The sequence below is a fragment of the Microbacterium sp. PRF11 genome (genome assembly GCF_031844085.1).
GTDB lineage: Bacteria > Actinomycetota > Actinomycetes > Actinomycetales > Microbacteriaceae > Microbacterium.
Map to the genome: position 1 here is coordinate 171,177 of NZ_JAUZUP010000005.1, position 55,479 is coordinate 226,655.

Genomic DNA, 55,479 nt, shown 5'->3' on the forward strand with positions numbered 1-55,479 from the left:
GTCCGGCCCCGGGCGCCCGATAGGTGAAGGTGACCGCGACGTGCTCGCGCAGGGCGCGGTCGACGACGTCGCGCACCCCGTCCACCGGACCGGGGGCCACGATCACCGCGGGCGGGGCGGCCGCCGCGCCGCGGGCGAGCTTGCCGAGGAGACCTGCGACGAGGTCGTTGTCGCCGAAGCCCGGCAGGCTCCGTGCCAGCTGGAGACCCGCCAGCAGCGCCGCCGCCTCACGCGCCGTCAGCCGCGGGGACCGCTCGAGACCGACCGTGTTCGTGATGGCGATGACGTCCTCGCGGTCGAGCAGATCCCAGTCGATGTCGAACAGGTCGTGGGGAAGCTGCCAGTACCCGCGCTCCCCGGGCAGGCCGATCACGGTGAGCCGTTCGACCATCGCCCGCATCTCGTCGGGGGTCACGTCGAAGTCGGAGGCGGCCTCGACGACGGGGACCTCCCCCTTGCCGAGCAGATAGGGCACGAGCTGCAGCAGCAGCGCGGCGCGGTCGAGGGCCGCGACCGGCCGCTCGCCGCTCACGCGGCACCCCCGTGCAGGGCGAGGGTGGCCCGGAGCCGGCGGACGACCTCATCGCGGAGCTCGTCGGGGGCGACGACACGGACCTCGGGTCCGTAAGAGGCCAGCTCGTCGGCGAAGACGTGCAGGTCGACGTACGGGACGATGATCCCCTGGGCCGCGTCCTCGGCGCGACGCGCGAGACGCAGCGCGGCCTCGGTGCCCGGGTGCACCTCGAGCAGGGCACGCTGGCGTTCGGCCACCTCGCGCAGACCCGCCGGGGCTCGCTCGCCGGCCCCCTCCCGCAGCGACGCCGGGAACTTCTCACGCGTGAGGACCACGTCGCCCACGACCCGCGACAGCAGGAAGGTGCGATCGGCATCCATGGTCAGGTCGAACCCGAACACGTGCCACCGGGCCTCGTACTCCAGCAGCGCGAGAGGACGGATACGGCGTTCGCGCGGGTGCGCCTCGCCGGGACGGAGATAGGTGAAGGTGACGACACGGCACTGCTCGATCGCGCGCTGGAAGGCGGCGAACGACGCGTCGCGCACCCGGATGCGGGGCGCGTATCCGATGATCGGCTCGTCGACCGGGATGCCGAGGGCGCGGATCTTGCGCAGCCCGCTGCGCGCGTCCGCTGAGAGCGACTCGCTCCCCCAGACGCCGCCGGCGATGTTGAGCAGCGCGACCTCCGCGGGACTGAACGTGATGTCGGCCGGCAGCGCGTACTCGGCGGTCGGGACGCGGTACCTCGCCTCGCGCAGGTCATCGGGGTCGGCGTGGTTGCCGATCGTCTCGATCGGGACACCGAGACCGCGGAGGTTCTCTTTGTCGCGCTCGAACATCTTCTCGAGCGCGTCCTTGGAGGCTCCGGCATCCAGCTGTTCGCGGTAGCCCGCGACCGACGAGAGGATCGTGTCCTTCGTCAGCCCCTGCTCGGTCGCCATCAGGGCGACGACGAGGTTCACCAGACGCTCCTCGGGAGCGCTTCGGTACGCGGTGGCGGGCACCCGCCCATCCTAGGCGGGGCCGGGCGGGATCAGCCGACGACGCCGAGGATGTCGATGACGTAGACGAGCGCGGTGTCGGCCGGCGCGCCCAGGACCTGCTGGTCCTGCTGGGTCTGGTCGGCGGGGACGACGACGAGCACCTGCGAACCGACCGTCTCGCCCTCGAGGGCGGAGGCGATGGCCGGGGGAAGCGCCGAGACGGTCGCCTGGCCGGGCGAGCCGTTCTTCCAGGTCGAGGCGAAGGTGGTCTTCGCGCCCCAGGCCACGCCCTGCACGTGGATCACGACCGACGAGTCGGCCGTCACGGCGGCGCCGTCGCCCTTCTTGATGGTCTGCGACCGTTCCGCGGTCGGCGCGTCGCCCGCCGGCATGACCACGCCCGGCTGACCGTCGGGCGCCCGCACGACGGAGGGCATGCCGGAGTCGGCGTTGTACTGGTCGGCGCCGTCGGCGGCCGGGAGGAAGACCTTGCGCACGTCGACGACGAGGACGACCCCGTCGCCCTCGTTCACGCCGAACGCCTGCGCCCCCTGGGCGCCGAGATCGGAGCCCGGGATCGCCAGCGCGACGCGCGAGCCCTCGGCCGCGCACTGCATGAGAGGCGCGATCGAGGGAACGGCCTGGGTCAGACGCGGCAGCGGGGTCGCCGCCGACACGTCGTCCTGGTACTGCGTCGCCACGAGCTGAGCGCCGGTGGCGGCGTCCAGCGCCGTGACGTCGACCAGCGCCAGCTGGCCCTCGCGCGTGATGCGCTGACCGTCGCCCGGGATGAGCGTGGCGGTTCCCGCCTGCTCGGGCACGAAGGGGGAGCGCACCGTGACGGCCGGCGCCGAGCCGAACGCGCCGTCGGCCTCGACGACCGAGGAGATCGCCCCGTCGGCGGGGGTCGGGCACGTCGAGTCGACGGATGCCGAGCACCCGACGAGGCCGAATCCTGCGAGGGCGGTCACGGCAACGAGAGCGGGGAGTCTGCGCACCGGATCAGTTTAGGCGGTCGCGCCGGGCTCTTCCGACGAGGCGCCCGCGACGGACTGCCGCACGCCCTCGGCCGACTTCTGCGCTTCGCGCACGCGCTTGCGGAGGTTCTTGTCGGTGATCTCGCGGTCGCCGACCGCACCGGGCGTCCACAGCTCCACGTCCTCGTCGCCGTAGCTCGACTTCGATGCGCGCCGCTTGACCTCCGGGGGGATCGCACCGGGCGCCAGACGACGTGCGGTGATGAGGAAGCCCGTGTGCGCGACCATGCGGTGGTCGGGGCGCACGGCGAGCCCCTCGACGTGCCAGCCGCGGACCATCGTCTCGCTGGCATCCGGTTCGGTGAACAGGCCGGTGGCGCGGATGTACTCGGCGACGCGGCTGAGCTGGGTGGCCGTGGCGATGTAGCAGAGCACGACGCCACCGGGGGTGAGCGCGTCGGCGGCCGCGTCGATGCACTCCCACGGGGCGAGCATGTCGAGCACGATGCGGTCGACGGAGGCCGGGGCCACGGCGTCCGGAAGGCTCTCGACGAGGTCGCCGACGACGACCTGCCACGTCGCGGGGAGCTCTCCGTGGAACGTTTCGACGTTGGCCCGCGCCACCTCCGCGAACTCCTCGCGGCGCTCGAACGACAGCAGCCGGCCGGCCGGGCCGATCGCGCGCAGGAGCCAGAGCGACAGGGCGCCGGAGCCGACGCCGGCTTCGACGACGGTCGCGCCGGGGAAGATGTCGGCCTGCGCGAGGATCTGCGCGGCGTCCTTCGGGTAGACGATCGCCGCTCCGCGAGGCATCGACATGACGAAGTCGCGTAGCAGCGGGCGCACGGCCAAGTAGTCGTGGCCGGAGCTGTTGGTCACGACGCTGCCGTCGGGCTGACCGACGAGCAGCTCGTGCTTGAGCACGCCGTTGTGGGTGTGCAGCTCGCCCGCCTCGCGCAGGGTGATCGTGTGCATGCGACCCTTGGGGCCGGTCAGCTGCACCCGGTCGCCGACCCGGAAGGGGCCGCTCAGGTGGGGGGTCTCGCTCATCGGGTCTCCGTGGTGGGGGCGTGCGCGGCGTGGAGCGCGCGCAGATCGGTCGTGGAACGGCCCGCGAGGCTCGGCCACAGGGCGTGCGCCCCGACCCCCTCGAGCGGGACCATGAGGGGCACGCCCAGCGCGACGGCGCCGCTGGCGATCGCGGAGCGCAACCCGTTCGGCGAGTCCTCGATCGCCACCGCGTCGCGGATGTCGACGCCGAGGACCTCGGCCGCCTGCAGGTAGGGGTCGGGGTACGGCTTCGGACGCTCGACGTCGTCGCCGGCGATCACGACGTCGAAGGCCGGGAAGTCGATGAGATCGACCACCGCGAGGGCCATCCGCCGCATCGACATGGTGACGAGCGCGGTCTTGACCCCCGATCGGCGCAGGTCGGCGAGCAGCTCGCGCGCGCCCGGCCGGAACGGCACGCCGGTCACGGCCAACTGCCGCAGCACTTCGTCGGTCAGGTGGGCGATGATCTCGTCGACACCCCACGGAACCCCGGCGTTCTGCAGCAGGCGCGCGGAGTCCTCGAGCGCCAGCCCGACCATGCCGAGGGCCTGCTCGTGCGACCAGGTACCTCCGAAGCGCTCGACGAGGGGGGTCTCGGCGGCCATCCAGTACGGCTCCGTGTCGACGAGCGTGCCGTCCATGTCCCACAGGACCGCAGCGGGGGCGGAAGAAGTCATCGTTCCATCGTATCGAGGGCGGGCGACCTCCCCGTGCGGGACGGGGCGACGGGATGCCGAGCCCCGCCCGCGCGGGACGCCTGCGTCCCGGCTCCCCCGCGTGGGCCGCTCGGCCGTGCTCTCGCGGGTGCGCCTATCCTGGAAGCCAGCCCCGACGGGGCAGAGGAGGTTGCGTGGACGCACTGGGTCGCCGGATCATCGTCGCTGCTTTCGACGGCTGGAACGATGCCGGAGAAGCCGCGTCGGCGGCGGCGTCCATGCTGCGCGCCGATGTGGACTACGAGGTCGTGCACGCCGCCGACCCCGAGCTGTACTTCGACTACCAGTACACGCGCCCCCAGGTCGGTCTGGACGCCGAGGGACGACGCACCCTCTCCTGGCCCGAGGCGAAGCTGCTGCGTCCCGTCGGCCGCTCCGACGACGCCGAGATCTGGCTGCTGGTGGGCGTCGAGCCGGCCCGCGCCTGGCAGGCGTTCGCCGCGGAGTTCATCGACGTCGCGCTGCGCGAGGACGTCACCGGTTTCGTCGCGCTCGGCTCGATGATGTCCGACGTGCCGCACACGCGGCCCATCTCGGTCTTCGCCGGCAGCGACAACGACGGCGTGCGCCAGGAGCTCGGACTCGAGCGGAGCCTGTACGAGGGGCCCGTCGGCATCCTGAGCGCGATCGGCCACGCGGCCGAGCAGGTGGGGATCCCCACGGCGAGCCTGTGGGCGAGCGTCCCGCACTACGTCGCCGGTCACACGCCCTCACCCAAGGCGACGCTGGCGCTCCTGGAACGGCTGGAGTCGATCACCGGCATCGCCGTGCCCCGCGGCGACCTCGAGACCGAGGCGCGCGCGTGGGAGGCGTCGATCGACGCGGCCGCGGCCGACGACGAGGAGATGAGCGAGTACATCCGCCAGCTCGAGCAGACCCGCGACACGTGGGACTCCCCCGAGGCCTCGGGAGACGCGATCGCCCAGGAGTTCGAGCGGTACCTGCGCCGCGGCGGCGACGGCCCCGCCAAGCCCGGTCGCGACGACCCGCCCCGGCGCTGAGCGGGCGGCGACGAACCCCCGGCCCCTTCGACAGGCTCAGGGACCTCGTGACCGCACGTCACCCCGAAGCGAGGTGGCTGAGCCCGTCGCAGCCACCGGACGCCGAGCCCACCCACAGACGACGAAGGCGCCGCCCCGAGAGGGCGGCGCCTTCGCGGCATCCGGGATCAGCCGGTGATGGCGGAGTACGCCGGCAGCACGCCGAGGGTCAGCAGCACCATGATGAGCACGCCGAGGGCGACGCGGTAGATGACGAACGGCAGGAAGCTGCCGCGTTTGAGGTACTGCATGAGGAAGGCGATCACGACGTAGCCGACGATGAACGCGATGAGGGTGGCCAGCGCGGTCTCGCCCAGGTTGTACGGGCCGGTGCCCTCGTCGAAGCTCTTGTACAGCTCGAAGAACCCGCTCGCGAAGACCGCGGGGACGGCGAGCAGGAACGAGTACTCCGCGGCGGCGGTGCGCGTGTAGCCGAGCGCGCGGCCGAGGGTCGTGGTCGCACCGGAGCGCGAGACGCCGGGGACGAGGGCGAGGGCCTGCGCGAAACCGAAGGCGACGCCGTGCGGGTAGGTCAGGTCGTCGAGCTCGCGGCGGCGCCGGCCGTAGTGGTCGGCGAGGCCGAGCAGGATGCCGAAGACGATGAGCACCACCGCGGTGATCCACAGGCTCCGGAAATTGTCGCGGATGAGGCTCTGCAGCAGCACGCCGAGCAGTGCGATCGGCAGCGTGCCGATGATGACGAGCCAGCCCATGCGGGCGTCGGGGTCGGTGCGGGGCACCTTGCCGGTGAGAGAGCCGAACCAGCGCGAGATGACCCGGGCGATCTTCTTTCGGAAGTAGATGAGCACCGCCAGCTCGGTGCCGATCTGCGTGATCGCGGTGAACGTCGCGCCCGGGTCGGTCTCGGACGGGAGGAACTCGCCCACGATGCGCAGGTGCGCGCTGGAGGAGATGGGGAGGAACTCGGTCAGGCCCTGAACGAGCCCGAGGATGATGACCTCGAAGATGTGCATACGGTCCTTCAGTACGTCCGGAGGAGGTCGGCGAGAACACGTCGACCGAACTCGAGCGCGTCGACGGGGACGCGCTCGTCGACACCGTGGAACATTCCGGTGAAGTCGAGATCGGCGGGGAGCCGCAACGGCGCGAATCCGTAACCGGAGATGCCGAGAGCGGAGAGGGCCTTGTTGTCGGTCCCCCCGCCCATCAGGTAGGGGAGGACGGGCACGCCCGGGTCGTGCCGACCGAGCTGGGCGACCATCGCGTCGACGAGATCGCCCGAGAACGGCACCTCGAGACCGATATCGCGGTGGACGGTCTCGATCTCGATGCCCGGGCCGACGATCCGGCGGATGTCGGCGAGGGCCGCCTCCTCCGTTCCGGGGAGCACGCGCACGTCGATCAGCGCTTCGGCACGGTCGGGGATGACGTTGTGCTTGTAGCCGGCGGTGAGGCCCGTCGGGTTCGTCGTGGTCCGCAGGGTGGAGCGGATGAAGCTGGATGCCGCGCCGGTTCGCGCCGCGAGGGTGTCGGGATCGGCGGCATCGTCGCCCACGATCCCGGCGATGCCGGCGAGGAGCTGCGCCGTGGTGTCGGTGAGTCGGACCGGCCAGTCGGTGCGCCCGAGAGCGGCGACGGCCTCGGCGAGACGCGTCACCGCGTTGTCAGGGTGCAGCCCGCTGCCGTGACCGGCGCGACCGCGCGCGATGAGCTTCATCCAGACGAGCGCCTTCTCCCCCACCTGGAGGAGGTAGGCGCGACGGTCGTCGACGGCGATCGAGTAGCCGCCGACCTCGCTGATCGCCTCGGTCGCCCCCGCGAACCACTCGGGCTTGTTCTTCACCACGGGCGCGGATCCGAAGACCCCGCCGTTCTCCTCGTCCGCGAAGAACGTCACGATGATGTCGCGCTGCGGCTGCTCGCCCGCGCGCAGGAGGTCGGCGACGGCGGTGAGGATCATGGCATCCATGTCCTTCATGTCGACCGCTCCGCGCCCCCACAGGATGCCGTCGCGGATCTCCCCCGCGAAGGGGTCGACGCTCCAGTCCTCGGCGACGGCGGGGACGACGTCGAGGTGCCCGTGCAGGATGAGCGCGGGCTTGTCGCGGTCGCGACCCGGCACCCGGGCGCACACGTTGGTGCGACGATCGGCGGCCTCGTAGTACTCGGTGTCGAGACCGAGCGCTTCGAGGTAGGCGCCGGCGTACTCGGCGGCCTCCCGTTCGCCGTGGGAGCGTCCGCCGCCGTAGTTCGTCGTGTCGAAGCGGATCAGGTCGGCCGCGACGCGCGCGACCTCGGGGACGTCGCTTTCGGGCTCGGGCATGCGCACTACCGTACCCGGGCCGCCCCAGCGTCTTCGCCACGGGACGCGCCCGGCTGCCACGTCGGTTCGAGGTGGGCTGCGGAGCGTGGTAATGTCATTCCTCGTTGCGCAAGCGACAAACACTCGATGCGCGGGTGGCGGAATAGGTAGACGCGCTAGCTTGAGGTGCTAGTGCCCGTATTAGGGCGTGGGGGTTCAAGTCCCCCCTCGCGCACAAATGAGAAAGACCCCCGGGGTTCATCCCCGGGGGTCTTTCTCGTTTCTGGGTGAGCGGGAGGACTGAGAACCCGTGCGGGGTTGGGCCCACGCCGCCGGAGGCTCCGCGCGCCGCGCAGCGGCGCGTGGAGGGGCGGTGGGGAAAGTCCCCCCTCGCGCACAGAACGAAGAAGGCCCCGGGTTCATCCCGGGGCCTTCTTCGTTGTCTGCGGGAGGGTCGGCCGCGAACCCGTGCGGGGTGGGGCCCACGCCGCCGGAGGCGAGGGTCAGGAGCAGTGCCGGGGGGTGAAAAAACCGATCGAAACCCGGCGGGTGCCGGCGGCGGGCGGGCTTCACTCGGTCCTTGCTTGCCCCCGTCGACACTCGTCAGGCGTCGATCATTCGTTCTCGGCTCGGTCGCGACGACCAGCGTTCGCCCACCGAGAGGAGCGGGTACCGCGGGGCACCCGGGGAGCCCGGGGAGCCCGGTCCCGCCTCCCCGAGTTACACCCCTAGTGAGCAGGGCGTAGGTTCCACAGATCCCACGTGCCACCATCCTTCGCCGGCTTCACGTGATCAAGCGAAGGGCCGAGCGGATGCCAGGAACGCAGCCCGTACCGGATAGGCCCCCGCTCGCCACGGCTCAGCCAGCATTGCAGCGTGTCCACCTCGGGCACCACGAGTGCCAGAAGGCGCGCGTACTCCGAAGCGCTGAACTTCTGGGCGTAGTGGGGCATACGACCCCCCTTTCGCCGTCTCAGGACTCCGCGAGGGCTGGGGTGGTATCCGAACCAGAACGGTCCGGGCCTTCGTGTCAACTCTTGCGCAAGCTCAGCTTAACAGGTCGCCGCGCCACACGGAGGGCGTCTGGAACCCCCACGCCGATCTTGCAGCGCCCGTGACTGCCGCAGCACCCCGTAGACGTTTCTGTCAAATCGTCCAGCGACGGAGTCGTCGCGGTGTGCTACTTTACTGAGCAGGTAGCGAGCACTTGGTGCCACGCACCCTTTCCGGAAGCCCGCTCTTGAGCGGGCTTCCGCGTTTTCTGCGGTAGGTTTCGAAGCATGCTCATCGCCTATCTAGACGAATTCGGGCACGTCGGCCCGTACGTCTCGAAAGACGATCCAAGCCACAAGACGCACCCCGCTTTCGGTTACGCAGGTTTCGTCCTGCCGGTGGACTCCGTTCGTTCCTTCGGAGGTTTCTTCGAATATTCGAAGGAGAACCTGCTGCGGTGGGAGATCGAGCGCGCAGGCGCACATCCCCGAAGGTGGGAGAAGAAGGGCTCGTCCCTTCTCACCACCCGCAATTACACGAACTATGGCAAGTCCAGCATCGTTCCGGTTCTGAACCGCCTGAATCGGCGACTCCGCCGAGAGGGCGGAGCACCCGTTTTCTTCGGCCAGGTGAAAGAACTAGGACTGCCAGAGGCGACCACTGAAACGCCTTCCGGGCGTAGCGCCCACATGCTCATAAACGCCGTCCGTCAGCTCGCCTCATTTGCCGACAGGAAAGGCGAGCGCATCATGATCTTTCTGGATGCGGTTGACAGCGCGCCGCGACTCCACGCTGTCCAGGTTCTCGGCGGTTACATATATAAGGCCATTGAGCCGGCCCTCCGTCGAGTTGTCGAAGTTCCGATGCAGCTAGAGAGCAAGCATTACGGGAACGTCCAGTACGCCGACTGGATCGCCGCGATAGTTTCAAGAGCAAGCGACTTTCATCTGACCCCGGGGTCTGAGTTCTCCTGGGCTCCGTCGGTCTTCAAGTCGACGATTGGAAGCACGGGACACTGCGACGTCGGCAGTTATGTCAAAGCGAGTCACGACCCCAAGGTCAAGCACAAGCTTCACGTGCGTGACCTCGGCGCTGACGAGGCATGGCGTTTCCGTCCCAAGCCGCTGAGGCCCCGGATGGAAGTGGCGCGAGAGCGAATCCGCCCCGAACGGCGTCGCACTCGAACATTGGCGAATAGGATCGCCGATGTGTCCCCTGAACTTAAAGCGTTTTACGACACGCTGCAGCGCGATCAGCCCTGACGGAGCGCTCACGCGGCATCCGCCTCGGCAAGGTTTCCGCCGATAGTGTTCCCACATGACTTGGACCATTTACTACGACGGAACCGCGATGTTCAAAGGACTGTCATTCGACATGGTCGAAACGCTCACGAACCACATCGACTCCCTCGCCGAGAACAACAACGGCTTCGGATGGCTCGACCTCGACAGCCCCGCAGGCGACGGCATCACGACGATGCGACTGCGCATCACCCCCTCTACAGCAATCGTCTTCGAGCCCACCCGCTAGGTGACGGCCGCGGGCCTACCCTCCGGATGTTGGCTGGATTGATGCTCGAGCAGCTGCCAGAGCGCGGAGGGCTATTCGTGCACGGTGCCGGGTGCGGCGAACTTGTCGCCGCACCCGCACTCGTGCTCGGTGACGCTCACGCGGCGTCGACCTCGGCATACCGGCCACTCTCGTCGCGGACGTTTTCCGCTGCGGCCATGCGCTCCTTCGTGTCGACGAGCGCCGATCGACGGTAGAGCGGCGTTGCGCGCCCGGCGATGTAGGCCACCGTCTCGGCGACAATTTCGCTGGCCTTCGCCCAACGCTGCAGCGTGCGCACCGACCCGGCCACGGCCGCCGCCTGCTTTCCGCCGAGCAGTGGGTCACCCTGCTCCGCGATCGGCCGCGCCGTCTCCTCGTCGAACACCCGCTCGGGGCGCAGCGCGCGGGATACCTTCACCGCTCCCTCGGCGGCCTGCTCGCGACGCTCCGCACCCCACTTGTCGAGCGCATCCTGCACCGACCAGGCGACGCGCACGCCGTCGTCGTCGACCGGATGCCGCTCAAGCAGCAGCGCGTACAGCGAGTACACGTCATCCTCGTCAGCTAGCCAGGAGTCGAGATGCGCCAGGATGCCGGCCGCGGCCTCCTCCGCATCCTCGAACGCCTCCGCAGCATCCGAGCGCGGCCACCCGCCCGACGGCGACCACCGCCACAGCCCCTTCTGCACAGCGTCGCACGCATCGATCAGGTCCGCCCCGACGGGCGCGGGCGCCCCCGGTGACGACGAGCCCGTGCGCCGCGCCCGATCCCCGTACACGATCGCCGACGTCGGATCGACCAGCGACCGCATCCGGCCCACAAGATCCGCCACCTCGCGTAGCGCGAACCGGAACCGGCCCCGACACCTCGCGCATACGAGCGTCCCGCCGACGGTCGGCTCGGCCGCGCACCCGTCGCACGGGAACGCGTATTCCTTACCGTCGTAGACCATGCAGTCGGCGAAGTGCACGCCCTGCTGCGCGCACGCCAGGATGCAACCCGTCATCGCTTCCCCTCCTCGAGTACCCGCTGCAGCACCATCCGGCCGCCGCGTCGCCCGGACACTCACACGAACGTGCCGCCAGACTCGCGCGCCAACGCGTAGGCGATCAACACGTCGATCTGCCACTCGACGAGCCCGATCCCCGCCCGGCGCGCGTACTCGCTATACATCTGCCGGTAGCGGCGCTCCTTGCGGACGGCCCGCGACGCGTGGCGACGCTCCTTCGTGACGCCCATCAGAACGGCATCTCCCCGCCCGAGGCATCCCAGGCGCCCGAGTTGTCGACCGGCGCGTCATACGGTGCCGACGACGGCCGCCCGTTCGACCCGTTGCGGGGTGCCGTGCGCGTCACCTGCGCCGTCGCATACCGCAGCGACGGTCCGATCTCGTCGACCTCGAGCTCGAGCGACGAACGGTTGTTGCCCTCGCGGTCCTGGTAGCTCCGGTGCTTCAGCTGCCCTGTGGCGACGACGCGCGTCCCCTTCGACAGCGACCCGGCGATGTGCTCCGCCACCTCTCGCCAGGCCGAGCAGCGCATGAACAGCGCCTCGCCGTCCTTCCACTCGTTCGCCTGCCGGTCGAACACGCGGGGCGTGCTCGCCACGGTGAAGTTCGCCACCGGGATGCCGTTCTGCGTGTGCCGCAGTTCCGGGTCAGCGGTCAGGTTGCCGACGATCGTCAGCGTGGTCTCTCCGGTCATGTGTTCGCTCTCCTCGTATCGTTCTTCGGTCTTGTGCTTGCCGCAGCGCGCGCCGCCCGGGCTCGTCCGGCCGACGCCTCCCGGCATGGACTGCACCCACAGCGGTGCGCGTTGTAGCAGTGGCTCGTTCTTCCGTGACGGAGCCACGGCGGGCAGATGACCCGCGGGGATCTCGGCACGTACCCGGGCGCCTCAGCCAACAGCCGCCGCCGGTATGCGACCGACTCGGCGAACGCCGGCGCCACCCGATCGATGAAGACGGCGAAGGCGAGATCACTCACCACGGCTCATCCCCCGGCCCGTCCGACGGCTGCTCCCACTCCACGAGTTGATCCGTGTACCGCTGCTGCGCGAGCCATCTGTCGTGCTGTCGGCGGGCGGTGCCGCAGGGTCCGCAGTTCTCCCGGCGGCCATTGGGATGGTCGACGCACCCGATCGGAGGGGCATCCAGCAGCAGCGGACGCCGCGGCGGCGCCGACCTCTCGGCCCGCTCCCGCCACGCTGCCCACTCGCCGTCCCGCTCGGCCTGCTCGGCACGCACCCGCGCCGCCGCCCGCTCCCGCGCGCCCTCTCCCCCCCCATAGCCGCGGAGTTCCTCGGAACACCCTGCGGCGGGGGCGGCGGGATCTCCGATGACGCCCCGCGGGTGTCCGCCATTCAGCGGGCGCCTCAGCGCCAACACCTCCGACCCCTCGTGCTCATACCTCCATGCGCCGCACAGCGGCGCGTGGAGGGGCGGCGGGGAAAGTCCCCCCTCGCGCACAGAACGAAGAAGGCCCCGGGTTCATCCCGGGGCCTTCTTCGTTGTCTGCGGGAGGGTCGGCCGCGAACCCGTGCGGGGTGGGGCCCACGCCGCCGGAGGCTCCGCGCGCCGCACAGCGGCGTGTGGAGGGGCGGCGGGGAAAGTCCCCCTCGCGCGCGACTCGCGTTCGGGCCTACGCGAGCGTGACGCCGCAGAAACACCGACGTGACATGCGGGGCCTACCGTCGAGGCGTTCCTGACGAAACGGAGGCCGCATGCCCCCCTTCCACGTTCCCACCATCGACATCTCGGCCTGGGTCGGCCGGGGGTCGCCCGACGCGCGTGCCGCGGTCGTCGCGGCCGTCGACCACGCGTGCCGGACGGTCGGGTTCATGCAGATCGTCGGTCATGGCATCCCGGATGCCGTGATCTCGGGCCTGACGGAGGGGATCGACGAGTTCTTCGCGCTGCCGATGGACGCCAAGAAGGCCTACGTGCGGCCGGCCGGCGAGAACCGGGGGTACAGCCCACCCAAGAGCGAGTCGCTCAGCCACAGCCTGGGCGTCGACCCCGTCACGCGGATGAACGACTTCTTCGAGGCGTTCAACGTGGGGACGTCGGCTGCAGAGTATCCGGGCAGCACGGCGACCGCAGAGAACTATGCGGCGAACACCTGGCCCGACGAGACCGTCCTCTTCGAGCCCTCCGTGCGCGGATACTACGACGAGGCACGACGCGTCGCGCACACCCTGACCCGCATCTTCGCCGCCGCCCTGCGAGTGCCCGCCGAGTTCTTCGACGACGTGACCGACCACTCCATCGACGTGCTGCGGATGAACAACTACGCACTGCCGCCCGGCACGATCGAGCTCGGCGGCGAGCTGACGGGCATGGGCGAGCACACCGACTTCGGTCTCGTGACGGTGCTGTGGGCCGACCAGGTGAAGGGCCTGCAGGTGCTCGGGCCCGACGGGTCGTGGAACGACGTCTCGCCGGCCGACGGCGCTCTGCTGGTCAATCTGGGCGACGTCGCCGCCCGCCTGACGAACGACAAGTGGCTGTCGACGCTGCACCGGGTCAAGCCGCCTGTCATCGACGGCACGATCGAACGGCGTCGCTCGGCGGCGTTCTTCCACGACGGCAACGCCGACGCGGTGATCGCCCCGCTGCCGCACTTCGTCTCGTCCGAGACCCCCGCGCTCTACGACCCCGTGACGGTGAGCCAGCACATCGCAGCGAAGCTCGCGGGGTCGCGCGCGGGGCGCAAGAACCTCACGGCCGTCCGCGAGGCGGCGCGATTGACGGGGACGCGGGGCTGACCCCGCGGCGGCGCCATCGCGCCCGCCCGTCAACCGGCGGAGACCCCGAACAGCAGACCCAGCACGTACGTCACGGCTGCGGCGCCGAAGCCGATCGCGAGCTGGCGCAGTCCGCGCTTGAGCGGCGAGGTGCCCGAGAGCAGGCCGACCATCGCCCCGGTCGCCATCAGGGCGATCCCGACCAGCGCCAGCGCCAAGGCGACCGCGCCGAAACCGGACAGCCCGAAGATCCACGGCAGCACCGGGATGATCGCGCCCGACGCGAAGAAGAGGAAGCTCGACAGCGCGGCACCCCACGCGCTGCCGACCACGTCGTGCGCCGACTCCCCCGGCGCCGCGGCGACCGGGGCTGCGCCGGCACGCGCCGCGGTGACGACCTCGCGCGCCTTCGCGAGGGCGTCGTCGGGGTCCATGCCGCGGGTGCGGTACACGAGGGCGAGCTCGTTGGCATCCAGATCCAGGTGCGGCAGGGCGGAGTCGGCGAAGTCGCTCTCCTCGGTGGCCTCGAGCAGCTCGCGCTGCGAGCGCACCGAGACGAACTCGCCGGCGCCCATCGAGAGCGCTCCGGCCAGAAGCCCCGCGATGCCGCTGAACAGCACGAAGCTGGGGGCGACGCCGGTGGCTCCGACGCCCATGACGAGCGCGAGGTTCGAGACCAGCCCGTCGTTCGCACCGAACACGGCGGCGCGGAACGTGCCCGACAGGCGCCGACGCCCGCGAGCCGCGAGGCCTCGAACGACCTCGTGGTGCACGCGCTCGTCCGCGGCCATCGCGGCCGTCGCGTAGGGCTCGTCGGCGTACGGCGAACGGGCCTCGGCGTTCTGGGCCAGCGCCAGCACGAAGATCGAGCCGAAGCGTCGCGCCATCCACGCCAGCAGGCGCGTGCCGACCCCCGGCTGCGGGAGGCGCTGCGGCTGCTCCCCGAGGAGGTCGATCCAGTGCTGCTCGTGGCGTCCCTCGGCGTCTGCGAGCGCGAGCAGGATGTCGCGCTCCTCCCCCGTCCGACGCGACGCGAGCTCGCGGTACACGCGCGCTTCGGCGCGTTCGTCGACGAGATATCGCGCCCAGCGACGGCGGTCGCGGGCGGTGGGTGTGGCGAGGTTCGTCACGGGGGCTCCTTCGGGTCGCCCCCCACCGTAATGAGCGGGGCCCGCCCCCTCGGGCGCGTCGATCGATACTGACAGCATTTCGGGACTCCGAAGCCCGTGATCACGCGGCTCCGGGCGACCGGATGCCAGCATTTCGGGGTCGCGAAACCCCGCAGCGCGCGGTGGCTGGCGGAGCGCTCGAACGCCCTAGGACCGCACGCGTTTGCGCAGCAGGTCGATGCGCGCCTGCAGTTGCGCAACCGTCGCGTGGGACACGGCCGGGCCTCCGCACAGGCGCCGGAGCTCCGCGTGCACGAGGCCGTGCGGCTCGCCGGTCTGGCGGGCGTACAGGCCGACCATGGTGTTCAGCAGCTGCCGCTGCTCCTTGAGCGTGCGGTGCAGAGGAGCGGGGAGACCCCCGTCGTCGACGCTCGGTGCGTCCCCGCCGTTCTCCTTCTCGCTCGCTTCGCGCGTCGACCGGTGCCGCGACTGCCGGGTCGCCCGCGACATGAGCACCTCGTGCACCTGCTCGGGTTCGAGCAGACCCGGGATGCCGAGGAACTCCTCCTCCTCGATCGTGCCGGGCACCGCGAGCTGGCCGAACTCCTGGCCGTCGAACATCACGCGGTCGAAGTGCGCGAGCGAGCCGAGGGCCTGGTACTCGAACTCCTGCTCGAGCGCGTCGGAGGCTTTGTCCTCGCGCTCGGCGGCATCCATCAGGTCTTCTTCGGCGTTCCACTGGTCGTCCACGTCGCTGTCGCGGTCGAGGGCGTGCTCGCGCTGCGCCTCCATCTCGTTCGCGAGGGCGAGCAGCTGCGGGACGTTGGGGAGGAACACGCTCGCGGTCTCACCGCGACGTCGAGCTCGCACGAAACGACCGATGGCCTGGGCGAAGAACAGCGGGGTCGAGGCGCTCGTGGCATAGACGCCGACGGCGAGGCGGGGGACGTCGACTCCCTCGGACACCATGCGGACCGCGACCATCCAGCGGGTGGTCCCCTTCGAGAACGTCTCGATGCGGCCCGAGGCCTCGGCCTCGTCGGACAGGACGACGGTGACCTTCTCGCCGCTGATGTCCTCGAGGATGGCGGCGTATGCGCGCGCGGCGGTCTGATCCGTCGCGATGACGAGGCCACCGGCATCCGGGACCGTCTCGCGCACCTCGGTGAGGCGGCGATCGGCGGAGCGCAGGACCGCGGGGATCCAGTCGCCGTTCGGGTCGAGGGCGGTGCGCCAGGCCTGGGAGGTGATGTCCTTGGTGTTGTCCTGGCCGAGCTGCGCCTCCATCTCCTCGCCGGCCTTGGTGCGCCACCGCATCTGACCGGCGTAGACGAGGAAGAAGACCGGGCGGACGACGCCGTCTTCGAGGGCCCGCTTGTAGCCGTATGCGTAGTCGGTGCGAGAGAGGCGGATGCCCTTGGCGTTCGGGTGGTACTCCACGAACGGGATGGGGGCGGTGTCGCTGCGGAACGGCGTCCCGGACAGCAGCAGACGCCTGGTCGCGCGGCTGTAGGCCTCGCGCAGGGCGTCGCCCCAGCTGAGGGCGTCTCCGCCGTGGTGCACCTCGTCGAGGATGACGAGGGTTCTGGCATCCATCGTCAGACGCTGATGCACCTCGGCCTTGACGGCCACCTGGGCGTACGTCACCGCGACGCCGTGGTACTGGCGGGACGGGGCGACGTGCCGGTTGGAGAAGTACGGGTCGAGTCGGATGCCGACACGCGCGGCCGCCTCGGCCCACTGGGTCTTGAGGTGCTCGGTGGGGGCCACGACGACGATGCGGTCGACGACGCCGCGGCGCATGAGCTCGGAGGCGAGGCGGAGGGCGAAGGTCGTCTTACCGGCGCCGGGGGTGGCGGCCGCGAGGAAGTCGCGCGGGCCCTTGCCCTCGCCGTCGGGTCCGTCGAGACCGAAGTACAGGTCGAGCGCCTCGGCCTGCCACGCGCGCAGGCGCTGGGCGGTACCCCAGGGGGCGCGCTGCGGGAACGACGGTGAGAGGTGCTCGGCGGCGAAGGAGCCGAAGTGGGGCTCGACCGACTCGGGTCCGGGGGTCGCCGCCGACGGGGTGTCGGAGCCGAACCCGGGCGACGCGGGCATGACGCCGGGAATGGGGTGGTCCGCGACGGGCGCCGTGGCGTGGGAGGGGTCGGCGCGGGCGGATGCCGCGGACGGTGCCTCGATCGGGGGCACCCGGCCGGGGCTCGCGACCGGGCCGGGGGACGCCACCGGGCCAGGGGATGCCACCGGGCCGGGGCTCGCGACGGGGCCGGGGGACGCCACCGGGCCAGGGGACGCGACGGGGCCGGGGGACGCCACCGGGCCAGGGGACGCGACGGGGCCGGGGCTCGCGACCCGGCCGGGGGACGCGATGCGGATCGCCGCCGCCGATTCGGCGTCGGGGAGGTTCGAGGAGCGGGCTTCGTCTTCCAGCATCGAACCTCCTTCCCTCGCGAGCGCGAACATCAACGATAGGTCACGGCACTCCCCCGCCGCGTCGCCCTGTGGATCGTCACGGAGGGTTCCGGCACCTCACCAGCGAGAAACGCTCTCCGGCGTGAGAAACGCACAAAGAGGGCGTTTCCCACGGCGGAGAGCGTTCATCAGCGGCGCACGAGGCACCGATGCCGCGAGACGCGGGCCCGCCCGCCGCCGCTCCTCTTGCCCGGATCGAAGGCGGGGTTAGCCTGGAGGCGGAGGTTTCGATGACACTCGATCCGCGCTCGCCCCGCACCCCGTCCTCGCCCGACAACGCCGGTCCGCACCCGTGGCGCCGCTACGTCGCGATCGGCGACTCGTTCACCGAGGGCATCGGCGACCCCCTGCCCGACGGGGGGCATCGCGGGTGGGCCGATCGTGTCGCGACCGTTCTCGGCTCGCAGGTCGACGACTTCGCCTACGCCAACCTCGCCGTGCGCGGAAAGCTCATCGCGCAGATCGTCGCCGACCAGATCGAGCCGGCGCTCGCGCTCAAGCCCGATCTCATCACGTTCTCGGCGGGTGGCAACGACGTCATCCGCCCCGGCACCGACCCCGATGCCGTGTCGCTCCAGTTCGAAGACGCCGTCCGGCGCCTCCGCCGCGACGGCGCAACCGTGGTCGTGTTCACGGCGGTCGACACCGAGTTCACGCCGGTGTTCCGCGGCATCCGGGGCAAGGTCGCGATCTACAACGAGAACATCCGCGCGATCGCCGACGCGCACGACTGCGTCGTCGCCGATCAGTGGGGGCTGAAAGAAGTGCAGGACATGCGCTTCTTCGACGACGACCGCCTGCACTACAACTCCCTGGGCCACCACGAGGTCGCGCGCATGGTGCTGAGGGCACTGAACGTGCCGAACGACCTCGAGCCGATGAAGGCCGAGACAGAGGCCGTCACCACGTGGCGCGCCGCCCGCGAGAAAGATCTCGTGTGGGCGCGGTCGTACCTGGTGCCGTGGGTGCTCCGGCGTCTGCGCCACCAGTCGTCCGGCGACCACGTGCAGGCGAAGCGGCCCGAGCCCCTGCCGGTCGTGACCCTCGCGCCGGGTCAGGATGCCGCGGCTTCCAGCGAGACGCAGGTCTGACGCGCGTGGCCCCGCTTCCCGACGCCGTGACGACGCTGCTGCGCACTGCCGACGCGAACGCGCTGCTGCGGGACGCGGAGGGATTGGCCGAGGTGCTCACGGCATCCGACTGGACGCCCGAGATCGAGAGCGGGCGCTTCGCCGCCGACGGCTGGGATCTGCTGTCGTCGGCGTGGGCGCCGAATGTCTCGGTGTTCTTCGACGGGGCCGCGCATGCGGTTCGTGAGGCGGCCCGGGCGGTCGCCGCGGCGATAAAGGCCGAGCCGAACCGCTGGACGTTCGATTCCGAGGGGCCGGACTGGTCGACCTGGGCCGTCGACGACCCGCGCTGGGACGAGGACGAGATCGATTGGCTGGTGTGGGAGGGGCCAGACGTGGTGGTGTCCCTCTTCACCGCCGGTGAGACCCCCGCCGGGCCCGGAACGCTTCCCTCGCACCTGCACCTGGCGATCGAACGCGCCGACACACCGCCCGAGGGGCTCCCCCGCGACGATGAGCGCGCGCGGCGTGTGCTGCGCGAGGGGTCCGTGGTCGATCGCTGGTACCTCGCCGGGGAGCACGATCTACCCCAAGACGTGATCGAGGCGCTTGAGAACGACCCCGACCCGCGCGTGCGTGCCGCCGCGGAGTCGGAGAGGTGGATCCGGGAGCGTGCGTTCGAGGGGCTTCCGCCGGCGGAATGACGGTGACCCCTTCGGTCATGACCTCAGCGCAGGGCGCGACCCAGTTCCCACAGCGCCACGGCGCTCGCGGCGGCGACGTTGAGCGAGTCGACTCCCCCGGCCATCGGGATCGTCACGACCGTATCGGCGGCGGCGAGCGCCCCGCGGCTCAAACCGTCACCCTCGGACCCCATGAGCAGGGCGACGCGCTCGTGTCCCGCGGCCGAGAAGTCGTCGAGGCTCACGGCGTCGTCCGACAGCGCCATCGCGGCGAGGTGGAACCCGGCGTTGTGCAGCAGCGGCTTCGCCTCCGACCATTCCGGCAGCCGCGTCCAGGGCACCTGGAACACCGTTCCCATGCTCACGCGGACGCTGCGCCGGTAGAGCGGATCGGCGCAGCGGGGCGTGACGAGCACGGCATCCGCCCCGAGAGCAGCCGCCGAACGGAACGCGGCTCCGATGTTGGTGTGATCGACGATGTCCTCGAGCACCACGACGAGTCTCGCGTCGCGGACGGTCTCCTCCACGGATGCCAGGACCGGACGATGCATGGACGCCAGCAGCCCCCGGTGCACGGTGTACCCCGTCACCTGCTCGGCGATCTCGGCGGGGACGACGTAGACCTCGGCATCCGCCCCGACGAGCGCGAGAGCGTCGGCGAGGAACTTGTCCTGCACGAGGACGGAACGCGGCCGGTGCCCCGCCCGCAGCGCGCGGTCCAGCACCTTCGACGACTCGGCGATGTACAGCCCTCCCGCGGGCTCCGACACCCGCCGCAGTGACACGTCGGTGAGGTCGCGGTAGTCCGCGAGGCGCGGGTCGTCGGCGGAGTCCAGGGCGATGACGGGCATCGTCCCATCCTCCCAGCCCGACCTCTCCCTGGCGCCCCGTCCGCCCTGCTCCCGACCTCGAGTGTCCAGAACACCCGGACGAATTTCGAAAGCACCCGGGTGTCTTGGACACTCAACCCGGGTAGCCCACCCGCGCGGCGCCCCCGGCCGCACCCGACCTCGAGTGTCCAGAACACCCGGACGGTTCGGCAATTCGTCCGGGTTTCTTGGACACTCAACGAGAGCGGGGGCGCGAGGAGCGGGAGGCGGGATCGACGTCGGCGGACGAGAGCGGGCGCGACGGGATGCCGCGCCCGGCGCTCACGCCACGTGCAGCGCGCGACCCCCGGCGATCACCAGGGCCCGCTCAGGCTGGCGGACGAGCGCGTCCATGGGGTTCTCGGCATCCACGAGGACGATGTCGGCGCGCGCTCCCTCGACGAGGTCGTGCACCTCGCGTCCCACGGCCCAGGCGGCCGCGCTGGTCGCCAGCTGCACGACGCGCAGCAGGTCGTCGTCGTGCACGAGCCCGCCGGCGCGGGCGTACTGCCACGCGATGCCGAGGGTGTCTCCGGTGCCGAAGGGGCTCCACAGATCCCGGATGCCGTCGGTGCCCAGACCCAGGCGGACTCCGGCGGCGTCGAGCTCGGCGAGCGGGAGCTGCGCGAGACGCAGCGGAGCGACGGTGGTCATCGACACCCCGGCCTCGCCCATCGCGGCCAGCAGGTCGCGGCGACGCGCGGGTTCCAGTTGGGCGAGTGCGAAGCCGTGGGCGATGTTCACCCGGCCGCCGAGGCCGAGTCGCCCGGTGCGTTCCACGAGCAGCTCGATCTGGAAGGCGCCGAGCTCGGCCGGGTCGTGCAGGTGGATGTCGAGGCCGACGCCGGTGTCGGCGGCGAGCGCCGTGAGGGCGTCGATCTGCCCGACCGGGTCACGGTCGATCGAGGCGGGGTCGAGACCGCCGACCCCCGTCACGCTGTCGCGGTCCGCGGCCTCGCGCAGCAGGTCGAGCACACCCGGGCGGCGCAGCACCCCGTCCTGCGGGAAGGCGATGATCTGCACGTCCAGAGCGCCGTCGTACGCGGCCGCCGCTTCCTCGACCGCCTCGATTCCGCGCAGGCCCACCCCGTTGTCGACGTCGACGTGGGTGCGGATCGCGGTGGTGCCGTGACGCACGAGCTCGCGCAGCACGAGAGCGGACCGCTCGAGAGAGGGGATGCCGAGCGCGTCGCGCTGCTCCCGCTCGTGGCGGATGCGCCCCTCGGTCGACCCCTCGCCCCCGTACGACTGCCAGGGCAGCCCCCACCACGACTTGTCGACGTGCGCGTGGGCGTTCACGATGCCCGGCAGGGCGAGCAGACCGCGCCCGTCGAATTCGCGGATGCCGATCGGGTCGCTCGCCGCGGGCGTGATCGCGGTGATCCGTCCCCCGTCGATGGCGATGTCGACGAGGTCGCCGCCCCACGGTCGCACGCGGCGGAGCGAGGTGACGTCGAGCATGGCGGGCCGGGGGAAGGAGCTCATCCCTCCAGTATCGACGGCGGTCCCCCGCGGATCACGGGGATGCGCGGGGCCGACCCGTCGGATACCGCCCCCGCGGGGCACTCCGCGCGAGCCGGTGTCGGCGGCCCGCCATAGACTCGGACGGGACGGAGGTGTGCATGACCGACACGACGGAGGATGCCGGGTTCTCGGCATCCATCGATCGGGCCGTGGAGGTGCTCGCCGGCCGTCGCATCGCCGTCCTGACCGGTGCGGGCGTGTCGACCGACTCCGGGATCCCCGACTACCGCGGCAAAGGCGCCCCCACCCGCACGCCCATGACCGCCCAGCAGTTCCTGTCGAGTGCCGAGGCACGACGCCGCTATTGGGTGGGCAGCCACCTGGGCTGGCAGGTGTTCGCGGCGGCCGAGCCCAACGACGGTCATCGCGCTCTCGCCGACCTCGAGCAGGCGGGGGTCGCCAACGGCGTCGTCACGCAGAACGTCGACGGCCTGCACGTGCGCGCCGGCAGCAGCCGTGTCGTGGAGCTGCACGGCACGATGCGCCGCGTGGGCTGCCTGCAGTGCGGTCAGGTGTTCGACCGGCGCGATCTGGCCGAGCGGGTCGAGGCCGACAACCCGTGGATCCGTCTTCCCGAGAACGTCGAGCTCGGTCCCGACGGCGACGTGACGCCCGCGTCCGCCGACGGTTTCGTCGTGCCGACGTGCTCGGTGTGCGGGGGCACGCTCAAGCCCGACGTGGTGTTCTTCGGCGAGTACATCCCGGTCGAGAAGTTCCGCGAGGCCGAGCAGCTCGTGCACACCAGCGAGGCCCTCGTGATCGCCGGTTCGTCGCTCGTGGTGAACTCCGGCATCCGTCTCGTGGAGCGTGCGCGGCGCAAGCGTCTGCCCGTCGTGATCGTCAACCGCGGCGAGACCCGCGCCGACCAGCGTGCCGCGGTCAAGATCGACGGCGGCACGACGGCGGTGCTGCGGGCCTTCGCCGAGAGGTTGCCGGGGCTGCTCTGAGGAGTCGCTCGAGCGTCAGATCATGATCGCGTCCACGAACGCCCGAACGACCCCTGTGCGCCGTCGTCGCCGGAAAACTGTCCTGTTGCTCGCCGCTCTCGCGACCCTGATCGCGATCGGGCGCCTCGTCGGCGAACCGCCCGGCGTCCTCGAAGACGAGGAGGCGGCCAGATTCGCCGACCACAGTTTGGTGACGGCGATCTCAACTGCGGCCGCCGTGCCCGGCAGCACCGATGCGGTGAAGACGGCGCTGCAGCAAGGCGTCATCGCGGGGAGGGCGAACGAGAGCCCGTATGAGTGGACGTTCCTCTCGGCGACGGACGTTTCGGTGTCGGTCGCCGTGTACTACCACTGGGGCGAGGGCGGTCTGATGTTCCCCGCCACCCGCCCCGCCTGGGGACGCGCCTGTCGCACCTACGATCTCGGTACGCGACCCGTGACGGCCCACCCGATCGAGTGCCCCGAGGACGCGCAAGACCGCCCCAGGGGGTGACGCGCTCGCTCTCTTCACGACGTCGCCTCGACTGGCGGGGTATCCCGCAGGCACGACCCTGGAGGCCCGCTCGTTCCCCGCCGGTTAGGCTCGAACGGTGACGATCCTGACTCTGGTGCGACATGGCGAGACCGCGTGGAACTACGAGGGGCGGATCCAGGGGTCGACCGACATCCCCCTGAACGACACGGGTCGCCTGCAGGCGCGCGGCATCGCCGACACCCTCGCCGCCGAGTACGCCGGCCGGGAGGTCGTGGTCGTCTCGAGCGACCTGGGTCGCGCCGCCGAGACCGCCGACATCATCGCTGCGGCCCTCGGCACGACGGTGGCGAACCGCTACCCCGGCCTGCAGGAGCGCTCGTACGGCGACGCCGAAGGAATGGACGCGCCCACCTTCTACAAGACCTACGGCCCGTGGCACGCGGCCGACGTCCCCGGAGCCGAGACCTGGCCGGTCGTGCGCGAGCGCGCGCTCGCCGCGATCGCCGAGGCCGTGGCATCCGCTCCCGAGGGCGTCGACGTGATCGCCGTCGCGCACGGGGCGCTCATCCGCGAAGTCATCATGTTCGCCACCGACGGGGAATTCCCCCGCGAGGGCGAGCGTCTGCCGAACTGCTCCGCGACGACGTTCCGCATCGACGGCGACCGCTGGGAGATGCTGGCCTACGCGGGCGTCGCGAGCTAGGGCTACCCCGCGCGCGCCACCACCGAGCGCGCGTGGCGGAGGATCGGCTCGTCGATCATGCGCCCCTCGTGGCGGAACACTCCCCGCTCCCCCTCCGCGGCCACGAGCACCCCTCGCGCCCATGCCACCTGCGCGACGGACGGGGCATAGGCTGCGCGGATGGTCGCGACCTGCCCCGGGTGGATGCACGCGGTGGCCGCGAACCCGGAGGCCGCGGCATCCCGTGCCTCGTCCGACAGTCCGTCCAGGTCGGCGATGTCGACGTGGACGGCATCGATCGCCCGCTTGCCGGACGCCCCCGCCGCGAGCAGCACGCGCGCCCGCGCGAGCCGCGCGACGTCGCGGTAGCCGCCGTCGTCGCGACGGCTCGACGTGCCGCCGAGGCTCGCGACGAGGTCCTCCGCGCCCCACATCAGCGCCAACACCTGCGGCAGCGCCGCGAGCTGCTCCGCGTGGACGACACCCCGCGCCGTCTCGCAGAGCGCGATCACCTCGTATGCCTCGAGGGGAACGAGGGATGCCGGGTCCTCGGCCTTCGCCACCATCACGCGGCGGATGCGGGTCCGCGCCAGCGCCTCGAGGTCGAGCGCGAAGTCCGGCGTCTCGGGCCCGTTCACGCGGACGATGACGCGCTCCGGATCCGGGTCGGCGGCGATCATCGCCGCGCGCGCCGAGGGCTTGGCATCCGCGGACACCGCATCCTCGAGGTCCAGGATCGCGGCGTCCGCCCGCTCGAGGGCCTTGGTGAGCCGCTCGGGCCGGTCACCGGGGACGAAGAGCAGCGCCGGGCCGAGGTCGAAGGTCATGCCCGCCCCTCCAGCGCCCACACGAGCACCGTGCGGGTCGCGGTCGCCACGACCTCGTCGTTCTGCGAGCGGCCGGTGTGCGCCATGACGACCACCCCCTGTCCCGGGCGAGACGCCGACGGCCGCACCGACACGATCTCAGTCTCGGCCATGAGTGTATCGCCGACGAACAGCGGGGCCGGGAAGCTCACGTCGGTCAGCCCGAGTTGCGCGACGAGCGTTCCCTGGGTGAGTTGCGCGACCGACAGGCCCACGAGGGTCGACAGCGTCCACATCGAGTTCACCAGCGGCTTGCCGAAGGGCTGGGTCGCGGCGAACGCCGCGTCGAGGTGCAGCGCCTGCGCGTTCATCGTCAGGGTGGTGAAGAGCACGTTGTCGGCATCCGTCACCGTCCTCCCGGGGCGGTGCCCGTATCTCTCGCCGACGACGAACTCCTCCAGAAACAGGCCGCGCTGCTCGATCATGCCGCCACGGTACCCGTGAGCCCCAGAGCACGCGAGATGACCATGAGCTGCACCTCAGTGGTGCCCTCGCCGATCTCGAGGATCTTCGAGTCGCGGTAGTGCCGGGCGACGGGGTACTCGTTGATGAAGCCGTTGCCACCGAACACCTGGGTCGCATCGCGCGCGTTCGCCATGGCGGCGTCGCTCGCGGTCATCTTGGCCACCGCGGCATCCACCGAGAACGGCTTGCCGGCGTCGCACAGGCGCGCGGCGTGCACCCAGGCCAGGCGTGCGGTGTGCACGCGAGCGTGCATGCGCGCGAGGAGGAACTGGATGCTCTGGCGCGTGGCGAGCCGCTCGCCGAAGACGGTGCGGCTGCGGGCGTAGTCGACCGCGGCCTCGAGGCATCCCTCGGCTGCCCCGGTCGCGAGGGCGGCGATCGCGACGCGTCCCTCGTCGAGCGTGCGCAGGAAGTTCTTGAAGCCGTGCCCGCGCTGCCCCAACAGGTTCTCCTCGGGGACGCGCACGCCGTCGAACGTGAGCGGGTGCGTGTCGGAGGCGTTCCATCCGACCTTGTCGTACGCGGGACCCACGGTGAACCCGGGCGTGCCGTTGGGCACGATGATGGTCGAGATCTCGGGGCGACCGGCGTCGGTGCGCCCGGTCACCGCGGTCACGGTCACGAACCGGGTGATGTCGGTGCCCGAGTTGGTGATGAACTGCTTCGAGCCGTCGATCACCCACTCGCCGTCCTCGAGCCTCGCGGTGGTGCGGGTGGCCCCGGCGTCGCTGCCCGCCTCGGCCTCGGTGAGTCCGAATCCGGCGAGCGCGCGCCCGCCGACGAGGTCGGGCAGGTACTCCGCCTTCTGCTCGGGCGTGCCGTACCGGTGGATCGGCATGGCGCCGAGGCCCACTCCCGCTTCGAGGGTGATCGCCATCGACTGGTCGACGCGCGCGACACCCTCGATCGCGACGCAGAGGCTGGCGTAGTCGCCGCCCTGGCCGCCGACCTCCTCGGGGAAGGGCAGTCCGAACAGTCCGAGCTCGCCCATCTGCTCGACGAGGTCGAGGGGCAGCTCGTGGGCGCGGTCGGCCTCGTAGGAGCGCGGCGCGATCACCTCGTCGGCGAACTCGCGCACCATCGCGCTCAGTTCGCGCTCGTCGTCGGTGAAGGCCTGCTGGCTGTCGATGCTCACGGGTGGATCTCCTTGTGGGATGGGGTGGATGCCGGAGTGCCGGCGTGATCGTGCGGTCCGGGGCGGGCGGGGGTACCGGGCCCTTCGACAGGCTCAGGGACCTGGGGCGCGAGGTGGCTGAGCCCGTCGAAGCCACCGGGGGCCACGGGGGCCACCGTCGCGACCACGGCATCGCGGGCGACCTGCGCGCCCGCCGACGTGCGCAGCCGCACGGTGCCGGCGTGCGGGGCGACGACGGTGTGCTCCATCTTCATGGCCTCGATGGTGAGGAGGCGGGCGCCCGCCTCGACGGTGTCGCCGTCGGCGACGTGCACGGCGACGACCGTTCCGGGAAGCGGGGCGACGAGGTCGGGGTCCACGGCACCGGGCGCCCGGCCCGCGGCGGCCCGGCGACGCGCGGCGGCATCCCGTCGCGAGACCACCCGCAGCCGGTACGCTCCGCCGTCGGCGTGCACCCAGTACTCGACCGGACCACCCGTCACGACGGCGCCGTCAGCCGTGCCCGGCGCGACCTCGTGCACCCGGCCGGCGTCGTCTTCGAGCGACACCGTGCGCCGGCTCGCCGCTCCCCCGGCCCGCCACGCCCCGACGCGGCCCCAGACGCCGTCGATGTCCGGGTTCTCGGCATCCACGATCCGACGTGCCACCGCGGCGAGCGCGACCGCCGGCGGCTCGACCGCATCCGGCGTCCCGCGCCGATCCAACAGTCCGGTGTCGAGGTCTCCCGCGCGCACCGCGGGGTCGGCGAGCAGGGCCCGGAGGTCGGCGATGTTCGTGTCCACGCCGAGCACGACCGTCTCGGCGAGCGCGGCGTCGAGGCGGGCGAGCGCGGTCTCACGGTCGGGGCCGTGGGCGATGACCTTGGCGATCATCGGGTCGTACAGCGAGCTGACGACTGTGCCGCTCTCGACGGCGCTGTCGACGCGGGCGGATCCGGGATGCCAGACGCTCACGGTCCCGGTAGCCGGGAGGTAGCCGCGCGACGGCGTCTCGGCGTACACGCGCGCTTCGATCGCGTGTCCGTCGAGGCGGATCTCGCCGAGGTCGAGGGCGAGCCCGGCGGCGACCCGCAGCTGCTGCTCGACGAGGTCGATGCCGGTGACCATCTCGGTCACGGGGTGCTCGACCTGCAGACGCGTGTTCATCTCGATGAAGAACGGCTCGTCGAGCCGGTCGCCGGCGACGAGGAACTCCACGGTGCCCGCGCCGAGGTAGCCGACGCTGCGGGCAGCGGCGACGGCCGCCTCCCCGAGCCGCGCGCGGGTCGCGGCGTCGACCACGGGCGAGGGGGCCTCCTCGATGACCTTCTGGTGGCGCCGCTGCAGGGTGCACTCGCGCTCGCCGAGCGAGAGAGTCGTCCCGCGCGCGTCGGCGAGCACCTGCACCTCGATGTGGCGCGGGCGCTCCAGCAAGCGCTCGAGCAGCAGGGTGTCGTCGCCGAACGCGGCGGCCGCGACGCGGCGCGCGGTGGCGAGCGCGTCGGGCAGCGCGCCCGCGTCGGCGGCGACGGTCATGCCCTTGCCTCCCCCGCCCGCGGAGGGCTTCACCAGCAGCGGGTATCCGGCACGGTCGGCTGCGTCGGCGATCTCGTCGTCGCTCAACCCCGTCGCCGAGAACCCCGGGACCGTCGGCACCCCGTGCGCGGCCACGTGCTCCTTGGCGCGGATCTTGTCGCCCATCACCTCGAGCGCCTCGACCCCCGGGCCCACGAAGACGATCCCGGCCGCGACGCAGGCACGGGCGAAGGCGGCGTTCTCGCTGAGGAACCCATAGCCGGGGTGCACGGCTTCCGCCCCCGACGACACTGCGGCCGCGACCACCGCTTCGACGTCGAGGTACGAGGGCACGCGCACGGCGCGGTCTGCGTCGCGGACGTGGGGGGCGTCGGCATCCGCGTCGGTGAAGACGGCGATCGAACGGATGCCGAGACGGCGGAGCGTCCGGAACACCCGGCGCGCGATCTCGCCGCGATTGGCGACGAGGACGGTCGAGAAGAGGGGAACGCTCATGGTCACATCCGGAAGAGGCCGAAGCCCCGGTCGGCCAGCGGAACGCGGCTGACGACGTCGAGCGCGAGGCCGAGCATCGTTCGGGTGTCGGCGGGGTCGATCACTCCGTCGTCCCACAGGCGGGCGGTGGCGTAGTACGGGCTGCCCTGCTCCTCGTACCGGTCGCGGATGGGCTGCTGGAACGCCCGGTCGTCCGCATCCGTCCACTCCTCGCCGCGCGCGGCGCGCTGATCGCGCTGCACGGTCGAGAGCACGGATGCCGCCTGCGCCCCGCCCATGACCGAGATCCGGCTCGAGGGCCAGGTCCACAGGAATCGGGGGTCGTAGGCGCGGCCGCACATGGCGTAGTTGCCGGCACCGTACGAGCCGCCGACGAGGACGGTGAGCTTGGGGACGCGGGTGGAGGCGACGGCGGTGACCATCTTGGCGCCGTCCTTCGCGATGCCGCCCGCCTCGGCATCCCGGCCCACCATGAACCCGGTGATGTTCTGGAGGAAGAGCAGGGGGATGCCGCGCTGGTCGGCGAGCTCGATGAAGTGCGCGGCCTTGAGCGCGGATTCGCTGAAGAGCACGCCGTCGTTCGCGATGATGCCGACGGGGTGGCCGCGCAGGCGTGCGAAGGTCGTGATGACGCTCTCGCCGTACAGCGCCTTGAACTCGTGCAGCGAGTCGGCGTCGACGAGCGTGTCGATGATCGCGCGCATGTCGACCGGCTGCGCGACGTCGACGGGGACGATGTCGTAGAGATCTGCGGGCTCGCGGACGGGGTCTCTCACCGGTTCGACCGCCCAGACGGGAGCCGGGGTGGGCGGCAGCGTCCGCACGATGTCGCGGACGATCTCGAGCGCGTGCTCGTCGTCGTCGGCGAGGTGATCGACCACCCCCGAGCGCCGGGCATGCAGGTCGCCGCCGCCGAGCTGTTCGGCGGTCACGTCTTCACCGATCGCGGCCTTGACCAGCGGCGGACCGCCGAGGAACACCGTGCCCTGGTTCCGCACGATCACGCTCTCGTCGCTCATCGCGGGAACGTAGGCGCCGCCCGCGGTGCACGAGCCCATGACGGCGGCGATCTGCGGGACGCCGAGGGCCGACAGCTGCGCCTGGTTGCGGAAGATGCGGCCGAAGTGGTCGCGGTCGGGGAACACCTCGTCCTGCATCGGCAGGAACGCCCCGCCCGAGTCGACGAGGTAGACGCAGGGAAGGCGGTTCTCGCGCGCGATCTCCTGCGCGCGCAGGTGCTTCTTCACCGTGAGCGGGAAGTACGCGCCGCCCTTCACCGTGGCGTCGTTCGCGACGACCATCACGTGGCGCCCGTGCACGACACCGATTCCCGCGACGACGCCGGCTCCGGGCGCTCCACCGTCGTACAGCCCGTGCGCGGCGAGCGGCGCGACCTCCAGGAAGGGGCTGCCCTCGTCGAGCAGCCGGTCGATGCGGTCCCGCGCGAGGAGCTTGCCGCGGGCCGTGTGGCGCTCGCGGGCGGCATCCGATCCTCCGCGCGCGGCACGGGCAAGGGTGGCCCGGAGCTCCGCGGCGAGGTCGCGCTGGGTCGGCGCGGCCGGTGCCGTCTCGGTGATCGGTGCAGTGCTCATGGCGGCTCCGTCTGGGTGCCGCGTCGTCGACGGCACCGTCGTCGCCGTCGGGATCGTTCCCGAACGGCCGGGTTTCAGTTAATGTTGGCTAACTGAGATGCCAGGCTAGCCCGAGCGGATGCCGATGACAAGAGCAGAAGAGAAGCCCCCGGCCGGCGCCGGGGAGGCGGGTGGCGCGGCGCCTCCGTCCACGCCCGGCACCGCGCGCGACCGCGCGAAGGCCGACCGCCGGGCGTCGCTGCTGGCCGCCGCGGCGCGCCTGTTCGCCGAGCGCGGTTTCGACGGCGTCACCCTCGGCGACATCGGCGAAGCGGCGGGCGTGAGCGGTCCCGCCGTGTACCGGCACGTCTCGAGCAAGCAGGCGCTGCTCGGCGCGATCCTCGTCGACGTCAGCGAACGCCTGCTCGCGGGCGGTCGGGCGGTGGCCGCGCAGTCGGCGGCCGGCGTCCCCGGCGATGCCCCGCCCCGCGATCTCCCCGGCGGCGAGCGATTCGTGATCCGGGCGCCGGCGTCATCCGCGGCGCTGCGGCCTCTCGTCGACTTCCACGTCGCCTTCGCGCTCGCCGAGGCCGACGTCATCCGCGTGCAGGACCGCGACCTCGACCGCCTCTCCCCCGACGACCGCCGCACCGTGCGCGAGCTGCAGAATTCCTACGTCGCGGTGTGGACCGCCGCTCTCGCGGCGGTGGATCCGGATGCCGAGACCCCGGCCGAACGCCGCGTGCGCGCCCTCGCCTGTTTCGGCCTGATCAACTCGACGCCGCACAGCGTGCGCGGAGTGCCCGCATCCCGCGTCCGCCTCACCCTGACCCGCATGGCTTTGGCTGCGCTGACGGCCTGAGTCGCGGCATCCACCCGGCCCGCCCGGGGCACCTCGCCCTCGGGGCCGGGCTCGAGTGTCCAAGAAACCCGGACGCCCCCCGCATCGCATCCGGGTGTTCTGGACACTGAACACGCCCCGCGCGCGACGGAGGTGCCGAGGGCGACCACTCCCCCGGCACCCGGTCCGTGCGGGCCCGAACCGCAGCCCGGACCACCGCCTCAGCGCAGCAGCATCGCCCGCCCGGGCTCGCGCAGCACGCCGGCGACGTCGGTCAGGAAGCGCGCCGCCTCGGCCCCGTCCACCAACCGGTGGTCGAACGACAGGCTCAGGGTCAGCACGTCGCGCAGGGCGATCTCGCCGTGATGCTCCCATGGCGTGCGCCGCAGGGCGCCGACGGCGAGGATTCCGGCCTCTCCGGGGTTGAGGATCGGGGTTCCGGCATCCACTCCGAACACGCCCACGTTCGTGATCGAGAACGTCCCGCCCGTCATCGCGGCGGGGGCGGTGCGCCCGGCGCGCGCGGTGGTGGCGAGATCGGCGATCGCGTCCGCGAGGTCGACGAGGTCGAGGCGGTCGGCGTCCGGGATCACCGGCACCACGAGACCGCGGTCGGTCGCGGCGGCGATCCCGAGGTTGACATAGTGGTGCTCGACGATCTCGCCCGCCGCCTCGTCCCACTTCGCGTTCAACGCGGGCGTGCGCCCGAGGGCCAGGCACACCGCCTTCGCGACGATCGCCAGCAGCCCGATCCTGTGTCCGTCGAGAGCACGGTCCGACTTCAGGGATGCCAGCAGCTCGGTCGTCGCGGTGACGTCCAGCGTGAGGAACGTCGTCGCGTGCGGAGCGGTGAAGGCGCTCTGCACCATCGCCGCCGCCGTGTGCTTGCGCACCCCGCGGATCGGCGTGCGCGTGACGCGGTCGTCCGCGGGCACGGGTGAGGTCGGCGCGGCGACGGGAGCGCTCGGGGCGGTCGCGAGCCGCGCCGCGTACTCCTCGACGTGGGCGCGCGTGACCGTCTCGCCCGGGTGGGCGGCGGCGACGAGCACGAGGTCGATGCCGTGGTCCTTCGCGAACTTGCGGACGGGCGGCGTCGATCGAGGCCGCTCGAGCGGGAGGTCGATGGGCCCGGTCCGCAGCACGTCGTGCGGCGCCGCTTCGCGCACCGCGGTGTCGGGGTCGATCGTGACCGTGCCGCCGCCACGGGCTCGGCGGCGCGGACGCGACCCCGAGCTCGGGGCGGCGCCGTACCCGACGAGGTTCGGCGTCGCCCGCGCCGCGATGTCGTCGGCGGGCACCTCGGCGGAATCGCCCACCACCTGTTCGACGGCGTGCCCCTCCGCCGCGGGGGCCGGCGCCGCCGGGGTACCGGCATCCGCCCCCTCCACCTCGAACGACACGAGGGGGGAGCCGACCTCGACGACGTCTCCGGCCGCGGCGTGCAGGCCCTGAACGGTGCCGGCGTAGGGAGAGGGGATCTCGACGATGGCCTTGGCCGTCTCGACCTCGGCGATCGTCTGGTTGAGGGTGACGGTGTCGCCCTCGGCGACGTGCCACTGCACGATCTCGGCTTCGGGGAGGCCCTCGCCGAGGTCGGGAAGACGGAACTCGGCGATCATCGCAGCACCCCCTCGCCACGCTCGAGCACCCGGTCCACCGCGTGCAGGATGCGGTCCAGATCCGGCACGTGATGCTTCTCGAGCTTCGACGGCGGATACGGGATGTCGTGTCCGGTCACCCGCTGCGGGGGCGTCTCGAGATAGTGGAAGCACTGCTCGGTGATACTCGCGACCAGCTCGGCGCCGACCCCCGCCTCGCGGGCGGCTTCGTGGGTGACGACGACGCGTCCGGTCTTGCGCACGGATGCCGCGACCGTGTTCATGTCGATCGGCGACAGCGATCGCAGGTCGATGACCTCGAGCGAGAGGCCCTCGTCCTCGGCGGCGAGCGCCGCATCGAGGGCCGTGCGCACCTGGGCGCCATAGGTGACGATCGTCGCGTCGGTGCCCTCGCGGGCCACCCGGGCGAGATGCAGGGGCGGGGCGTCGGCGAGGTCGGCATCAAGATCGACCTCGCCCTTGGAGTGGTACAGGCGCTTCGGCTCGAAGAAGATGACCGGGTCATCGGACGCGATCGCCTGTTGCAGCATGACGTACGCGTCCTGCGGGTTCGACGCGGCGACGACGCGCAGACCCGCGGTGTGCACGAAGTACGCCTCGGGCGACTCGGAGTGGTGCTCGGCCGCACCCACACCCCCGGCCCACGGGATGCGGATGACCAGCGGCATCCGGATCCGACCGTTGCTGCGGTAGTGGAGCTTGGCGACCTGGCAGACGATCTGGTCGAAGGCCGGGTAGACGAAGCCGTCGAACTGGATCTCGACGACGGGACGGTAGCCGCGCAGCGCGAGGCCGACCGCGGTGCCGACGATGCCCGCCTCGGCGAGCGGGGTGTCGACGACGCGCTGGGCGCCGAAACGCTGCTGCAGTCCGTCGGTGACGCGGAAGACGCCGCCGAGCTTGCCGATGTCCTCCCCCATGAGCAGGACCTTCTCGTCGCGCTCGAGAGCCCGGGACAGGCCGGCGTTGATCGCGGAGGCGAGGGTGAGCGCGGTCATTTCCCGAACCCCGCCAGGTACTCGACGTACTCCGCCTTCTGCCGGTCGATGCCGCTGTGGGGTTCGGCGTAGACGTGGTCGAACATCGTCTCGGGGGCGCGGGTGGTGGCCCCGATGCACGCGGCCCGCACGTCCGCGGCGAGCGCATCGGCGGCCCGGGCGACCTCGTCGAGGCCCGAGTCGTCGAGCATCCCCTCGGCGCGCAGGTAGGCCTCGAGGCGGGCGATGGGGTCGCGCTGCGCCCACGCGTCCACCTCACCGGCGTCGCGATACCGGGTGGGGTCGTCGCTGGTGGTGTGCGGCCCCATCCGGTAGGTCACCGCCTCGATGAACGACGGCCCCTCGCCGCGGCGGGCGCGGTCCAGGGCCCACCGCATCGCGGCGACGCACGCGAGGGCGTCGTTGCCGTCGATGCGCATGCTCGGGATGCCGAAGCCCGGCGCCCGGCCGGCGATCGGATACTTCGCCTGGACGGTGACCGGCTCGCTGATGGCCCACTGGTTGTTCGAGCAGACGAAGACGACCGGAGCGCGGAACGACGAGGCGAACACCATCGCCTCGTTGACGTCGCCCTGGCTCGTGGCGCCGTCGCCGTAATACGCGACCGCGACGTCGGTCGATCCGTCGCGCTGCGCGCCCATCGCCCAGCCGGTGGCGTGCAACGACTGCGCGCCGATGATGATCTGGGGAGGAGCGGCGTTGATCGTCGTGTGATCGTAGGCCGAGTGCTCCTCGCCGCGCCACGCGAGCACGTAATCGGCGGGCTGGGCGCCGCGGCCGAGCAGCACGCCGTGCTCGCGGTAGCTGGGGAAGACGAAGTCGCCGGGGGCGAGGGCGTGGGCGGTGCCCACCTGCACGGCCTCCTGGCCGCGGCACGGGGCCCACAGCGCGAGCTGTCCCTGACGCTGCAGGGCGACGCCCTCGGCATCCAGCCGCCGGGTGAGGACCATGTCGCGGTGGAGGGCGCGCAGCTCGTGGGGCGAGAGGTCGCGGATCCACGGATCGAGCTCGGCGTCGGCGACGCGGGTACCGTCGGGGTCGAGCACGCGGGATACGTCGTCGATGTCGGCGAGCGACGCGTCGGGCACGGGCCCTCGATCCGGGTGCGAGGCCGAGGATCCCTCGGCTCGGGTCTGGGTGTACGTCATCGTCATCCCTCCAGGTGCGGCCCGGGGCTCCTCGTGAGAGCCCGGGCGATCCGGGCGCCGGCAACGGCGCCGATGCGGGCGACGGTACGCGCGGAATGCACCCCGCTCAAGACCTCGTCGTCATATTGAGCACAGTGCCCATTGCGCCGCACCTAGGCACTGCTAATGTTTCGCACCATGAGCAAGCTCGACGCGGTCGACCTCGACCTCCTCCGCGCCCTGTCCGCCGATCCGCGCGCCACCGTCGTCGCGCTCGCCGAGAAGCTCGGCCTCTCGCGCAACACGGTCCAGGCGCGCATGAGCCGCCTCGAACGCGGAGGCGTCTTCCTCTCCTTCGAACGCACCCTCTCGGCCGAGGCGCTCGGGTTCCCCATCGAAGCGTTCCTCCAGGTGACCGTGCGGCAGGCGGAGCTCCCCGCGATCCGCGAGGAGCTCGCGAAGGTCCCCGAGGTGCTGCAGGCGCACGGGCTGAGCGGTCAGGTCGACCTGCTCGTGCGCGTGGCCTGCCGCGACACGCAGCACCTGTTCGACACCGACGCGCGCATCCTCGCCATCGAGGGTGTCGAGCGCACCGAGACCTCGCTCGTGATGGGCGAGGTCATCGGCTACCGCGTGGGCCCGCTGATGCAGCTGGCCCGCGAGGACATCTAGCGACCGCCCCGGGCTCGAACCGCGCGCTACGGCGCCGGCACCACCGGGATGCTCGCCGTCTCCGTCTTCTGCTCGGTCGGGCTGCCGGCATCCAGCCGCACGAGGACCACGCCCACGAGGATGAGCGCGCCGCCGACGAACTGGATCGGCGCCGGCGTCTCCCCCAGCAGCAGCCAGGCGAAACCGAGCGCGAAGAGCACCTCGCTGAGCCCGACGAACGACGCCAGCCGCGAGCCGATCCGCGGGACCGCGATCACCCCGAGCGCGTAGCCGAGGGTGGTCGCCACCGCGCCGACCCACAGCAGGGGCAGGATGCCGGGAACCTCGAGCCCCACGAGCGTCACGGTGATCGAGGGCGCGGCGAAGGGCAGGATGCCGCTCACGACGAGCACCGCCATGAGCAGGGTCCCGGTGAGCAGTCCGCCGGCGGCCAAGGCGAGAGGGGGGAGGTCGTCGCCCGCGCGGCCGGCGATGACGAAGTACGCCGCGGCGCACACGGCGGCGCACAGCGCGAAGACGGTACCGAGCAGGTCGAAGCGCGCGCCGCTGATGTCGACGACGAGGACGAGGCCCAGCATCGCGACGACCGAACCCACCAGCACGGCTCGGGAGGGCGCTCGGCGGGTGCGCACCCACACGGCGATGACGATGAGGACCGGCGCGATGTACTGGATGAGCAGGGCGACGGCCACCGGCATCCGTTGCATGGCGGCGAAGTAGAACAGCTGGCACCCCGCGACCGCGGTCAGGCCGAACGCGGCGATGAGCAGACCGTGGCGGCGGAGGAACCCGCGCTGGCGGCGCACCGCGAGGATGAGCGCGGGAGACAGCAGCAGGGCGGCCGTGCCCATGCGCACCAGCAGCACCGCGCCGAGCGACCAGCCGCCGTCGAGGAGGGGTTTCACGAAGGGGCCGCTCGAGGAGAACGCCAGTGCGGAGGCGAGCGCGATGAGCAACCCCGTGACGGCGCCGGAGGCGCGGTGTGTGGGGCGAGGGAGGGCGACGGTCGACGTGGTCATGCGAGCCTGCTGTCAGGAGTGAAGAGCGTTTACACTCGTGACAGTACGACCTCGCCCTGTCAGGAGTCAACATGGTCTTCATCCGTGACACCGAGCTGGTGCTGCGCGCCACGGTCGAACTCGTCAACACGCTGCCCCACACGGAGGTCAGCGGCGTCGACACGCTCACCACCACGGCCGAGCTCGACGACTTCGCCGACCGGCACACCTACACCGGTTCGCGCACGCGCGACGATCGCGAGCTCGCCGCGGTCCGCGGCATCCGGTCGCGCATCCAGAGGTTGTGGAGCGTCGATCGGGATGCCGCCGTCCCCCTGGTCAACGCCATGCTGCGCGACGGGCGGGCCCTGCCCCAGCTCGTCCGTCACGACGAGTTCGACTGGCACATCCACGCCACCGACGAGTCGGACGCGCTCGCGCAGCGCATGCTCGTGGAGACGGCGATGGCCTTCGTCGACGTCATCCGCGCCGACGAGTACGCGCGGGTGCGCGTGTGCGACGCCGACGACTGCGACGGCGTGTACGTGGACTTCTCGAAGAACGGATCGAAGCGATACTGCGACAGCGGCAACTGCGGCAACCGCATGAACGTGCACGCCTATCGCAAGCGGAGGGCCGAGGAGAGCGCCTGAGAGCGGATCCGGGGCGCTGCCGCCTCAGCCGAGGAAGGCGCGGATGGCGGATGCCGCGGCCTGCGGCGTCTCGTAATGGATCAGGTGTCCGACGTCGGCGATCTCGACCAGCTCGGCGTCGGGGAACAGCGTGGCCAGGTGACGCTCGGCCTCGATGGGGGTGATGTCGTCCTTCTCGGCGGCGATGAGGAGCGTCGGCTGGGTGATACGCGGGGCGAATTCGCGGACGTCGTGCGACACGCTCGTCACGAACGCCTCGTGCAGCACATCGCGGTCGGCGAAGCGCGAGAAGTACTCGTCGTGCTGCTCGTGCACGAAGCGACGCAGGTCGGCATCGCGCGTCTTCGCCATGGCGTTGCTCATCACGCGCACGATGAGGCCGTTGCGCAGCAGCGCTTCGCCGAGCGGTCGCGGGAGCTTCGCGCCGGCGAGGTAGTAGAACACCGCGAGTCGGGTGAGGATGCCGCGCGGCCCCTCGAGAGCGGGAGCGCCGATCGGGTTCACCAGGATGAGCCGCGGCGTCGCCAGCCCACCCGCCACGGCGGCCGCCGACACGATCGACCCGAACGAGTGGCCGAGCACGACGGCATCCGGAGCGACGTCCTCGACGAACGCGCGCAGCCACGCGGCATAGGTGTCGAGGTCGTGCGCACGCCCGGAAAGCGGCGCGGTCTCACCGAACCCGGGCAGGTCGGGCGAGACGACCCGGATGCCGGGCAGGTGCGCCACGACCGGGTCGAGACCGTGGTGCTCGCCGCGGAACCCGTGCACCGCGACGATCGTCGTCTCGGCGGAGTCGTCGCCGTACACCCAGTACGCCGTGGTGCCGCCGAGCACGCGCACCTCGCGGCGGACGACGGGGATCTCGGCGAGGCGTTCGGCATACGGGTTCGGCACCCGTCGAGTCTACGAGGGCGGTCCGCGCGGACGGCGTCGAGCCGCCGGGGAGGAGAGTCCGCGGAAGGAGGGTAGACGGGGCCCCTTTCGTCCTCCCTCCGCCGAATCCCCTCCCGCCCGGAGCCCTCGCGCTCACCGCCGTCGCGGGGTCCGCCCCGGGGCTCGCGCTGCGCGCCTCGGCCGCCGTGTCGGAGGCCCCCTCTACGGTGAGCGCATGACCACGTGGCAGGCCGAGCCGCTCCCCCTCTTCCAGACGCCCGAGTGGGCGCGCCTGATCGGCGTGTTCGACCTCGAGACGACGGGGATCGACGTCGAGAACGACCGCATCGTCACGGCCCACGTGGGCGTGCTCGACGTCGACGGTCGCGTGGTCGACGCGCGCGATTGGCTCGCCGATCCGGGTGTCGACATCCCGGCCGGGGCTGCGGCCATCCACGGCATCACGACCGCGCAGGCGCGCGCAGAGGGCGCGCCCGCCCCGCGGGTGGTCGCCGAGGTCGTCGAGGCGCTGAGCGCGTTGTTCGCCGCGGGCATCCCCGTGGTGGCCTACAACGCTCCGTTCGACTTCTCGCTGTTGAAGAACGAGGCCGTCCGTCACGGCGTCGCGCCCATCCACGCACCGTCTCCGGTGATCGACCCGCTCGTCGTCGACAAGACCTACGACCGCTACCGGCGCGGCAAGCGCACCCTCGCCGTCGTCGCCGAGCACTACGCGGTACCTCTCGAGTCGGCGCACGAAGCCTGCGCCGACGCCGTCGCCGCCGGTCGTCTCGCCCTCGCCCTCGCGGAGCGCTTCGGACCGTGGATGCCGCCGACCCTCGACGAACTGCACACGCGCCAGATCGCGTGGGCCCGCGCCCAGGCCGCCAGCCTCACCGAGTACTTCGTCGGGATCGGCCGACTAGACGCCGCCGCTCCGCCGGTCGACGGGGCGTGGCCGATCCGGTGAGCCGGGCGGCGCAGGCCGGCGACGTCGCGCCGCTATGCATCCCCTGTGACCGATCGCGCCTTCGATCGACACGTCGCCGAAACGTGACGCCCCTACGGTGGCGACGACCATCTCGGCGGGTCGCGCCGAGCACAGCCCCCCGAACGGACGACACCACTCATGCGCCACGCTCCCCCGCGCCCTCTCCTCACCCTCGGGGCGGCTCTGCTCGCCACCGGCCTTGTCTGCGCCCCCGTGCCGCCGGCTCTCGCGGCCGACTCCGTCGACGGTGCCCGAACCGCGGGCGACGCGATGTTCCCGAACGTGGGCAACGGCGGCTACGACGCCCTCGACTACGACATCGACCTGTCGTGGACCCCCGACGCCACCCAGAGCGGCTCGGTCGTGGCGGGATCGGTGGTCGCGACCTCGACCATGACGGCGCGCGCCGCCGAGCCCCTGCGCTCCTTCTCGCTGGACTTCGAGGGCCTCGTCGTCGACACGGTGACCGTCGACGGCGTCCCGGCCGCGTGGCAGCGCGACGACGACGCCGCGGCGATCCGGCACAAGCTCATCGTGACTCCGGCGGCCCCGGTCAGCGGTGAGTTCCGCGTCACCGTCGCCTACCACGGCGTGCCTCAGGCGCACATCGACGCCGACGGCTCGTACGAGGGTTGGAACGCGACCAGCGACGGAGCGACGATGCTGGGGCAGCCCGTCGGGAACATGACCGGCTTCCCCCACAACAACACCCCCGGAGACAAGGCGACGTACTCGATCTCCCTCGACGTCCCCTCGACCCTCGCCGACGCGACGGGCGCGGGAGCGGCGCCGGCCGCCGCGGTCAGCAACGGCGAGCTGCTCTCGCGGACCCCGTCGGGCGACGGCACCCGCACGACCTGGCAGTGGCGGCAGACGAAGCAGATGGCATCCGAGCTGCTGATCATCTCGATCGGCCGCTACGACGTCATCGAGTCCTCGGTGACGCTGAGCGACGGCGGCACGATCCCGGCGTGGTCGTTCGTCGACTCGACCTCGACGGCCGCGAACAAAGCCACGGTCACCAGCGCGGTCGACCAGCTCGGGCCGATCATCCGCAACCTCGAGTCGATCTATGGCCCCTACCCCGGGCGCAGCGCCGGTGTCGTCGTCGACCGGGTTCCCCGGGGCATCAGCTACGCCCTCGAGACTCAGGACCGCTCGTTCTTCCCCACCCGGATCGGCTTCAGCACCCTCGTGCACGAGCTCGCGCACCAGTGGTACGGCAACAACGTCTCGCCCACCACGTGGACCGACATCTGGGTCGCCGAGGGCATGGCCACCTGGTCCGAGAGCTTCTACGCCGGGAAGGACGGGTTCGGAACGGGCCCGGCATCGCGCGACGCCCAGTTCGAAGCGTGGGAAGCCGTCCCCGCGGGCGACGGCGACTGGTCGATCGCCCCGGGCGCCCAGACCGACTCCGCCTCCCTCTACGGCTATCAGACCTACGACCGATCCGCGCAGTTCTGGGCGGCGCTGCGCGTGGCGATCGGCGACGACGCCTTCTTCGACGTCGTGAAGCAGTGGCAGATCCGCCACGCCGGCACGAGCACGACCGGAGCCGATCTCCTCGCCCTCGCCGAGGAGCTGTCCGGCCGCGACCTGCAGGCGTTCTACCGGGACTGGATCCTGGATGCCGACAAGCCCGCGTGGCCCGACCAGTTCGCGCTCTCCCTCTCCACCGCGGCGACCGCTCCGCTGGAGCGCGGCGAGGTGGCGACGTACACCCTCCGCGCGGAGAACACCGGTCTCGTCCCGCTCGCCTCCTCGACCGCGTCGCTGGACCTGAGCGGCATCCTGGACCGCGCCTCGATCGACAGGACCGCGCTGCCGACAGGGGTGAGCCTGACCGGCGACGACCTGCTCTGGACGATCCCCTCGGCCGATCCCGGCTCGACCGCCGAGGTGTCGTTCGACGTGACGGTCTCCGACGACGCCTCGGGCGGTGCGCTGACCACCGAGGCCGCCGTCAGCCTCGGTGGGACGTGCGCGACCTGTGCGAGCACGCTCGCGGTGCAGGAATACCCCGTGGACGCCGCAGCGCCCGTGGTGACCGGCGCCGCAGAGGTGGGAGCGACGCTCACCGCGACCACCCCCGGGTGGACCGACGGCACCGCGTTCGCGTACGCCTGGGCCGTCGACGGCACCGCGATCCCGGATGCCACGTCCTCGACGTTCGTCGTCCCGTCCGATGCGGCCGGCCGCACGGTGTCCGTGAGCGTCACGGGAAGCCTCGCCGGCTACCTCGACGAGACGCGGACGAGTGCACCGTTCGGTCCGATCGTGGCGGCGGCGGGTCCGACGCCCTCGGCCTCGCCCTCGACGTCGACCGCTCCGGCGGCCGTGCGCGGGGAGCTCGGTCGGACGGGAACGGAGGCGCCGCTGGCGGCGGTGCTCTGGGCGAGCGGAGCGCTCCTGACCGGGGCGGTCCTGTCGGTGATCGCCGTGCGTCGCCGGCGGACGGCCCGCGGCGCGGACGCCGCCTGATCCTCGAGTGAGGAACGCCCCCGCACCGGTTCGCCGGGGCGGGGGCGTTCGTCGTCGGGGGTAGGTTCCGCGACTCGCCCTTCCTCGGCCGGTCGGATCACCTCTCGTCCGACCGAAAGACGCCTCCCATCAGGTCGGTTCCCGCGGCGGGGCCGGCTCCCGCGCTCGATGTCGGAGGTCCCGGATACCGTCTCCGCATGACCCGCACCGCGCCTCCCGCAGACCGGCCGACGCCGGTGTTCCGCGAGTGCGACGGAGCACCGTGGCCGCGCGATGACGAGCTCGACCTCGACGCCGAGTGGGCGGCCTTCCGCGAGCAGGGCGACCGCGACTGGTGGCCGGATGCCGAGCCTCCGTCGCGCGAACGGGTCCGCTGCTCCGAGGCGGGAGAGCACGAGGCGATGTTCGCGCCCGACCCGCTCTCGGCGGCAACCAGCGATGGCGCAACAGCGGCCGCCGGAGACATCGACGCCCGACTGGGCCGGCTCGAGGGTGTCGCCGCGGACCGCCATCGGGCCACCGCCGAGGAGTACCGCCTGATCCTCGCGATCCTCGACGACGCCGCCTTCGACCCGACACCGTGGGTCGGTCCCGACCCCACGACCGACCGCGCCTGGCGCGACGCCCGCCGACGCACGATCCGGGCGGTTCAGCGTGATCGCGTCGATCTCGCCGAGCGCGCCGCCGTCGCCGAGATCGCGGTCCGTCTGCGGCTGTCCGAGCACACCGTGCGTGTGCGCGCCGCCCACGCGCGAACCCTGATGACCGGTTGCCCGAAGATCTGGGCGGCCTTCGGCGAGGGGCGCCTGTCCGAGAGGCACGCCGTCGAGGCAGCCCGGCTGGCCGCGACCCTCCCCGCCGGCGACCTCGACGCGCTGGCCGTCTTCGACGACGAGGCCTGTTCACGAGCTCTCGCCCTCACCCCCGCGAAGTTCGCCATCGCTGCGCGGGCCATCCGCGAGCGCGTGCACGCCGAGTCGATCGAGACCCGACACCGCCGCGCCGTCCAGGACCGCGGTGTGTGGATGACCGCGGAGCTCGACGGCATGGCATCGGTGCACGCGCTGCTCCCGGCCGATCGGGCCCGCGCCATGATGTCGCGGCTCGACCGCGCCGCGCGGCACCTCGCGGTCGTCGCCGACGAGGAACGCACTCTCGCCCAGCTGCGCGCGGACGCACTCTGCGACCTGGTGACGATGACTCAGGACGCGAGCGTCGACGCGGCCACCACCGCCCCGACGACGACCTGTTCCGTCGAGAGCGCGACGGACACACCCGCGCCCGAGGCGCGGACGAGCTCGCGGACCTTCCGCGAAGCTCCCCCGGCGACCATCGTCGTCACGGTTCCGGCGCTCACGCTTCTCGGTCGCGACGCCGAGCCCGCGACCCTCGAGGGCTACGGCCCGATCGACCTCGACACCGCCCGTCGTCTCGCCGGCGGAGCGAGCTCCTGGATCCGCGTGCTCACCCACCCCGTCACCGGCGCGCCGCTCGTGCTCGATCGAACGACGTATCGCGTCCCCGCGGCGCTCCGTCGCTGGCTCGGCGTCAGCTCTCCCACGTGCGTCTTCCCCGGGTGCGCCCGCCCGGCACGCGAGTGCGACATCGACCACCGCACCGCCTGGGCCGACGGTGGAACTACGAACGACGACAACCTCGATCCGGAGTGCCGTCACCATCACCGGGTGCGGCACGGCACGCGATGGGCGCTCTTCCGAGATCCCGCGGACGGCCGACGACGGTGGACCTCGCCGTCGAGGGCCGTCTTCGACACGGATCCGCCGCCCTTCTGACCCCGGTCTCAGTCCGCGACCGACGCGGATCCCGCCCCGAGCTCCCGCGCCCACGCCACTTCGCGCAGCAGTTGCCCGCTCTCGCGGAACGCCCGCACCTGCCGTGCGTCGGGGAGTACCCGGGCGAGCTCGTCGCGATCCGCCGGACGGAAGCCCAGTCCCTGCCAGAACGGGCCCGACCGCCGGCTGAAGAGCCATGCCGTCCGCGCCCCTTCCGCAGCCGCCCGGTCCATCGCGTATCGAGCCAGCGCGCCGCCGCGGCCGCGCGACCGTTCTTCCGGGGCGACCGCCACGCTGCGGACGAGCGCATGGCACCCGTCCGCGCTCAGCTCGTAGCCCGTGCTGCCGACGACGGCTCCCCGCGCGTCGCGTTCGATCCAGAGCCGCACCCCAGCGGCGTCCAGGCCGCTCGTGGTGAGGTCCATGTCGGCGAGGAACGAGCGCAGCGCCTCGACGTCCGCCGCTTCACAGGGTTCGAGGTCCACCCCTCCATCCAACACGCAGCCCGTCGGGGCAACGAAACAGCCCCCCGTCCCGGAGGACGGAGGGCTGTCGAGCGGAACCGCTGCGGATCAACGACCGCCGAAGTTCTTGAAGCGCTGGTTGAACTTCTCGACGCGACCGGCCGAGTCCATGATGCGCTGCTTACCCGTGTAGAACGGGTGCGAAGCGGACGAGATCTCCACGTCGATGACGGGGTACTCCACGCCGTCGAGCTCGATCGTCTTGTCGCTGGACACGGTCGAACGGGTGAGGAACGTGTCGCCCGAACCGAGGTCGCGGAACACGACGGCCTTGTACGTGGGGTGGATGTCAGTCTTCATGGGAGGTCCTTTGAGAAGTGGTGCCCTGGATTCTGCCAGGACGTCAAAGTCTGCGGCGCCGAAGCACCAACGGAAGAGTCTACCAGGGTCGCGCGCACATTCGCGCCCGACCTCAGACCGCGCGTGCGGCGTATCGACCAGCTTCGTGCGTCAGCGTGATCTCGAGCCCGAACGTCTTCGAGAGGTTCTCGGCCGTGAGCGCTTCCTCGAGCGGTCCGGATGCCACGGCCTCGCCGTCGCGCAACAGCAGCACGTGCGTGAAGCCGACGGGGATCTCCTCGACGTGGTGCGTCACCATGACCATGGCCGGTGTGGTGGGGGCCTGCGCGTACCCCGACAGCAGCGCCAGCAGCTCTTCGCGGGCTCCGAGGTCGAGGCTCGCGGTCGGCTCGTCGAGGAGCAGCAGCTCGGGATCGGTCATGACGGCGCGGGCGATCTGCACGCGCTTCTGCTCGCCGTCGCTGAGCGTGCCGAACGTGCGGTCGGCGAGGTGGTCCAGTTTCCATTCGGCGAGCACCCGCAGCGCGCGTCGCTCGTCGATGTCGTCGTAGGCCTCGCGCCAGCGTCCGACGACCGAGAAGGCGGCGGTGAGCACGACATCGAGCACCGACTCCTCGGGCGGCACGCGGCGTGCCATCGCCGAGGAGGCGAAGCCGATGCGGGGGCGCAGCTCGAACACGTCGCTGCGGCCGAGACGCTCGCCGAGGATCGTCACCGCGCCCGAGGTGGGGTGCAGGAGCGTGTCGGCGAGCTGGAGCACGGTGGTCTTGCCGGCGCCGTTGGGGCCGAGCACGACCCAGCGCTGGTCGTCGGTCACCGTCCAGTCGAGGTGGGACACGATGTCCCGTGCGTTCCGGCGGACGACGACGTCGGAGAACTCGAGAACCTGGGGCATGCAGCCAGCCTAACGGCGGGAGAGGCCGGTTCCGGTGCGACGCGGCGGCGCGCGCTCCGACGTCGTTACTTCCCCGCGACCTCCGCGTACAGCGCAGCCGTCTCCTGAGCGATCGCGGCCCAGCTGAAGTCCTCGACCGCGCGCCGACGCCCGGCTTCGCCATAGGCGCGCGCCTTCTCGGCATCCCCGACGACCTCCGTGAGCACTCGCGCGAGATCATCGACGAAGCGCTCGGGGTCGACGGGGGTGCCGGTGCCGTCCTGGACCTGATCGATCGGCACGAGACGACCGGTCACGCCGTCGACGACCACCTCGGGGATGCCGCCGGTCGCCGTTCCCACGACGGCCGCGCCGCACGCCATGGCCTCGAGGTTGACGATGCCCAGCGGCTCGTACACGGACGGGCACACGAACGTCGTCGCCGCGGTGAGGATCGCGCACAGCTCGTCGCGCGGGAGCAGCCGCTCGATCCACACGACCCCGTCGCGGGTGGCCTGCAGACCCCGGACGAGCTCCTGCACCTCCGCCATGATCTGGGGGGTGTCGGGCGCTCCGGCGCACAGGATCAGCTGCACCTCGGGCGGCAGCTGCTCGGCCGCGCGCAGCAGGTAGGGCAGCCCCTTCTGCCGGGTGATGCGCCCGACGAACACGACCGAGGGCCGCGCCGGGTCGATCCCCACCGACTCGAGGAAGGCGTCGTCGCTCACCGGATGCCACGACTCGGTGTCGATGCCGTTGTAGATGACCCGCACCTTGGCGGGGTCGAGCGCGGGGTAGCTGCGCAGGATGTCGTCGCGCATCCCTGAGCTGACCGCAACGACCGCCGCCGCGCCCTCGTACGCGGTCTTCTCGATGTAGCTCGACACGGCGTAGCCGCCCCCGAGCTGCTCGGCCTTCCAGGGCCGCAGCGGTTCGAGGCTGTGCGCGGTGACCACGTGCGGGATGCCGTGGAGGAGGGATGCCAGGTGCCCGGCGAAGTTCGCGTACCAGGTGTGCGAGTGCACCACGTCGGCACCCGCGACGTCGGAGACGATCTCGAGATCGGTGCCCAGGGTCTGGATCGCGCCGTTCGCCGACGCCAACTCCGAAGGGACGCCGTAGGAGGTCGTGTCCGCCGCGTCGCGGTCCGCGCCGAAGGCGCGCACCTGCACCTCGGTGCCCTCGGCGCGCAGCGCCTTGACCAGCTCGGTGGCGTGGACCCCGGCTCCCCCGTAGATCTCCGGCGGGTACTCCTTGGTCACGATGTCGACGCGCATGAGACGAACCGTAGTACAGCGCGCGGCGCGCCGGGAACGTCTACCTGCACGCCTCCACGACCCCTAGTGTTGTGCCATGCCTGCAGCGCCGAAGGTCTTCGGAATCATCCTCGCCGGCGGCGAGGGAAAGCGACTCATGCCCCTGACGGCGGATCGCGCCAAACCCGCCGTCCCCTTCGGCGGTCAGTACCGCCTGATCGATTTCGCGATCTCGAACCTCATCAATTCGGGTCTCCGCCAGCTCGTGGTCCTCACGCAGTACAAGTCGCACAGCCTCGACCGCCATATCTCGCAGACCTGGCGCATGTCGCCGATGCTCGGCGCGTACGTCGCCTCGGTCCCGGCGCAGCAGCGCCTCGGCAAGCGCTGGTTCTCCGGCTCGGCCGACGCCATCCTGCAGTCGATGAACCTCATCCGCGACGAGAAGCCCGACATCGTCGTCGTCATCGGTGCGGACCACGTGTACCGCATGGACTTCAAGCAGATGCTCGACGCCCACATCGCCTCCGACGCGCGAGCGACGGTCGCCGGCATCCGTCAGCCCATCTCGCTCGCGAACCAGTTCGGTGTGATCGACACCGATCCCACCGACCCCACGAAGATCCGCGCCTTCCTCGAGAAGCCGCAGAACCCGGAGGGCCTGGCCGACGCGCCCCACGAGGTGCTGGCCTCGATGGGCAACTACATCTTCGACGCCGACGCGCTCGTCGACGCCGTCACCCACGACGGCGAGCTGCCGACCTCCGCGCACGACATGGGCGGCGACATCGTGCCCTACTTCGTGAACCGCGGGGAAGCCGCCGTCTACGACTTCAACCGCAACGACGTGCCCGGCTCGACGCCGCGCGACCAGTCGTACTGGCGCGACGTGGGCACGATCGAGTCGTTCTACGACGCGCACATGGACCTCATCTCGACCCTGCCCGTCTTCAACCTCTACAACAACGACTGGCCGATCTACTCGCAGACGTTCAACGCCCCGCCGGCGAAGTTCGTGCGCGACTCGGTCGGGCGCATCGGCAACGCGATCGATTCGATCGTGTCGTTGGGTTCGGTGCTGTCGGGAACGCACCTCGAGCGCAGCGTCGTCGGCCCATGGGCGCTCGCCGGCGGGGGCTCGACGATCACCGACTCGGTGCTCTTCGACAGCGTGCAGGTGGGCGCGGGAGCGCGCATCCATCGCGCGATCCTCGACAAGAACGTCGTCCTCGAGCCGGGCGCCACCATCGGCGTCGACCGCGAGCGCGACCTCGCCCGGGGCTTCACCGTCACCGAGACGGGCATCACCGTCGTCGGTAAGGACGTCTACGTCCACGCCTGAGCTGTAGACGGAAAGGGGCGGTGACCACCACGGTCACCGCCCCTTTCCGTGGGTGCTCTCTCAGACCCCCACGCGCTCGAACGCGTCGCGCGAGATGCCCTTGGCGAGGACCTCCTTCGACCACTCCTTCGCCGTGTGCAGGCTGTGGTCGCGGTAGTTGCCGCAGCTGAAGGCGTCGGTGCCGGGGACGTCGTCCCACTGCACGTCCTCCGCGATCGCGCGCAGCGAGTCGGAGATGGCGTCGACGAGGGCCGACACCTCGGGCTCGCCCCACATGATCACGTGGAAGCCCGTGCGGCAGCCGAACGGCGAGATGTCGATGAGGCCGTCGATGCGGTCGCGCACCAGGCTCGCCAGGAGGTGCTCGATGGTGTGCAGGCCGGCGGTGGGGATCTCCTGCACGTTGGGCTGGACCAGACGCAGATCGAAGTTGGAGATGACGTCGCCGCGCGGCCCCGACTCGGTGCCGATGAGACGAACGTACGGCGCCTGCACGGCGGTGTGATCCAGGGTGAAGCTTTCGACGTCGGCCATGGAGAGATCCCTTCTGAGGAAGCGGGGGTACCGCAGAAGCCTACGCGGCGGCACCGACGTCGCTCTGATGCGTGACGTTCCGCGACGTGCGGACCGGTCCGTGATTGCCGCTAGCGTGGAGCGCGTGCCTGCGACCGCCCGTTTCCTCGTCGTCCTCGACGCCGACTCCACGCTGATCCGCAACGAGGTCATCGAACTCCTCGCCGATGAGGCCGGGCGCGGCGCCGAGGTGGCCGCGGCAACCGAGGCGGCGATGCGCGGCGAGGTCGATTTCGCCGCGAGCCTGCGCTCGCGCGTGCGGGAACTCGCCGGGGTCCCCGTCGAGGCGTTCGCCCGCGCGATCGCACGCATCGAACCGACCCCGGGCGTGCGCGAACTGATCGACGCGGTGCACGCGCGCGGAGGCGTCGTCGGGGTCGTCTCGGGCGGCTTCCACGAGGTGCTCGACACCGTCGCCCCCGATCTCGGAGTCGACGTCTGGCGCGCGAACCGTCTGGTCGCCGACGAAGGCGCCCTCACCGGCGAGGTCGACGGCGACATCGTGGATGCCACGGCCAAGGCCGACACCCTCCGTCGCTGGGCCGAGCAGCACGGCGTCCCCCTCGCGGCGACCTTCGCCATCGGAGACGGCGCGAACGATCTCGAGATGATGGCGGTGGCCGGTCTCGGTCTCGCCTTCAACGCCAAGCCCGCCGTGCGCGAACGCGCCGACCTCGTGATCGGGCCGGTCGACCTCGCGCAGGTCATCTCGCTCCTCCCCCGCTGACGCCGGGCGGGGCGGGGTCGCTTCGCATGCACCGCGCCGGGCGCGACCTATCCGCACACCCCCTCGCCGATGTCGGAGCCTCGTCCTACCCTCGCAGCATGGACGTTCTGCTCATACCCGGACTCTGGCTCGATGCGTCATCGTGGGACGAGGTGGTCCCCGCTCTCGACGCGGCGGGTCATCGCGCCCACCCGCTCACCCTGCCCGGCCCCGCCGCCGGCGACCTCGTCATCGACGACTGGGTCGAAGCGGTCGTCACGCAGATCGACCGCTTCGACGACCCCGTCGTGCTCGTCGGCCATTCCGGCGGCGGCAACGTCGTGTGGGGGGCCGCCGACCGTCGCCCCGACCGCGTCTCCCGGGTCGTCCTCGTCGACACGATCGTCCCGCACCCGGGCGCGATGATCTCGGAGTTCCCCGTCGTCGACGGGGTGGTGCCGTTCCCCGGGTGGGGTTTCTTCGACGACGACGACGTGTCCGACCTCGACGACGAGACACGCCGACGCACCGCCCGGCAGGTCGTCGACGTACCCGGACGCGTGCCGAGCTCGGCGCTGTCGCTGGCCGACGAGCGGAGGTTCGGCGTTCCCGTCACCATCCTGTCGGGCAGCCTCGACGCCGAATCCCTCCCGCGCGTCCTCGCCGAGTGGGGTGCCTATGCGGCCGAGGTCGACCGCGTCGAGAGCCTCGAGGTCGTGACCTTGCACTCGGGCCACTGGCCGCAGTTCTCGCAGCCGGAACGGTTCCGCGAGACGCTCGTCACCGCGATCCGCTGACGCGCGAGGCGCCGGGGCTCGGACTCAGTGCCCCATGCCGAGGCCGCCGTCGACGGGGATGACCGCACCCGAGATGTAGGCGGCGTCGTCGCCGGCGAGCCACGTGACGACGCCGGCGACCTCGTCGGGCGATGCGAAGCGCCCGGCCGGGATGTTCTTCTTGTACTCGGCCTGGGTGTCCGCGGGCAGCTCGGCCGTCATGTCGGTCTCGATGAAGCCCGGGGCCACCACGTTCGCGGTGATCCCGCGGCCGCCGAGCTCGCGCGTGAGCGAGCGGGCGAAACCGACGAGGGCGCTCTTCGACGCGGCGTAGTTGATCTGACCCGCCGAGCCGTACAGACCGACGACGCTCGAGATGAGGATGACGCGACCCCAGCGAGCCTTGAGCATGCCCTTCGAGGCGCGCTTGACGACGCGGAACGCCCCGCCGAGGTTGGTGTTCACCACGCTGTCGAAGTCGTCCTCGCTCATGCGCAGCAGCAGGGTGTCCTTGGTGACCCCCGCGTTGGCGACGACGACGGCGATGGGTCCGAGCTCGGCCTCCACCTGGGCGAAGGCCGTGTCGACGGCGGCGGCGTCGGTGACGTCGGCGCGCACGGTGAGCGTTCCCTCGGGGCCCTCGCCCGAGCGGGCCGTGACGGCGACCTTCCACCCCTCGGCCACGAAGCGCTCGGCGATGGCGCGACCGATCCCCCGGTTTCCTCCGGTGACGACGACGACGCGGTCCTGGGACATGGTGTGACTCCTGCGCTTGCGGGGACGGAACCGGCCCAGCCTACCGAGCCCGCCCCGTCGCAACCGCGGCGCGACGTTTGACAGGGGTCGATGGCCGCTGGAACGCTGGAGCGAGCACGACGAAAGGGATCCCGTGAGCGACGACCGTACGACCGACCCCCAGCACCCCGACCACACCGGCGGACAGGCGACCCCGGGTCAGGAGACGCCCGCCTCCCCGTACGCCCCGCAGAGCCCGGTGCCGCCCTACGGTGCGCCCGCGCCCGCGGCATCCACCCCTCCCTACGACGCCCCCGCGAGCGGTGCGCCGCACACCCCCGCATACGGCCAGCCCGACGCGGCGCCGGCGTCCGGCTACGCACAGCCCGCCTACGGGCAGTCGACGTACGGCCAGCCCACCTACGGCGCGCAGGGCTATCCCGCACCCGCCTACGGCTACGGGTCGGCCCCCGAGCGCACGAACGTGCTGTCGATCGTCTCGCTCGTGGCGGCCATCGTCGGTTTCGTCGGCATCCTGCCCCTCATCGGGCCCATCGCGGCGGTCATCATGGGGCACATCTCGCTGCGCCAGATCAAGACCACCGGCGAGAAGGGCCGCCCGCTCGCATTGACCGGTCTGATCGTCGGCTACGTGGGAGTCGCGCTGGCGGTGCTGTTCACCATCCTCATCATCGTGCTGATCACCGTGGGCATCAACGAGAGCAACAGCTACTCGTACTCGGGCATCTGAGACCGTCGTGGCACCTCGGCCGGGGTATCCGCCGAGGTGCCACGACGTCGAACAGAACGCGAGGCAGACGAGCCCGGCCCGCTCGGACGGGCGTACCCTGAGACCACTGTGAAGACATCGCATCGCGCTCAATCCGCGACGTCGCTCCCCAAGGCTCCCCGGGAGGACGCCGACAACCGTTTCGCCAAGTACATGGTGATGATGGGGATCCGTATCGCGTGCTTCATCGCGATGGCCGTGGTCCAGCCGTACGGCTGGTACACCTTCGTCTTCGCCGCCGGCGCGATCTTCCTCCCCTACCTGGCCGTCATCGTCGCCAACGTCGGTCAGGATGCGGCGCGGACCACGGCGGTCAACCCCGAACGCGCTCTCGAGGCACCCCGTCCGGCCCCCGCCGCCGCGGCGGCGTCCGACGAGCCCCTGGTCATCCGTATCTCGGAGACTCCGCGCATCGATCCCCCGCGCGACGACCGCTCGTGACCGACACGCCCGCCGAATGCTCGCGGGCCGGATGCCGCGACGTCGCCGTCTGGGCCATCCGGTGGCGCAACCCCCGCATCCATTCCGCGGATCGCCGCAAGACGTGGGTCGCCTGCGACGAGCACGTGGCGTACCTGCGCGAATTCCTCGCCGCGCGCGACTTCCCCGTCGAGGTCGCCGGACTCTCCGACGGGAGCGCGTGAGCGCGAGCGCAACGTGCGACGTACCCTGGAAGACGTGGCTGGACGAACCGACGTGAACGCGCGCCCCCTCGGCGGGGTGCTCCGGTGAGCCGCCGCGAAACGCCCGCCGCCGCGCGCTGGGCGATGTACGTCGGCGTCGCGATCCTCTTCGCGATCGCCTGCGGGTTCCTGTCGCACTGGCAGTTCTCACGCAACGCCGAGCGCAGCGAACAGCTGCAGCTCGTCGCCGACAACTACGACGCCCCCGCCGTCGCCCTGGGCGACCTGCTCGCCCCCGGGGCCGAGCTCACCCCCGCCGACGAATGGCGTCCCGTGCGCATGCAGGGGCAGTACCTCGCCGACGAGCAGCTCCTGGTCCGCAACCGCGCGCACGGCGGTTCCGCCGCGTTCGAGCAGCTCGTGCCGTTCCGCCTCGACGACGGCCGCACCTTCCTCGTCGACCGCGGCTGGCTGCCCCCGGGCAACCGCCAGTCCGAGCCGGACGAGATCCCCGCCCCGCCGTCCGGCGCGGTGACCGTCGAGGTGCGCCTGCGGCCCGGTGAGGCCGCGCCCACCTCGGGCCGCAGCGCCGAAGCCGGTCAGGTCCCCACCATCAACCTCGGCCTGGTCGCCGAGCAGACCGGTCCGATCGAGCAGGGTGCCTACGGTCTGCTCATGTCGGAGGACCCGGCGCCGGCGACCGCGCCGACACCCGTCGATCCGCCCAGCGACGACCCCGGGCCCTACCTGTCCTACGCGGTACAGTGGATCCTCTTCGCCGTCATGGGCTTCGGATTCCTCACCTACGTGATCGTCAGCGAACGCCGACTGCGCCGCGAGGAAGACGACGAGGACGACGACGAACTGCCGGTCCCCGCCCCGGAGGTCTCCGTCGAGGGCCGTCGCCGGGTCGATCCGGTCGCCCTGCACCGCGCCCGCAAGCGCCCCCGCGATCGCGACGCCGACGACGAGGACGCCCTCCTCGACGCTCGCTGAGGCGCGGACGCACCGGCATCCGCCCCGCGGACGGCTGGTCAGGCGAGCGTGATCAGGTCCGCGTAGTCGCGACCCCAGATGTCCTCGACGCCGTCGGGCAGGATGAGCACGCGCTCGGGGTTCAGCGCCTCCACGGCGCCCTCGTCGTGCGAGACGAGCACGACCGCGCCCTCGTAGTGGGCGAGGGCGCCCAGGATCTCCTCGCGCGACGCGGGGTCGAGGTTGTTCGTGGGCTCGTCGAGCAGCAGCATGTTCGCCGACGACACCACGAGCGTCGCGAGCGACAGGCGCGTCTTCTCGCCGCCCGACAGCACCCCGGCGGGCTTGAGCACGTCGTCGCCGACGAACAGGAACGACCCCAGCACCTTCCGCGCCTCGGTCGCGGTGATGTGGGGAGCGGCCGACATCATGTTCTCGAGCACGGACCGACCGACGTCGAGGTTCTCGTGCTCCTGCGCGTAGTAGCCGATCTTGAGACCGTGTCCGGGTTCGAGCTGACCGGTGTCGGGTTGGTCGACACCGGCGAGGATGCGCAGCAGCGTCGTCTTGCCCGCACCGTTGAGCCCGAGGATGACCACGCGCGACCCGCGATCGATCGCGAGGTCGACGTCGGTGAAGATCTCGAGCGACCCGTACGACTTCGACAGACCGGACGCCATGAGCGGGGTCTTGCCGCAGGGCGCGGGCTTGGGGAACCGCAGCTTCGCGACCCGCTCGTCCTGGCGGACATCGTCGAGGCCCGAGAGCATCTTCTCGGCGCGCGCGACCATCTGGTGGGCGGCGGCGGCCTTCGACGCCTTCGCTCCGAAGCGCGCGGCCTGCAGCTGCAGCGCCGTGGCCTTCTTCTCGACGTTGGCGCGCTCCTTCTTGCGGCGCTCCTCGTCGGCCACCCGCTGGCGCAGGTAGTTCTTCCAGTTCATGTTGTAGACGTCGATGACCTGGCGGTTGGCATCCAGGTAGAACACCCGGTTCACCGTCTCGCCCACGAGTTCGACGTCGTGCGAGATCACGATGAGCCCGCCCTTGTACCCCTTGAGGAACTCGCGAAGCCACACGACGCTGTCGGCGTCGAGGTGGTTGGTCGGCTCGTCGAGGATCATCGTCTGCGCGTCGGAGAACAGGATGCGCGCGAGCTCGATGCGACGCCGCTGACCGCCCGAGAGGGTCTTCAGCGGCTGATCGAGGATGCGGTCGGGAAGCGAGAGGTTGTGGGCGATGGATGCCGCCTCGGCCTCGGCCGCGTAGCCGCCTGCCGCTTCGAACCGCTCGGTGAAGTTCGCGTACTTCTTCATCGCTTTCGCGGCGATCTTGGGGTCGTCGTCGGCCATGGCCATCGAGGCCTCCTGCATCCCGAGGGCGAGCGATCCCAGCCCGCGGGCGTCGAGGATGCGGGTGCGGGCGAGCATCTCGGGGTCGCCGGAGCGCGGGTCCTGGGGCAGGTACCCGAGTTCGCCCGAGCGATCGACGCCGCCGTTCGAGGGCAGCAGGTCGCCGGCGAGCACTTTGGTCAGCGTCGTCTTACCGGCACCGTTTCGCCCGACGAGGCCGATCTTGTCGCCGTCGGAGACGCGGAACGCCACGTCGGACATGAGCACGCGGGCACCCACGCGGATCTCGAGGTCGTGCACGGCGAGCACAGCGAACGTCCGTTCAGTCGGGGAAGGGGAAAGGCCGAAGAGGCCAGCCACCCAGTATAAGTCGGCTTCCCGTACGCCCGCCGACAGTCCCCGCCGCAGGATCGACGAAGCACCGGGATGCCGATCTCTCGCCGTCGAGACGTTCACCCGGCACTTCACCGGCCCGGTTTGCTTTCTCACCCGGAGCCTGACCTAAACTAAGCCTATCCTTACCTAACACGCAGGAGGCTCTTCGTGTCCCGATTCCGCGCACTGGCGGCACTCGCCGTCGGTTCCGCCCTCGTCCTCACCGGCTGCGCCGGCACCTCCGCCGCCCCGGGCGCCCAGGAGGACTCGACGGAGGCATCCGGCGAATTCCCCGTGACCCTCAGCAACGTGTTCGGCGAGACGACCATCTCCGCCAAGCCGGAGCGGGTCGTCACGGTCGACTGGGGCAATCAGGACGTCGCCCTGGCGCTCGGCGTCGTCCCGGTCGCCATGCCGAAGGTCACGTACGGCGACGAGGACGGCGACGGCCTCCTCCCCTGGACGAAGGACAAGCTCGCCGAGCTCGGGGCCGAGACGCCCGTGCTCATGGACGAGACCAACGGCTACGACTACGAGGCCATCGCGGACGCGCAGCCCGACGTCATCCTGGCCGCCTACTCCGGCATGACGCAGGAGCAGTACGACACGCTGAGCAAGATCGCCCCGGTCGTCACCTACCAGGACGTCGCGTGGGGCACCACCTGGCAGGACATGACCGTTCTCGACGGAACGGCCCTCGGTCTGAAGGACGAGGCCGAGCAGATCGTCGCCGACAAGGAGAAGCACATCACCGACGAGGCGGCGAAATACCCCGCCATCGCGGGCAAGAAGTCGCTTCTCACCTACTTCGACCCGACCAACCTGTCGACGCTCGGCTTCTACAACACCCTCGACCCGCGCATGGGCTACCTCGAGGAGCTGGGCCTCGCCCCGTCGTCGTACGTCGCGTCGGAGTCGGCGGCGTCGGAGACCTTCTGGTTCACGCCCAGCACCGAGCAGATCGAGAACTTCGCCGACGTCCAGGTGATGGCCGCGTACGGCAGCGACGGCATGATCGCCGCGATGCAGGCGGACCCGCTGCTGTCGAAGATCCCGGCGGTCGCGAACGGCGCGATCGCCGTGATCGAGAGCGGCTCCACGCTGTCGTCGGCGATCACCCCGACCCCGCTCAACATCGGCACGACCTACGGCGACGAGTACATCGGACTCATCGGCGCGGCCGCCGAGAAGGCCGCGTCCTGATGCAGGCTCCTACCCCGTCGGAGCGATGAGCACTCTCGCTCCGGCACCCGCCGCCCCCCGCGACGCCCGCCCGCGTCGCTGGGGGCGGCGACGCGTCGTCGGCGTCGCGGCACTGGTCGTCGTGCTGCTCGTCGCGGCGGTCCTCTCGGTGACCTTCGGCGCGCGGGATGTGACGGCGTCGGACGTGTGGGCCGGACTCACCGGTTCCACGGACACCGCCTCAGCGGCCGCCGTCGCCAAGCGCGTCCCGCGCACGGTTCTCGCGATCCTCGTCGGCGCCGCACTCGCGGTCTCCGGCGCGGTGCTGCAGGGA

The 55,479-nt window shown here is 71.4% G+C and carries 55 protein-coding genes and 1 tRNA gene (2 of these 56 running past the window's edge); 25 read left to right on the plus strand and 31 right to left on the minus strand.

The features are described from left to right. The 5 genes in view from Q9R20_RS14455 to Q9R20_RS14475 are tightly spaced (at most 29 nt apart) and all read right to left on the minus strand, a layout consistent with a single transcriptional unit that may run on beyond the window. A protein-coding gene (locus tag Q9R20_RS14455) for a WYL domain-containing protein (RefSeq protein WP_311249984.1) crosses the window boundary here: on the minus strand, positions 1-532 show its 5' portion. The gene continues 443 nt to the left of window position 1, outside the view; only the first 532 of its 975 coding nucleotides appear in the window; the start codon lies at positions 530-532; the stop codon falls past the left edge of the window. Continuing rightward, positions 529-1,521, minus strand: coding sequence for a WYL domain-containing protein (locus tag Q9R20_RS14460; protein WP_311249985.1), 993 nt, complete (start codon positions 1,519-1,521; stop codon positions 529-531). The genes Q9R20_RS14455 and Q9R20_RS14460 overlap by 4 nt, the downstream gene beginning before the upstream one ends. Positions 1,522-1,550: 29 nt before the next feature. Then, positions 1,551-2,498 (minus strand): FKBP-type peptidyl-prolyl cis-trans isomerase, encoded by a 948-nt coding sequence (locus Q9R20_RS14465; RefSeq protein ID WP_311249986.1) that lies wholly within the window; start codon positions 2,496-2,498, stop codon positions 1,551-1,553. A gap of 9 nt (positions 2,499-2,507) precedes the next feature. Next, positions 2,508-3,527, minus strand: a complete 1,020-nt coding sequence (locus tag Q9R20_RS14470; protein WP_295837574.1) for a tRNA (adenine-N1)-methyltransferase — start codon at positions 3,525-3,527, stop codon at positions 2,508-2,510. Further along, a complete protein-coding gene (locus Q9R20_RS14475) occupies positions 3,524-4,207 on the minus strand; it encodes an HAD family phosphatase (RefSeq protein ID WP_311249987.1) in 684 nt (227 codons plus the stop codon). Before Q9R20_RS14475 ends, Q9R20_RS14470 begins: the two co-directional genes overlap by 4 nt. A gap of 173 nt (positions 4,208-4,380) precedes the next feature. On the opposite strand from Q9R20_RS14475, the gene Q9R20_RS14480 reads away from it, so the two are divergent. Further along, positions 4,381-5,247 carry a PAC2 family protein gene (locus Q9R20_RS14480; protein WP_311249988.1) on the plus strand — a complete coding sequence of 289 codons (867 nt, stop codon included), beginning with the start codon at positions 4,381-4,383 and terminating at the stop codon, positions 5,245-5,247. Positions 5,248-5,414: 167 nt separating this feature from the next. Here Q9R20_RS14480 and Q9R20_RS14485 read toward each other — a convergent pair whose 3' ends face one another. Next, positions 5,415-6,260 (minus strand): undecaprenyl-diphosphate phosphatase, encoded by an 846-nt coding sequence (locus tag Q9R20_RS14485; protein ID WP_311249989.1) that lies wholly within the window; start codon positions 6,258-6,260, stop codon positions 5,415-5,417. A gap of 8 nt (positions 6,261-6,268) precedes the next feature. Next, positions 6,269-7,570, minus strand: a complete 1,302-nt coding sequence (locus tag Q9R20_RS14490; RefSeq protein WP_311249990.1) for a M20/M25/M40 family metallo-hydrolase — start codon at positions 7,568-7,570, stop codon at positions 6,269-6,271. Between the two features lie 128 nt (positions 7,571-7,698). Here Q9R20_RS14490 and Q9R20_RS14495 point away from each other — a divergent pair. From Q9R20_RS14495 to Q9R20_RS14505, 3 genes are all read left to right on the plus strand, one after another. Beyond that, positions 7,699-7,784, plus strand: a tRNA-Leu gene (locus Q9R20_RS14495). 1,045 nt (positions 7,785-8,829) lie between these two features. Further along, positions 8,830-9,804 (plus strand): DUF3800 domain-containing protein, encoded by a 975-nt coding sequence (locus Q9R20_RS14500; RefSeq protein ID WP_311249991.1) that lies wholly within the window; start codon positions 8,830-8,832, stop codon positions 9,802-9,804. A 55-nt stretch (positions 9,805-9,859) separates the two neighbouring features. Further along, on the plus strand, positions 9,860-10,072 hold the full coding sequence (locus Q9R20_RS14505) for a hypothetical protein (protein WP_311249992.1): 213 nt from the start codon (positions 9,860-9,862) through the stop codon (positions 10,070-10,072). Between the two features lie 136 nt (positions 10,073-10,208). Here the strand turns inward: Q9R20_RS14505 and Q9R20_RS14510 are convergent, their stop codons facing one another. The 3 genes from Q9R20_RS14510 to Q9R20_RS14520 all read right to left on the minus strand — a co-directional run bounded on the left by Q9R20_RS14510 (position 10,209) and on the right by Q9R20_RS14520 (position 11,796). Continuing rightward, complete coding sequence (locus tag Q9R20_RS14510) at positions 10,209-11,063, minus strand: hypothetical protein (protein WP_311249993.1); 855 nt, start codon at positions 11,061-11,063, stop codon at positions 10,209-10,211. A 95-nt stretch (positions 11,064-11,158) separates the two neighbouring features. Next, positions 11,159-11,332 carry a hypothetical protein gene (locus Q9R20_RS14515; RefSeq protein ID WP_311249994.1) on the minus strand — a complete coding sequence of 58 codons (174 nt, stop codon included), beginning with the start codon at positions 11,330-11,332 and terminating at the stop codon, positions 11,159-11,161. Next, positions 11,332-11,796, minus strand: coding sequence for a single-stranded DNA-binding protein (locus Q9R20_RS14520; protein ID WP_311249995.1), 465 nt, complete (start codon positions 11,794-11,796; stop codon positions 11,332-11,334). Before Q9R20_RS14520 ends, Q9R20_RS14515 begins: the two co-directional genes overlap by 1 nt. A 1,017-nt stretch (positions 11,797-12,813) precedes the next feature. On the opposite strand from Q9R20_RS14520, the gene Q9R20_RS14525 reads away from it, so the two are divergent. Continuing rightward, positions 12,814-13,857, plus strand: coding sequence for a 2-oxoglutarate and iron-dependent oxygenase domain-containing protein (locus tag Q9R20_RS14525; RefSeq protein ID WP_311249996.1), 1,044 nt, complete (start codon positions 12,814-12,816; stop codon positions 13,855-13,857). A gap of 29 nt (positions 13,858-13,886) precedes the next feature. On the opposite strand, the gene Q9R20_RS14530 is transcribed toward Q9R20_RS14525, so the two are convergent. After that, complete coding sequence (locus Q9R20_RS14530; RefSeq protein ID WP_311249997.1) at positions 13,887-14,966, minus strand: VIT1/CCC1 family protein; 1,080 nt, start codon at positions 14,964-14,966, stop codon at positions 13,887-13,889. A gap of 186 nt (positions 14,967-15,152) precedes the next feature. Then, entirely contained in the window at positions 15,153-17,042 is a 1,890-nt protein-coding gene (locus tag Q9R20_RS14535; RefSeq protein ID WP_311250078.1) for a DEAD/DEAH box helicase, read from the minus strand. A 605-nt stretch (positions 17,043-17,647) separates the two neighbouring features. Between Q9R20_RS14535 and Q9R20_RS14540 the strand changes: the two genes are divergently transcribed. Continuing rightward, on the plus strand, positions 17,648-18,508 hold the full coding sequence (locus Q9R20_RS14540) for an SGNH/GDSL hydrolase family protein (protein WP_311249998.1): 861 nt from the start codon (positions 17,648-17,650) through the stop codon (positions 18,506-18,508). A gap of 5 nt (positions 18,509-18,513) precedes the next feature. Then, positions 18,514-19,191 (plus strand): hypothetical protein, encoded by a 678-nt coding sequence (locus Q9R20_RS14545; RefSeq protein WP_311249999.1) that lies wholly within the window; start codon positions 18,514-18,516, stop codon positions 19,189-19,191. 23 nt (positions 19,192-19,214) lie between these two features. Here Q9R20_RS14545 and Q9R20_RS14550 read toward each other — a convergent pair whose 3' ends face one another. Further along, complete coding sequence (locus Q9R20_RS14550; protein ID WP_311250000.1) at positions 19,215-20,021, minus strand: RNA methyltransferase; 807 nt, start codon at positions 20,019-20,021, stop codon at positions 19,215-19,217. Between the two features lie 300 nt (positions 20,022-20,321). Beyond that, complete coding sequence (locus tag Q9R20_RS14555; RefSeq protein WP_311250001.1) at positions 20,322-21,524, minus strand: amidohydrolase family protein; 1,203 nt, start codon at positions 21,522-21,524, stop codon at positions 20,322-20,324. A gap of 137 nt (positions 21,525-21,661) precedes the next feature. On the opposite strand from Q9R20_RS14555, the gene Q9R20_RS14560 reads away from it, so the two are divergent. From Q9R20_RS14560 to Q9R20_RS14570, 3 genes are all read left to right on the plus strand, one after another. Continuing rightward, on the plus strand, positions 21,662-22,510 hold the full coding sequence (locus Q9R20_RS14560; RefSeq protein WP_311250002.1) for a Sir2 family NAD-dependent protein deacetylase: 849 nt from the start codon (positions 21,662-21,664) through the stop codon (positions 22,508-22,510). An 85-nt stretch (positions 22,511-22,595) separates the two neighbouring features. Continuing rightward, complete coding sequence (locus Q9R20_RS14565; RefSeq protein WP_311250003.1) at positions 22,596-23,003, plus strand: hypothetical protein; 408 nt, start codon at positions 22,596-22,598, stop codon at positions 23,001-23,003. Positions 23,004-23,100: 97 nt separating this feature from the next. Further along, positions 23,101-23,688: a histidine phosphatase family protein gene (locus tag Q9R20_RS14570; RefSeq protein ID WP_311250004.1), complete on the plus strand. Its 588-nt coding sequence runs from the start codon at positions 23,101-23,103 to the stop codon at positions 23,686-23,688. 2 nt (positions 23,689-23,690) lie between these two features. On the opposite strand, the gene Q9R20_RS14575 is transcribed toward Q9R20_RS14570, so the two are convergent. From Q9R20_RS14575 to Q9R20_RS14595, 5 genes are read right to left on the minus strand one after another with little or no spacing between them, the layout of a single operon-like run. Beyond that, a complete protein-coding gene (locus Q9R20_RS14575) occupies positions 23,691-24,494 on the minus strand; it encodes a CoA ester lyase (protein WP_311250005.1) in 804 nt (267 codons plus the stop codon). Beyond that, positions 24,491-24,958, minus strand: a complete 468-nt coding sequence (locus Q9R20_RS14580; protein WP_311250006.1) for a MaoC family dehydratase — start codon at positions 24,956-24,958, stop codon at positions 24,491-24,493. Before Q9R20_RS14580 ends, Q9R20_RS14575 begins: the two co-directional genes overlap by 4 nt. Further along, positions 24,955-26,133, minus strand: a complete 1,179-nt coding sequence (locus Q9R20_RS14585; RefSeq protein WP_311250007.1) for an acyl-CoA dehydrogenase family protein — start codon at positions 26,131-26,133, stop codon at positions 24,955-24,957. The genes Q9R20_RS14580 and Q9R20_RS14585 overlap by 4 nt, the downstream gene beginning before the upstream one ends. Continuing rightward, positions 26,130-28,142: a biotin carboxylase N-terminal domain-containing protein gene (locus Q9R20_RS14590; RefSeq protein WP_311250008.1), complete on the minus strand. Its 2,013-nt coding sequence runs from the start codon at positions 28,140-28,142 to the stop codon at positions 26,130-26,132. The genes Q9R20_RS14585 and Q9R20_RS14590 overlap by 4 nt, the downstream gene beginning before the upstream one ends. Positions 28,143-28,144: 2 nt before the next feature. Then, entirely contained in the window at positions 28,145-29,734 is a 1,590-nt protein-coding gene (locus tag Q9R20_RS14595) for a carboxyl transferase domain-containing protein (protein ID WP_311250009.1), read from the minus strand. A 118-nt stretch (positions 29,735-29,852) separates the two neighbouring features. Here Q9R20_RS14595 and Q9R20_RS14600 point away from each other — a divergent pair, with 118 nt between their 5' ends. Continuing rightward, on the plus strand, positions 29,853-30,575 hold the full coding sequence (locus tag Q9R20_RS14600; RefSeq protein ID WP_311250010.1) for a TetR family transcriptional regulator: 723 nt from the start codon (positions 29,853-29,855) through the stop codon (positions 30,573-30,575). Positions 30,576-30,775: 200 nt separating this feature from the next. Here the strand turns inward: Q9R20_RS14600 and Q9R20_RS14605 are convergent, their stop codons facing one another. The 3 genes from Q9R20_RS14605 to pdhA are packed head-to-tail and all read right to left on the minus strand — an operon-like array spanning position 30,776 to position 34,325. Then, a complete protein-coding gene (locus Q9R20_RS14605; RefSeq protein WP_311250011.1) occupies positions 30,776-32,173 on the minus strand; it encodes a dihydrolipoamide acetyltransferase family protein in 1,398 nt (465 codons plus the stop codon). Next, positions 32,170-33,171, minus strand: a complete 1,002-nt coding sequence (locus Q9R20_RS14610; RefSeq protein ID WP_311250012.1) for an alpha-ketoacid dehydrogenase subunit beta — start codon at positions 33,169-33,171, stop codon at positions 32,170-32,172. Before Q9R20_RS14610 ends, Q9R20_RS14605 begins: the two co-directional genes overlap by 4 nt. Beyond that, positions 33,168-34,325: a pyruvate dehydrogenase (acetyl-transferring) E1 component subunit alpha gene (gene pdhA, locus Q9R20_RS14615; protein WP_396653698.1), complete on the minus strand. Its 1,158-nt coding sequence runs from the start codon at positions 34,323-34,325 to the stop codon at positions 33,168-33,170. Before pdhA ends, Q9R20_RS14610 begins: the two co-directional genes overlap by 4 nt. Before the next feature lie 171 nt (positions 34,326-34,496). Here pdhA and Q9R20_RS14620 point away from each other — a divergent pair, with 171 nt between their 5' ends. Continuing rightward, positions 34,497-34,970 carry an Lrp/AsnC family transcriptional regulator gene (locus Q9R20_RS14620; protein ID WP_295837648.1) on the plus strand — a complete coding sequence of 158 codons (474 nt, stop codon included), beginning with the start codon at positions 34,497-34,499 and terminating at the stop codon, positions 34,968-34,970. A 26-nt stretch (positions 34,971-34,996) separates the two neighbouring features. Here Q9R20_RS14620 and Q9R20_RS14625 read toward each other — a convergent pair whose 3' ends face one another. Continuing rightward, the gene (locus Q9R20_RS14625; RefSeq protein ID WP_311250014.1) at positions 34,997-35,989 is read right to left on the minus strand and encodes a DMT family transporter; all 993 of its coding nucleotides are present in this window, start codon (positions 35,987-35,989) and stop codon (positions 34,997-34,999) included. 71 nt (positions 35,990-36,060) lie between these two features. On the opposite strand from Q9R20_RS14625, the gene Q9R20_RS14630 reads away from it, so the two are divergent. Further along, a complete protein-coding gene (locus tag Q9R20_RS14630) occupies positions 36,061-36,621 on the plus strand; it encodes a CGNR zinc finger domain-containing protein (protein ID WP_311250015.1) in 561 nt (186 codons plus the stop codon). Between the two features lie 24 nt (positions 36,622-36,645). On the opposite strand, the gene Q9R20_RS14635 is transcribed toward Q9R20_RS14630, so the two are convergent. Next, entirely contained in the window at positions 36,646-37,518 is an 873-nt protein-coding gene (locus tag Q9R20_RS14635) for an alpha/beta hydrolase (protein WP_311250016.1), read from the minus strand. Between the two features lie 214 nt (positions 37,519-37,732). Between Q9R20_RS14635 and Q9R20_RS14640 the strand changes: the two genes are divergently transcribed. The 3 genes from Q9R20_RS14640 (at position 37,733) to Q9R20_RS14650 (ending at position 42,765) form a co-directional block, all read left to right on the plus strand. After that, the gene (locus tag Q9R20_RS14640; RefSeq protein WP_311250017.1) at positions 37,733-38,467 is read left to right on the plus strand and encodes an exonuclease domain-containing protein; all 735 of its coding nucleotides are present in this window, start codon (positions 37,733-37,735) and stop codon (positions 38,465-38,467) included. Positions 38,468-38,626: 159 nt separating this feature from the next. After that, the gene (locus Q9R20_RS14645) at positions 38,627-40,972 is read left to right on the plus strand and encodes a M1 family aminopeptidase (RefSeq protein WP_311250018.1); all 2,346 of its coding nucleotides are present in this window, start codon (positions 38,627-38,629) and stop codon (positions 40,970-40,972) included. Between the two features lie 197 nt (positions 40,973-41,169). Next, the gene (locus Q9R20_RS14650; RefSeq protein WP_311250019.1) at positions 41,170-42,765 is read left to right on the plus strand and encodes a DUF222 domain-containing protein; all 1,596 of its coding nucleotides are present in this window, start codon (positions 41,170-41,172) and stop codon (positions 42,763-42,765) included. A gap of 8 nt (positions 42,766-42,773) precedes the next feature. On the opposite strand, the gene Q9R20_RS14655 is transcribed toward Q9R20_RS14650, so the two are convergent. From Q9R20_RS14655 to glgA, 4 genes are all read right to left on the minus strand, one after another. Continuing rightward, positions 42,774-43,250 carry a GNAT family N-acetyltransferase gene (locus Q9R20_RS14655; protein WP_311250020.1) on the minus strand — a complete coding sequence of 159 codons (477 nt, stop codon included), beginning with the start codon at positions 43,248-43,250 and terminating at the stop codon, positions 42,774-42,776. 87 nt (positions 43,251-43,337) lie between these two features. Then, complete coding sequence (locus tag Q9R20_RS14660; RefSeq protein WP_013586710.1) at positions 43,338-43,589, minus strand: type B 50S ribosomal protein L31; 252 nt, start codon at positions 43,587-43,589, stop codon at positions 43,338-43,340. Positions 43,590-43,701: 112 nt separating this feature from the next. Continuing rightward, positions 43,702-44,484 (minus strand): ABC transporter ATP-binding protein, encoded by a 783-nt coding sequence (locus tag Q9R20_RS14665; RefSeq protein ID WP_311250021.1) that lies wholly within the window; start codon positions 44,482-44,484, stop codon positions 43,702-43,704. Positions 44,485-44,549: 65 nt separating this feature from the next. After that, positions 44,550-45,740, minus strand: coding sequence for a glycogen synthase (glgA, locus tag Q9R20_RS14670; RefSeq protein WP_311250022.1), 1,191 nt, complete (start codon positions 45,738-45,740; stop codon positions 44,550-44,552). Positions 45,741-45,816: 76 nt separating this feature from the next. Between glgA and glgC the strand changes: the two genes are divergently transcribed. After that, positions 45,817-47,061 (plus strand): glucose-1-phosphate adenylyltransferase, encoded by a 1,245-nt coding sequence (gene glgC / locus Q9R20_RS14675; RefSeq protein ID WP_311250023.1) that lies wholly within the window; start codon positions 45,817-45,819, stop codon positions 47,059-47,061. Between the two features lie 60 nt (positions 47,062-47,121). Here glgC and Q9R20_RS14680 read toward each other — a convergent pair whose 3' ends face one another. After that, on the minus strand, positions 47,122-47,595 hold the full coding sequence (locus tag Q9R20_RS14680) for an S-ribosylhomocysteine lyase (protein ID WP_311250024.1): 474 nt from the start codon (positions 47,593-47,595) through the stop codon (positions 47,122-47,124). A gap of 124 nt (positions 47,596-47,719) precedes the next feature. Here Q9R20_RS14680 and serB point away from each other — a divergent pair, with 124 nt between their 5' ends. Both serB and Q9R20_RS14690 read left to right on the plus strand, forming a co-directional pair. Further along, positions 47,720-48,361 carry a phosphoserine phosphatase SerB gene (gene serB, locus Q9R20_RS14685; RefSeq protein WP_311250025.1) on the plus strand — a complete coding sequence of 214 codons (642 nt, stop codon included), beginning with the start codon at positions 47,720-47,722 and terminating at the stop codon, positions 48,359-48,361. 98 nt (positions 48,362-48,459) lie between these two features. Further along, positions 48,460-49,137 carry an alpha/beta fold hydrolase gene (locus tag Q9R20_RS14690; protein ID WP_311250026.1) on the plus strand — a complete coding sequence of 226 codons (678 nt, stop codon included), beginning with the start codon at positions 48,460-48,462 and terminating at the stop codon, positions 49,135-49,137. 24 nt (positions 49,138-49,161) lie between these two features. On the opposite strand, the gene fabG is transcribed toward Q9R20_RS14690, so the two are convergent. Further along, a complete protein-coding gene (gene fabG, locus Q9R20_RS14695) occupies positions 49,162-49,872 on the minus strand; it encodes a 3-oxoacyl-ACP reductase FabG (protein WP_295837681.1) in 711 nt (236 codons plus the stop codon). Positions 49,873-50,005: 133 nt separating this feature from the next. Between fabG and Q9R20_RS14700 the strand changes: the two genes are divergently transcribed. The 4 genes from Q9R20_RS14700 (at position 50,006) to Q9R20_RS14715 (ending at position 52,260) form a co-directional block, all read left to right on the plus strand. Then, positions 50,006-50,602 (plus strand): DUF4190 domain-containing protein, encoded by a 597-nt coding sequence (locus tag Q9R20_RS14700; protein WP_311250027.1) that lies wholly within the window; start codon positions 50,006-50,008, stop codon positions 50,600-50,602. A gap of 108 nt (positions 50,603-50,710) precedes the next feature. Beyond that, the gene (locus Q9R20_RS14705) at positions 50,711-51,082 is read left to right on the plus strand and encodes a DUF3099 domain-containing protein (protein WP_311250028.1); all 372 of its coding nucleotides are present in this window, start codon (positions 50,711-50,713) and stop codon (positions 51,080-51,082) included. Continuing rightward, positions 51,079-51,285 (plus strand): hypothetical protein, encoded by a 207-nt coding sequence (locus Q9R20_RS14710; RefSeq protein ID WP_311250029.1) that lies wholly within the window; start codon positions 51,079-51,081, stop codon positions 51,283-51,285. Before Q9R20_RS14705 ends, Q9R20_RS14710 begins: the two co-directional genes overlap by 4 nt. A 123-nt stretch (positions 51,286-51,408) precedes the next feature. After that, positions 51,409-52,260, plus strand: a complete 852-nt coding sequence (locus Q9R20_RS14715; protein WP_311250080.1) for an SURF1 family protein — start codon at positions 51,409-51,411, stop codon at positions 52,258-52,260. Between the two features lie 38 nt (positions 52,261-52,298). Here Q9R20_RS14715 and Q9R20_RS14720 read toward each other — a convergent pair whose 3' ends face one another. After that, on the minus strand, positions 52,299-53,897 hold the full coding sequence (locus Q9R20_RS14720; protein ID WP_311250030.1) for an ABC-F family ATP-binding cassette domain-containing protein: 1,599 nt from the start codon (positions 53,895-53,897) through the stop codon (positions 52,299-52,301). A gap of 234 nt (positions 53,898-54,131) precedes the next feature. Here Q9R20_RS14720 and Q9R20_RS14725 point away from each other — a divergent pair, with 234 nt between their 5' ends. Both Q9R20_RS14725 and Q9R20_RS14730 read left to right on the plus strand, forming a co-directional pair. Beyond that, complete coding sequence (locus tag Q9R20_RS14725; protein WP_311250031.1) at positions 54,132-55,166, plus strand: iron-siderophore ABC transporter substrate-binding protein; 1,035 nt, start codon at positions 54,132-54,134, stop codon at positions 55,164-55,166. A gap of 25 nt (positions 55,167-55,191) precedes the next feature. After that, positions 55,192-55,479 carry the beginning of an iron ABC transporter permease gene (locus Q9R20_RS14730; RefSeq protein ID WP_311250032.1) on the plus strand. 759 nt of this gene lie beyond the right edge of the window, so 288 of the gene's 1,047 nt are visible here — the first part of the coding sequence; it begins with the start codon at positions 55,192-55,194; its stop codon lies off the right edge, out of view.

Excerpts from the sequence above, each read along its gene's own strand:
- Q9R20_RS14715 (WP_311250080.1), top strand. The coding sequence starts at position 51,409 with ATGTACGTCGGCGTCGCGATCCTCTTCGCGATCGCCTGCGGGTTCCTG.
- Q9R20_RS14595 (WP_311250009.1), bottom strand. The coding sequence starts at position 29,734 with ATGAGCACTGCACCGATCACCGAGACGGCACCGGCCGCGCCGACCCAG.
- Q9R20_RS14590 (WP_311250008.1), bottom strand. The coding sequence starts at position 28,142 with ATGAGCGTTCCCCTCTTCTCGACCGTCCTCGTCGCCAATCGCGGCGAG.
- Q9R20_RS14645 (WP_311250018.1), top strand. The coding sequence starts at position 38,627 with ATGCGCCACGCTCCCCCGCGCCCTCTCCTCACCCTCGGGGCGGCTCTG.
- glgC (WP_311250023.1), top strand. The coding sequence starts at position 45,817 with ATGCCTGCAGCGCCGAAGGTCTTCGGAATCATCCTCGCCGGCGGCGAG.
- Q9R20_RS14665 (WP_311250021.1), bottom strand. The coding sequence starts at position 44,484 with ATGCCCCAGGTTCTCGAGTTCTCCGACGTCGTCGTCCGCCGGAACGCA.
- Q9R20_RS14475 (WP_311249987.1), bottom strand. The coding sequence starts at position 4,207 with ATGACTTCTTCCGCCCCCGCTGCGGTCCTGTGGGACATGGACGGCACG.
- Q9R20_RS14630 (WP_311250015.1), top strand. The coding sequence starts at position 36,061 with ATGGTCTTCATCCGTGACACCGAGCTGGTGCTGCGCGCCACGGTCGAA.
- Q9R20_RS14485 (WP_311249989.1), bottom strand. The coding sequence starts at position 6,260 with ATGCACATCTTCGAGGTCATCATCCTCGGGCTCGTTCAGGGCCTGACC.
- Q9R20_RS14600 (WP_311250010.1), top strand. The coding sequence starts at position 29,853 with ATGCCGATGACAAGAGCAGAAGAGAAGCCCCCGGCCGGCGCCGGGGAG.
- Q9R20_RS14525 (WP_311249996.1), top strand. The coding sequence starts at position 12,814 with ATGCCCCCCTTCCACGTTCCCACCATCGACATCTCGGCCTGGGTCGGC.
- Q9R20_RS14490 (WP_311249990.1), bottom strand. The coding sequence starts at position 7,570 with ATGCCCGAGCCCGAAAGCGACGTCCCCGAGGTCGCGCGCGTCGCGGCC.
- Q9R20_RS14640 (WP_311250017.1), top strand. The coding sequence starts at position 37,733 with ATGACCACGTGGCAGGCCGAGCCGCTCCCCCTCTTCCAGACGCCCGAG.
- Q9R20_RS14605 (WP_311250011.1), bottom strand. The coding sequence starts at position 32,173 with ATGATCGCCGAGTTCCGTCTTCCCGACCTCGGCGAGGGCCTCCCCGAA.
- Q9R20_RS14540 (WP_311249998.1), top strand. The coding sequence starts at position 17,648 with ATGACACTCGATCCGCGCTCGCCCCGCACCCCGTCCTCGCCCGACAAC.
- Q9R20_RS14575 (WP_311250005.1), bottom strand. The coding sequence starts at position 24,494 with ATGACCTTCGACCTCGGCCCGGCGCTGCTCTTCGTCCCCGGTGACCGG.
- Q9R20_RS14625 (WP_311250014.1), bottom strand. The coding sequence starts at position 35,989 with ATGACCACGTCGACCGTCGCCCTCCCTCGCCCCACACACCGCGCCTCC.
- Q9R20_RS14620 (WP_295837648.1), top strand. The coding sequence starts at position 34,497 with ATGAGCAAGCTCGACGCGGTCGACCTCGACCTCCTCCGCGCCCTGTCC.
- Q9R20_RS14520 (WP_311249995.1), bottom strand. The coding sequence starts at position 11,796 with ATGACCGGAGAGACCACGCTGACGATCGTCGGCAACCTGACCGCTGAC.
- Q9R20_RS14555 (WP_311250001.1), bottom strand. The coding sequence starts at position 21,524 with ATGAGCTCCTTCCCCCGGCCCGCCATGCTCGACGTCACCTCGCTCCGC.
- Q9R20_RS14560 (WP_311250002.1), top strand. The coding sequence starts at position 21,662 with ATGACCGACACGACGGAGGATGCCGGGTTCTCGGCATCCATCGATCGG.
- Q9R20_RS14500 (WP_311249991.1), top strand. The coding sequence starts at position 8,830 with ATGCTCATCGCCTATCTAGACGAATTCGGGCACGTCGGCCCGTACGTC.
- Q9R20_RS14505 (WP_311249992.1), top strand. The coding sequence starts at position 9,860 with ATGACTTGGACCATTTACTACGACGGAACCGCGATGTTCAAAGGACTG.
- Q9R20_RS14470 (WP_295837574.1), bottom strand. The coding sequence starts at position 3,527 with ATGAGCGAGACCCCCCACCTGAGCGGCCCCTTCCGGGTCGGCGACCGG.
- Q9R20_RS14680 (WP_311250024.1), bottom strand. The coding sequence starts at position 47,595 with ATGGCCGACGTCGAAAGCTTCACCCTGGATCACACCGCCGTGCAGGCG.
- glgA (WP_311250022.1), bottom strand. The coding sequence starts at position 45,740 with ATGCGCGTCGACATCGTGACCAAGGAGTACCCGCCGGAGATCTACGGG.
- Q9R20_RS14690 (WP_311250026.1), top strand. The coding sequence starts at position 48,460 with ATGGACGTTCTGCTCATACCCGGACTCTGGCTCGATGCGTCATCGTGG.
- Q9R20_RS14580 (WP_311250006.1), bottom strand. The coding sequence starts at position 24,958 with ATGATCGAGCAGCGCGGCCTGTTTCTGGAGGAGTTCGTCGTCGGCGAG.
- pdhA (WP_396653698.1), bottom strand. The coding sequence starts at position 34,325 with ATGACGATGACGTACACCCAGACCCGAGCCGAGGGATCCTCGGCCTCG.
- Q9R20_RS14535 (WP_311250078.1), bottom strand. The coding sequence starts at position 17,042 with ATGCCCGCGTCGCCCGGGTTCGGCTCCGACACCCCGTCGGCGGCGACC.
- Q9R20_RS14610 (WP_311250012.1), bottom strand. The coding sequence starts at position 33,171 with ATGACCGCGCTCACCCTCGCCTCCGCGATCAACGCCGGCCTGTCCCGG.
- Q9R20_RS14515 (WP_311249994.1), bottom strand. The coding sequence starts at position 11,332 with ATGGGCGTCACGAAGGAGCGTCGCCACGCGTCGCGGGCCGTCCGCAAG.
- Q9R20_RS14660 (WP_013586710.1), bottom strand. The coding sequence starts at position 43,589 with ATGAAGACTGACATCCACCCCACGTACAAGGCCGTCGTGTTCCGCGAC.
- Q9R20_RS14550 (WP_311250000.1), bottom strand. The coding sequence starts at position 20,021 with ATGCCCGTCATCGCCCTGGACTCCGCCGACGACCCGCGCCTCGCGGAC.
- fabG (WP_295837681.1), bottom strand. The coding sequence starts at position 49,872 with ATGTCCCAGGACCGCGTCGTCGTCGTCACCGGAGGAAACCGGGGGATC.
- Q9R20_RS14650 (WP_311250019.1), top strand. The coding sequence starts at position 41,170 with ATGACCCGCACCGCGCCTCCCGCAGACCGGCCGACGCCGGTGTTCCGC.